The organism is Gemmatimonadaceae bacterium (assembly GCA_036496605.1).
Classification (GTDB): domain Bacteria; phylum Gemmatimonadota; class Gemmatimonadetes; order Gemmatimonadales; family Gemmatimonadaceae; genus AG2.
Map to the genome: position 1 here is coordinate 57672 of DASXKV010000004.1, position 57671 is coordinate 115342.

Annotated in this window: 53 protein-coding genes, 1 tRNA gene and 1 other RNA gene (2 of these 55 cut by a window edge); 17 read left to right on the forward strand and 38 right to left on the reverse strand. The window is 63.1% G+C overall.

Features of this window, described 5'->3' with window-relative positions; translation table 11 throughout:
* The 4 genes from VGH98_02050 to VGH98_02065 all read right to left on the reverse strand — a co-directional run.
* Positions 1-89, reverse strand: partial view of a DUF393 domain-containing protein gene (locus tag VGH98_02050; GenBank protein ID HEY2374733.1) — the start only. 382 nt of this gene lie to the left of the window's left edge; the window shows 89 of its 471 coding nt (coding positions 1-89); the start codon lies at positions 87-89; its stop codon lies beyond the left edge, outside the window.
* Positions 86-541 carry an OsmC family protein gene (locus VGH98_02055; protein ID HEY2374734.1) on the reverse strand — a complete coding sequence of 152 codons (456 nt, stop codon included), beginning with the start codon at positions 539-541 and terminating at the stop codon, positions 86-88. Before VGH98_02055 ends, VGH98_02050 begins: the two co-directional genes overlap by 4 nt.
* Positions 542-659: 118 nt before the next feature.
* Complete coding sequence (locus tag VGH98_02060) at positions 660-1145, reverse strand: chromate resistance protein ChrB domain-containing protein (protein HEY2374735.1); 486 nt, start codon at positions 1143-1145, stop codon at positions 660-662.
* Between the two features lie 428 nt (positions 1146-1573).
* Positions 1574-2353: a chromate resistance protein ChrB domain-containing protein gene (locus VGH98_02065; protein HEY2374736.1), complete on the reverse strand. Its 780-nt coding sequence runs from the start codon at positions 2351-2353 to the stop codon at positions 1574-1576.
* A 57-nt stretch (positions 2354-2410) separates the two neighbouring features.
* Between VGH98_02065 and VGH98_02070 the strand changes: the two genes are divergently transcribed.
* Positions 2411-3373, forward strand: coding sequence for an ornithine cyclodeaminase family protein (locus tag VGH98_02070; GenBank protein ID HEY2374737.1), 963 nt, complete (start codon positions 2411-2413; stop codon positions 3371-3373).
* Here the strand turns inward: VGH98_02070 and VGH98_02075 are convergent.
* The 3 genes from VGH98_02075 to VGH98_02085 are packed head-to-tail and all read right to left on the reverse strand — an operon-like array spanning position 3337 to position 5761.
* Positions 3337-3807, reverse strand: coding sequence for a DoxX family protein (locus VGH98_02075; protein HEY2374738.1), 471 nt, complete (start codon positions 3805-3807; stop codon positions 3337-3339). The genes VGH98_02070 and VGH98_02075 overlap by 37 nt on opposite strands.
* Positions 3808-3859: 52 nt before the next feature.
* Positions 3860-4879: an alpha/beta fold hydrolase gene (locus VGH98_02080; protein HEY2374739.1), complete on the reverse strand. Its 1020-nt coding sequence runs from the start codon at positions 4877-4879 to the stop codon at positions 3860-3862.
* Between the two features lie 45 nt (positions 4880-4924).
* Entirely contained in the window at positions 4925-5761 is an 837-nt protein-coding gene (locus VGH98_02085; protein ID HEY2374740.1) for a sugar phosphate isomerase/epimerase, read from the reverse strand.
* Between the two features lie 155 nt (positions 5762-5916).
* Here VGH98_02085 and VGH98_02090 point away from each other — a divergent pair, with 155 nt between their 5' ends.
* The gene (locus VGH98_02090; protein ID HEY2374741.1) at positions 5917-7539 is read left to right on the forward strand and encodes a hypothetical protein; all 1623 of its coding nucleotides are present in this window, start codon (positions 5917-5919) and stop codon (positions 7537-7539) included.
* Between the two features lie 36 nt (positions 7540-7575).
* Here the strand turns inward: VGH98_02090 and VGH98_02095 are convergent.
* Positions 7576-7648, reverse strand: a tRNA-Phe gene (locus tag VGH98_02095).
* A gap of 400 nt (positions 7649-8048) precedes the next feature.
* Between VGH98_02095 and VGH98_02100 the strand changes: the two genes are divergently transcribed.
* A complete protein-coding gene (locus tag VGH98_02100) occupies positions 8049-11423 on the forward strand; it encodes a TonB-dependent receptor (protein HEY2374742.1) in 3375 nt (1124 codons plus the stop codon).
* A gap of 167 nt (positions 11424-11590) precedes the next feature.
* On the opposite strand, the gene VGH98_02105 is transcribed toward VGH98_02100, so the two are convergent.
* From VGH98_02105 to VGH98_02175, 15 genes are all read right to left on the reverse strand, one after another.
* Positions 11591-12958 carry a M28 family peptidase gene (locus VGH98_02105; protein HEY2374743.1) on the reverse strand — a complete coding sequence of 456 codons (1368 nt, stop codon included), beginning with the start codon at positions 12956-12958 and terminating at the stop codon, positions 11591-11593.
* A gap of 178 nt (positions 12959-13136) precedes the next feature.
* Positions 13137-13577 carry a preQ(1) synthase gene (gene queF / locus VGH98_02110; GenBank protein HEY2374744.1) on the reverse strand — a complete coding sequence of 147 codons (441 nt, stop codon included), beginning with the start codon at positions 13575-13577 and terminating at the stop codon, positions 13137-13139.
* A gap of 681 nt (positions 13578-14258) precedes the next feature.
* Complete coding sequence (locus VGH98_02115) at positions 14259-15182, reverse strand: rhomboid family intramembrane serine protease (protein HEY2374745.1); 924 nt, start codon at positions 15180-15182, stop codon at positions 14259-14261.
* Between the two features lie 234 nt (positions 15183-15416).
* Positions 15417-16073, reverse strand: coding sequence for a hypothetical protein (locus VGH98_02120; GenBank protein ID HEY2374746.1), 657 nt, complete (start codon positions 16071-16073; stop codon positions 15417-15419).
* Between the two features lie 5 nt (positions 16074-16078).
* The gene (locus tag VGH98_02125) at positions 16079-17146 is read right to left on the reverse strand and encodes a D-alanine--D-alanine ligase (protein HEY2374747.1); all 1068 of its coding nucleotides are present in this window, start codon (positions 17144-17146) and stop codon (positions 16079-16081) included.
* A gap of 95 nt (positions 17147-17241) precedes the next feature.
* Entirely contained in the window at positions 17242-18636 is a 1395-nt protein-coding gene (locus tag VGH98_02130) for a cystathionine beta-synthase (GenBank protein HEY2374748.1), read from the reverse strand.
* Positions 18633-19088, reverse strand: coding sequence for an energy transducer TonB (locus VGH98_02135; protein HEY2374749.1), 456 nt, complete (start codon positions 19086-19088; stop codon positions 18633-18635). The genes VGH98_02130 and VGH98_02135 overlap by 4 nt, the downstream gene beginning before the upstream one ends.
* A 25-nt stretch (positions 19089-19113) precedes the next feature.
* The gene (gene mutS, locus VGH98_02140; protein ID HEY2374750.1) at positions 19114-21753 is read right to left on the reverse strand and encodes a DNA mismatch repair protein MutS; all 2640 of its coding nucleotides are present in this window, start codon (positions 21751-21753) and stop codon (positions 19114-19116) included.
* Positions 21750-22688, reverse strand: a complete 939-nt coding sequence (locus tag VGH98_02145; protein HEY2374751.1) for an SPOR domain-containing protein — start codon at positions 22686-22688, stop codon at positions 21750-21752. Before VGH98_02145 ends, mutS begins: the two co-directional genes overlap by 4 nt.
* An 83-nt stretch (positions 22689-22771) precedes the next feature.
* The gene (gene holA, locus VGH98_02150; GenBank protein ID HEY2374752.1) at positions 22772-23854 is read right to left on the reverse strand and encodes a DNA polymerase III subunit delta; all 1083 of its coding nucleotides are present in this window, start codon (positions 23852-23854) and stop codon (positions 22772-22774) included.
* Positions 23855-23917: 63 nt separating this feature from the next.
* Complete coding sequence (locus VGH98_02155; protein HEY2374753.1) at positions 23918-24460, reverse strand: hypothetical protein; 543 nt, start codon at positions 24458-24460, stop codon at positions 23918-23920.
* A 229-nt stretch (positions 24461-24689) separates the two neighbouring features.
* Positions 24690-25325: a sigma-70 family RNA polymerase sigma factor gene (locus tag VGH98_02160; protein ID HEY2374754.1), complete on the reverse strand. Its 636-nt coding sequence runs from the start codon at positions 25323-25325 to the stop codon at positions 24690-24692.
* A 408-nt stretch (positions 25326-25733) separates the two neighbouring features.
* Positions 25734-26282 (reverse strand): NUDIX hydrolase, encoded by a 549-nt coding sequence (locus VGH98_02165; protein ID HEY2374755.1) that lies wholly within the window; start codon positions 26280-26282, stop codon positions 25734-25736.
* 2 nt (positions 26283-26284) lie between these two features.
* Positions 26285-27667 carry a pitrilysin family protein gene (locus VGH98_02170; GenBank protein ID HEY2374756.1) on the reverse strand — a complete coding sequence of 461 codons (1383 nt, stop codon included), beginning with the start codon at positions 27665-27667 and terminating at the stop codon, positions 26285-26287.
* The gene (locus VGH98_02175) at positions 27664-28995 is read right to left on the reverse strand and encodes a pitrilysin family protein (GenBank protein ID HEY2374757.1); all 1332 of its coding nucleotides are present in this window, start codon (positions 28993-28995) and stop codon (positions 27664-27666) included. Before VGH98_02175 ends, VGH98_02170 begins: the two co-directional genes overlap by 4 nt.
* A 76-nt stretch (positions 28996-29071) precedes the next feature.
* Here VGH98_02175 and VGH98_02180 point away from each other — a divergent pair, with 76 nt between their 5' ends.
* Positions 29072-29896: an alpha/beta hydrolase gene (locus tag VGH98_02180; protein ID HEY2374758.1), complete on the forward strand. Its 825-nt coding sequence runs from the start codon at positions 29072-29074 to the stop codon at positions 29894-29896.
* Between the two features lie 3 nt (positions 29897-29899).
* Here the strand turns inward: VGH98_02180 and VGH98_02185 are convergent, their stop codons facing one another.
* The 3 genes from VGH98_02185 to VGH98_02195 are packed head-to-tail and all read right to left on the reverse strand — an operon-like array spanning position 29900 to position 31306.
* A complete protein-coding gene (locus tag VGH98_02185) occupies positions 29900-30520 on the reverse strand; it encodes a YdcF family protein (GenBank protein ID HEY2374759.1) in 621 nt (206 codons plus the stop codon).
* Positions 30521-30544: 24 nt separating this feature from the next.
* Positions 30545-31123 carry a helix-turn-helix domain-containing protein gene (locus VGH98_02190; GenBank protein HEY2374760.1) on the reverse strand — a complete coding sequence of 193 codons (579 nt, stop codon included), beginning with the start codon at positions 31121-31123 and terminating at the stop codon, positions 30545-30547.
* Positions 31124-31129: 6 nt separating this feature from the next.
* On the reverse strand, positions 31130-31306 hold the full coding sequence (locus VGH98_02195; GenBank protein HEY2374761.1) for a hypothetical protein: 177 nt from the start codon (positions 31304-31306) through the stop codon (positions 31130-31132).
* A 27-nt stretch (positions 31307-31333) separates the two neighbouring features.
* Here VGH98_02195 and upp point away from each other — a divergent pair, with 27 nt between their 5' ends.
* Complete coding sequence (upp, locus tag VGH98_02200; protein HEY2374762.1) at positions 31334-31981, forward strand: uracil phosphoribosyltransferase; 648 nt, start codon at positions 31334-31336, stop codon at positions 31979-31981.
* 86 nt (positions 31982-32067) lie between these two features.
* On the opposite strand, the gene VGH98_02205 is transcribed toward upp, so the two are convergent.
* On the reverse strand, positions 32068-32721 hold the full coding sequence (locus tag VGH98_02205) for a DUF2225 domain-containing protein (protein HEY2374763.1): 654 nt from the start codon (positions 32719-32721) through the stop codon (positions 32068-32070).
* A 245-nt stretch (positions 32722-32966) separates the two neighbouring features.
* Between VGH98_02205 and VGH98_02210 the strand changes: the two genes are divergently transcribed.
* Together VGH98_02210 and VGH98_02215 are read left to right on the forward strand one after the other, a co-directional pair.
* Positions 32967-33908: a hypothetical protein gene (locus tag VGH98_02210; protein HEY2374764.1), complete on the forward strand. Its 942-nt coding sequence runs from the start codon at positions 32967-32969 to the stop codon at positions 33906-33908.
* On the forward strand, positions 33901-34101 hold the full coding sequence (locus tag VGH98_02215) for a hypothetical protein (protein HEY2374765.1): 201 nt from the start codon (positions 33901-33903) through the stop codon (positions 34099-34101). Before VGH98_02210 ends, VGH98_02215 begins: the two co-directional genes overlap by 8 nt.
* A 7-nt stretch (positions 34102-34108) precedes the next feature.
* Here VGH98_02215 and mnmE read toward each other — a convergent pair whose 3' ends face one another.
* From mnmE to rpmH, 5 genes are all read right to left on the reverse strand, one after another.
* On the reverse strand, positions 34109-35533 hold the full coding sequence (gene mnmE / locus VGH98_02220; GenBank protein HEY2374766.1) for a tRNA uridine-5-carboxymethylaminomethyl(34) synthesis GTPase MnmE: 1425 nt from the start codon (positions 35531-35533) through the stop codon (positions 34109-34111).
* Entirely contained in the window at positions 35530-36426 is an 897-nt protein-coding gene (locus VGH98_02225) for an MBL fold metallo-hydrolase (GenBank protein ID HEY2374767.1), read from the reverse strand. The genes mnmE and VGH98_02225 overlap by 4 nt, the downstream gene beginning before the upstream one ends.
* Positions 36427-36463: 37 nt before the next feature.
* Positions 36464-38149, reverse strand: coding sequence for a membrane protein insertase YidC (gene yidC, locus VGH98_02230; protein ID HEY2374768.1), 1686 nt, complete (start codon positions 38147-38149; stop codon positions 36464-36466).
* 26 nt (positions 38150-38175) lie between these two features.
* Complete coding sequence (gene yidD, locus VGH98_02235; GenBank protein ID HEY2374769.1) at positions 38176-38385, reverse strand: membrane protein insertion efficiency factor YidD; 210 nt, start codon at positions 38383-38385, stop codon at positions 38176-38178.
* Positions 38386-38829: 444 nt separating this feature from the next.
* Positions 38830-38994: a 50S ribosomal protein L34 gene (gene rpmH / locus VGH98_02240; protein ID HEY2374770.1), complete on the reverse strand. Its 165-nt coding sequence runs from the start codon at positions 38992-38994 to the stop codon at positions 38830-38832.
* 251 nt (positions 38995-39245) lie between these two features.
* Between rpmH and dnaA the strand changes: the two genes are divergently transcribed.
* Positions 39246-40634, forward strand: a complete 1389-nt coding sequence (gene dnaA, locus VGH98_02245) for a chromosomal replication initiator protein DnaA (protein HEY2374771.1) — start codon at positions 39246-39248, stop codon at positions 40632-40634.
* Positions 40635-40865: 231 nt separating this feature from the next.
* Complete coding sequence (gene dnaN, locus VGH98_02250; GenBank protein ID HEY2374772.1) at positions 40866-41978, forward strand: DNA polymerase III subunit beta; 1113 nt, start codon at positions 40866-40868, stop codon at positions 41976-41978.
* Positions 41979-42139: 161 nt separating this feature from the next.
* Here the strand turns inward: dnaN and rnpB are convergent.
* Positions 42140-42542, reverse strand: an RNA gene (gene rnpB / locus VGH98_02255) — RNase P RNA component class A.
* Between the two features lie 230 nt (positions 42543-42772).
* Here rnpB and VGH98_02260 point away from each other — a divergent pair.
* A complete protein-coding gene (locus VGH98_02260) occupies positions 42773-43651 on the forward strand; it encodes a helix-turn-helix domain-containing protein (protein ID HEY2374773.1) in 879 nt (292 codons plus the stop codon).
* Here VGH98_02260 and VGH98_02265 read toward each other — a convergent pair.
* Both VGH98_02265 and pyrE read right to left on the reverse strand, forming a co-directional pair.
* Positions 43599-45329 (reverse strand): methyl-accepting chemotaxis protein, encoded by a 1731-nt coding sequence (locus VGH98_02265; protein HEY2374774.1) that lies wholly within the window; start codon positions 45327-45329, stop codon positions 43599-43601. The two genes, VGH98_02260 and VGH98_02265, sit on opposite strands and share 53 nt — an antisense overlap.
* An 81-nt stretch (positions 45330-45410) precedes the next feature.
* Entirely contained in the window at positions 45411-45971 is a 561-nt protein-coding gene (gene pyrE, locus VGH98_02270; protein ID HEY2374775.1) for an orotate phosphoribosyltransferase, read from the reverse strand.
* A 73-nt stretch (positions 45972-46044) separates the two neighbouring features.
* On the opposite strand from pyrE, the gene VGH98_02275 reads away from it, so the two are divergent.
* Entirely contained in the window at positions 46045-47712 is a 1668-nt protein-coding gene (locus VGH98_02275; GenBank protein ID HEY2374776.1) for a HAMP domain-containing sensor histidine kinase, read from the forward strand.
* 13 nt (positions 47713-47725) lie between these two features.
* On the opposite strand, the gene VGH98_02280 is transcribed toward VGH98_02275, so the two are convergent.
* The gene (locus VGH98_02280; protein ID HEY2374777.1) at positions 47726-48637 is read right to left on the reverse strand and encodes a serine/threonine-protein kinase; all 912 of its coding nucleotides are present in this window, start codon (positions 48635-48637) and stop codon (positions 47726-47728) included.
* Positions 48638-48829: 192 nt separating this feature from the next.
* On the opposite strand from VGH98_02280, the gene VGH98_02285 reads away from it, so the two are divergent.
* The 5 genes from VGH98_02285 (at position 48830) to VGH98_02305 (ending at position 54653) form a co-directional block, all read left to right on the forward strand.
* On the forward strand, positions 48830-50143 hold the full coding sequence (locus VGH98_02285; GenBank protein ID HEY2374778.1) for a GWxTD domain-containing protein: 1314 nt from the start codon (positions 48830-48832) through the stop codon (positions 50141-50143).
* A 198-nt stretch (positions 50144-50341) separates the two neighbouring features.
* A complete protein-coding gene (locus VGH98_02290) occupies positions 50342-50542 on the forward strand; it encodes a cold-shock protein (protein ID HEY2374779.1) in 201 nt (66 codons plus the stop codon).
* Positions 50543-50701: 159 nt separating this feature from the next.
* Positions 50702-53668 carry a DNA polymerase I gene (polA, locus tag VGH98_02295; protein ID HEY2374780.1) on the forward strand — a complete coding sequence of 989 codons (2967 nt, stop codon included), beginning with the start codon at positions 50702-50704 and terminating at the stop codon, positions 53666-53668.
* 231 nt (positions 53669-53899) lie between these two features.
* Positions 53900-54286, forward strand: coding sequence for a type II secretion system protein (locus VGH98_02300; protein ID HEY2374781.1), 387 nt, complete (start codon positions 53900-53902; stop codon positions 54284-54286).
* A gap of 43 nt (positions 54287-54329) precedes the next feature.
* On the forward strand, positions 54330-54653 hold the full coding sequence (locus VGH98_02305) for a hypothetical protein (GenBank protein ID HEY2374782.1): 324 nt from the start codon (positions 54330-54332) through the stop codon (positions 54651-54653).
* A 7-nt stretch (positions 54654-54660) separates the two neighbouring features.
* Here VGH98_02305 and VGH98_02310 read toward each other — a convergent pair whose 3' ends face one another.
* Both VGH98_02310 and VGH98_02315 read right to left on the reverse strand, forming a co-directional pair.
* The gene (locus tag VGH98_02310) at positions 54661-56040 is read right to left on the reverse strand and encodes a lysophospholipid acyltransferase family protein (GenBank protein HEY2374783.1); all 1380 of its coding nucleotides are present in this window, start codon (positions 56038-56040) and stop codon (positions 54661-54663) included.
* Complete coding sequence (locus VGH98_02315; protein HEY2374784.1) at positions 56040-57485, reverse strand: MFS transporter; 1446 nt, start codon at positions 57483-57485, stop codon at positions 56040-56042. Before VGH98_02315 ends, VGH98_02310 begins: the two co-directional genes overlap by 1 nt.
* Positions 57486-57642: 157 nt before the next feature.
* Between VGH98_02315 and VGH98_02320 the strand changes: the two genes are divergently transcribed.
* Positions 57643-57671: the beginning of a hypothetical protein gene (locus VGH98_02320; protein HEY2374785.1), read on the forward strand. It continues 970 nt past the right edge of the window; the window shows 29 of its 999 coding nt (coding positions 1-29); it begins with the start codon at positions 57643-57645; its stop codon lies off the right edge, out of view.

The window sequence follows — 57671 nt, forward strand, 5'->3', positions numbered from 1 at the left end:
TACTCGCACGTCGGACACTCCGTCGTCGTTTGGCCGCGCACGGCGAAGACGACGACCGGCACCGTGTGTGGGTAGGCGCCCGTGGTCAACGCCAGTTCTCGGAGTGCGCGTGCTCGTGAGGCGCCGCCGCATCATCATCGCCGGGGCTGCGCGGCATCGGTTCCTCGGCGGCGCTCACCGTGATCTGCGGCGGATGATGCAACGTCGCGTGGATCGTGCACATCTCCGCGACCCGCAACGCCGCCGCGTGACGCCGCTCGGGCAGCGATGGCCAGTCGAAGATGAGATGCATCGATTCGACGCGGTGCGGATTGTCGGCGAAGGTCCAATGCACCTCGAGCGCGAGATCGTGCGCGTCGAGCCCGGCGTGCGACGCCCACGCGTACATCACCGAGAACGTGCACGTCGCCAGGCCGCTCGCCAGCATGTGGAACGGCGAATACATCTGGTCGGCTGACAACGCCTCGATCGTCATCGGGCCGGGCACGGCCTCGAGGCGAATCGCGTCCTCGGACAACAGGATGATCTTCACAGCGAGCACCTCCGTGAGGACGGGGGTGCAAGGACTACGCCGGTTTGGTGGTTAGTGATTGGTGGTTGGTGGTTGGTGAGTCCGATGCACCAACAACCAGCAACCATCGACCAACAACCCACCAGCGCTACGATGTTCGCGCTTCGTCGCTGCCGATGGCGACTCGTTGGGGATTCCACATATGCTGCTCCAGGCGCGCCTCGCGAAGCCACGCGAACAGGGCGTCATAGATTATGAACCCGTGTTGCAATTGCTCGTGATCGTCGGCGAAGAGACGCGACAGTCCGAGTGATATCGCAAGAACACCCGCGCATTGCGGCGTTAGGTCCAAGCGATTCGTGTCCGCTCCCCTCACAATTTTCGCCAGCTCCGCCAGTACTGGATCGTGGAGATCGTACTTGGCGAGGAACGCGTCGAAGCTGCAGAGCACTCCGTCGTGCGACAGCTCTACTCCTTCGACGTCGTACGGAACCGCGCCGGTCTCACTCGCGACGCGTGCAACCTCCGATGGATTGACGAACAGAAATTCCGCTTTGGGATCGATGAATCGCGCGACGAGCCACGGACATGCCACGCGATCGATCTTCGGCCGCTCCCGAGTGACCCATTTCATGGTGATGGTGGGTGGTTGGTGGTGACTGGTTGATTGCTGGCGATCGAATGATGTGCTGTTCACAATCATCCTCCCGGCTCGTGGGAGAGGAGTCTCGGGAGTGAAGGGAGCGATCAGTAGGATCCGCCCAATCCGAAAAATCCGTAATGACTCTTCGTCATTGCGGCGACCTCGGGCGCGGGGTTCAGGTGGTGCACGTTGGGGAATGAGGTTGGGTGATCGATGCCTGTCGTGCCCGGACTTCTTTATCGCGGAGTGGGCCACATCGACGAAAGTGATTACGGATGCTCCGGAAGATCCGGATGGAACTGATTCTCTCCGCTGCCGGGAGCCCTCCATGCCCAACGAGCCCGGACTTTTGTGAACGACCTCAGTCAGTCACTGGCGCAGAAACTCGATGAGCACCAACTACCAACCATCAGTCACGATCACGTCCTTCGCTTTCGGAAATACTCATACAGGTCGTCGAACGCCGCGGCGCCGCGGTCGACGCGTTTGGTGTCAGTGTCGTGCGCCTGGACGATGCCGCGAATCAAACCGGCCACGCCCGCCGTCTCGGGGCGATGATAGCGGTCGTCCTTGCAATCGATGTCGTGAACGATCTCGCCGATGGCGGTGAGCGCGCGGTCGCGCAGGCCGAAGCGCCTCACGAGCGTCTGGAACGTGCACTCCTCGCCGACGTGCGTGTATTCGGCCTCGTACATGTCAAAGCGGAGCTCTCGCGGCCGCGGACGATATCCGCGCGCCGGCACGAACTTGAATCGCCCTTGGGCGTCGATGAAGCGACGAATCAACCATACGCTCGCGATGCGGTCGACGTGCACGCCGGTCCGCGTCACCCACGTCCGACCCGGCTCCACGCGATCGGTCGGTCGCTCGTCGACCTCGCTGCCGCTCTCCGCGCGCTCGCTTGCCAGCATCGCATCCAGTTCCTCGTCGGTGATGCCCTCGACGAATTCGGCCACCGCAATCACGACGCTGCCGCCTTCCGCTTCGATCTCCTGACGCAGCCACTGCAAGTCCTCGAACGCGTCGTCCGTACTCGGCAGCGCGTAGACCGTTTGCTTGATCGCGACCGCGCCCAGTCGTCGCAGCCGGCGGCGCGTCTTGACCCGGAGGTAGTCCGGTTTGGGCGGCAGTTGATGAATGAAGAGGAGCCAGCGTCGGCCCCGCGACGCTTGCGCGGCGGCTTCTGTCGCATCATTCATTGATTCAACTGTATCATCGCGGCGCTTGACCGTCAAGACACTCTCCCGAGGTGTGCGTTGCTCGTACTCGATGCCGATGACGTGACTCGGCTGCTCGATATGCCCTCGTGCATTCACGCCGTCGAGGCCGCGTTCCGCGCGCGGGGCGAGGGCCGCGCCGCACCCTCGGCGACCTTGGGCTTTCCACTAGACGGCGGCGGCCTGCACGTGAAAGTCGCGAGCCTCGATCTCTCGCGTCCCTACGTCGTCGCGAAAGTCAACGCGAACTTCCCGCGAAATCCGCTCGAGCGGAAGCTCCCGACGATTCAGGGCGCGCTCGTGCTCTTCGACGCGACGTGCGGGACGCCGCTCGCGTTGATGGACTCGGCGCCGATTACGACATTGCGGACTGCGGCGACGACCGCGGTTGCTGCCTCACGCCTCGCGCGCCCCGACGCGTCGACCGTGACGTTCATCGGGTGCGGCGTTCAGGCGCGCGCGCACCTCACCGCACTGTGTCAGGTCCGTTTCGTCGAACGCGTCTTCGCCGTCGACAACCGCCCCGCCGCAGCCGACGCGTTTCGCAAGTTGGCAATCACGGTACATGGCGTCGAGTGCTCGGTCTCGAGCTCGCTCCGGCGCGCGACGCGGGCGAGCGAGATCATCGTCACGACGACGCCGGCCGAGCGCGCGATTCTGCACTTGGGCGACGTCGCCGCTGGCACTTTCGTCGCCGCGGTCGGCGCCGACAACGAGCACAAACAGGAGATCGATCCCGAGTTGCTTCGTGAGTCGGTGCTCATCGTCGACGATCGCGAGCAATGCGCCCGGATCGGCGATCTCCATCACGCGCTTGCGGCCGGCGTCGTCGCGGCAAGCTACGTTCGCGCTTCACTCGACGAATGCGTCGCCGGCTCGCGACCGGGCAGGCTCACCGACGACGAGACGATCATATTCGACAGCACTGGTCTCGCGCTCGAAGACGTTGCAGCGGCATCAGTCGTCTACGAACGGGCAGTCGGCGCCCAGTCCGTTGCCTGAGGTGCCGATGCTGTGCCCGACAATCGCGCATCGATGGACCACACGCCCGCTCCATAGACCGCGATCATGAGTAGACCGCCCATCATTCCAAGATTCTTGAAGAATTCGGTCTGATTCGATGCGGCTGCCATGCCGGTCCCATTCCAAAAGGCGTGTAGACGAACGCTGACGATTCCCAGATACACAAACAAAACCGCAGCCGCGGCGCGCGCACGGAATCCGAGAAGCAGCAAGATCGACCCGATCGCTTCGATCGCCAACGCGCCCGCGAGTAGAGGGGTAACGAACGACATTCCCTTGAACTTCATGTACGCCGCTTGGCCCGACCAGTCGAAGATCTTGCCGTTCACCGCAACCATGAATTCCAGGGTGACGAGCACGCGCGCGATCAATGGCAAAAGGCCAAATCGAATCGACGATGTGGAGGGTCTCATTTGATGTCCCTGGGGGCGGAGCCGTGGCAAACATCTTCCGACGCCGGCCACGTCACTTGTTTAGCAATCGCTTGATCGCACAGCGCCAGCCGGCACACGGCGCGTCCTGCAGTTCGGCGACCGTTGGCGGCGTCACGCCGCGCGCGAGCGCCTCGACGACGGGAAATACCAGGCCGACATTGCCACCGTGCGCGTCGATCTCCATCACGTTGTGCTGCAGCTTGAGTGACGCCGCGAAGCGGTAGACGCCCACATGCGCGCCATGATCGAACCATCGCCGCGCGACATCGACCGCCGCCTGCTCGCTCACGGTGTGGTCCGCCTCGTTGAGCAGAAAGATCATCTCCTTCGTACCAGGCGCGCGATCGGCGGACGCGTCCCGCAGTTGTTGGCCGAGCAGGAGCACCTGCGCGAGGCCGTGCGTCGTTATGCCCTGGACGTAATCCGGCCGCGTGGTGTCGATAGGGGCGTTCGTGCGCGTGATCTCCGGCAGCTTCGATGCCAGGATCACCAATCCGTGTCCCTGATCATCGCTCAGCGTGCCTGGCGCGATTGCGGGCGCGATGAGCACTGCCCGGTCCACTTCGGTGTGCGACTGCGCAATATTCCCCGCGATCACGCCGCCAGCACTGAGCCCCACGACGATGATCGAGTCGCCGAGCCCTCGCGCGATTGCCACAGTCGAGTCACCAAATCGCGCCAGCTCCTCGGCGCGGATGCGGCCTAACGAGCGTATCGGCGAACGGCGCTCACCGTGGCGCGGCAGGCGCGGAATGTAGACGTTGTCCCCGCCGCTGTAGAGGTGATCGCCGACGACCGCGAACTGCTCCGGCAGATCGCTGAAGCCGTGCAGCAGCACGAAGACGCGTGCCGTGCGCTCGCCATGCGTCAGAAGCAGCGAGCGCCCGCCGGCGACGACGACGCTGTCGTCCGCCGCCTGGCGCCGCGCCACCATTGCCACGGCCTCCTGATAACTCGCCGGCGCCGGCAACGGCGAAGGCAGCGTCTCGACAGGCGTTTGCACGCATGCCGCTGACGCTGCCGCCATCAGGATCGCTACTCGATTGAGCATATCCATACCGTCATCCTGAGCAAAGCTCAGGATGATATTCCGTGCTCAGAACCGCAGCGTGTGCAAGTACTCATAATCGACCTTCACGCTCGCGAGCTCGTCGGTCGGGCCTTCCTGCTCGACGTACGCCGGCTTCCGGTCGAGATTCGGAACCGCCGCGAGCAGCTGCTTGAAGTTCACGATCCCCGTCCCGAGCTCCGTGTCCTTCGTCTTGTCCGGCACGACGTCCTTGAGATGGAAGCTCCAGTAGCGCTCCTTGTGCTTCTGCAAGTACTGCATCGGGTCGCCGCCGCCGATGATCATGTTGCCGACGTCGAGCTGGAGCCTAACGACCGACGGATCGAGCCGCGCGATGCAGACGTCGTACGGAATCTGTCCGTCGATCGGCTTCATGTGGTCCGGCTCGTTATGAAAGGCCACCCACAGGTCGGCCTTGCGCGCTGCCGCGCCGGCGGTGTTCATCCGATCGGCAAACTGCTTCCAGTCGTCCAGCGTCTTCACCGACTCGGGATTGCTCGGCACGATGAGATACTCCATGCCGATCAGCTTCGCGTTCTCGAGGCTCTTCGGCCAGTCGGTCTCCATGATCCGCGGATCGATGTGCGCCGACGGCGCGCGCAGTCCCTCTTGCTTGAGGATCGTGCGCACCTGCTCCGGCGTGCGGCCGAAGTTGTTGAACGACCAGAGCAGCTCGACGTCGTTGTACCCGATCGCGCGCACCGCGGCCATGGTGCGGTCCGGGTCCGCGCGCATTGCCTTGCGCACGGAGTAGAGCTCGAGGCCAATGCGATTGAGCTGCTTGGCGGCGAGCGCGCGTCGCGGCAGGGCGACCACACCAACCGCCGCCGCGCCGAGCGCTTGCACGAAGGTCCGTCTTCTCATCGGATTACCCATCGGGTTGAGAGGATGGTCGACCAGTATTCGCTCAAGAAGAAGCACTCGAAAGGCAGAGTCGTCAACCGCGGCGGCGACTGGCAGCCATTGCCGCAGCTTGTGCCGCCCGCCAGTTTGCCTCGAACCCTACGAGAAATTGATCGATGGCGTCGTCGAAGTCTGTACATGAACGTGAGAAACGGCGGCCGGATGTGAAGGACGCGACCGCGATGACGCCCGGCACGCACGCCAAGGCTCGCGCGTCACGGAAGGTCCTCGCGCTGCCAGCGTCGCTCGCTCTCGTGATCGGCGCCCTCGCGCTCGTCCCTCGCGACGCCACTCTCCAGCGAACCTTCGTGGCTGTCGCTGCGCTGCTCCTCCTCTGGTGTCTCGCGCTATTCGTCGTATCGACGCGCGCGAACAGAGCCCTCGTTCTCGAGTACGCTCCGCGCAAGCAGCATTGGGTTCAGGGACTCACGCAGTTTGCGCTGATTCTGTATTGGGCTTCCCACACGCCGCTCGTTTTTGCGTTTCTTCCCTTCATCCTCGTCCAGCTCGTCTTTGCATTTGCTTTCGACAGCCTGCTCACCTGGTCACGGCGCGAGGTATATCCGCTCGGCTTTGGGCCATTTCCCGTCATCTTCAGCATCAATCTCTTCCTGCTCTTCAAGCCCGAGTGGTTTTACTGGCAGTTCGTTCTCATCGCGTTGGGATTCACAGCGAAAGAGTTCATCCGCTGGACCAAAGACGGACGAACGGCGCACATCTTCAATCCGTCGTCCTTCCCGCTCGCGGTGTTCTCGCTCGTGCTCCTCGCGACCGGCACGACCGACGTCACCTTCGGCAACTTCATCGCCAACACGATCTTCGATACGCCACACATCTTTCTCGCGATTTTCCTTCTCGCGCTCACGGTGCAGATCCTGTTCGGCGTCGCGCGCGTGACGTTGGCCGCCGCGCTGACGATGTACCTCGTCGGCCTCGTGTACTTTGCCGCGACGGGGACGTACTTCTTCTACGACTCCTACATTCCCCCGGCCGTATTCATCGGCATGACGCTGCTCGTCACGGATCCGTCGACGTCGCCGCGGTCCGATCTTGGACGTGTTGCCTTCGGCGCCCTCTATGCGCTAGGCACGATGGTGCTTTTCGTGGTGCTCGATCGCCTGCACGCGCCGTCATTCTATGACAAGCTGCTCCCGATCCCCGTTCTGAATCTCATGGTGCGACGCATCGATCTCGTCGCCCGCTCCCGCTGGCTGGAGCGCTTCGCCCCGGAACGTCTGCTGCAGTCCTTCACGCCGAGGCGCGCCAATATCGCGGTCACCGCAGTGTGGGCGGCCACCTTTGTTGGCCTCTTGGCCGTGAAGGGTGTCGGAGACAACCATCCCGGTCAGTATCTCCCGTTCTGGCATCGGGCATGTGACAATGGAAGTGCGCGCGCGTGCACCTACGCCGCCACGCTAACCGTCGTCCTGTGCAGGAAGGGATCGGGCTGGGCGTGCAACGAGGCGGGCATTCTCGAGCGTCGGCTGGGAAACTCCGGCTCGCCCGACTTTCATCGCGCCTGCGACCTGGGCTTCCGCGGGGGCTGCGACAACCTAACGAGGGCAGCCGACGAAGTCGTCTCGCTGGCGAGCGGTCCGCCGGCGCTCCGCGATCTGCCTATCGTGTTGAGCGGGACGAAACCGCCGCTGCGCGAGCGGGACCCCGCGAAACTGACGGCGCTGGCCTGTGACCAGGGTTGGCCGGGCGCGTGCGGCGGCTGGGTGAGCCCCAGCCGGTAGTCGTTAGCGTTTCGTAACTCGTTGATACTCAACCTATGGCCAGGGACGGGATCGAACCGCCGACACGCGGATTTTCAGTCCGCTGCTCTACCAACTGAGCTACCTGGCCGCTGAAGCCGACTCGTCTGAGAGCCCGGTGCGGCACCTGACCATATCGGCGTACCTAATGTAGCCGCTCCGCCGGGGACGGTGTAGTCCTCGCCAGGCGTGACCCGGGCGCCCGACGAGTGAGTTGAAAAGCAGGGTTTAGGCGGGGTTTCCTCCTCGCCAGAACCGTGGCGGCTTTCTACATTACCCATCGCCGCCGCCGGCCTCGTTGCCGGCCGCGCGCCCTTCCGTACTGCCGTTCATGGAGGATCGTGACGGACCCGTTACCGCCCTTGCACGCTGGGCGGATTGCGTCCTTGGGAATCTGCTGGAGCTTTGCCAGGCGCACGCATCGCAATAGACCGTCCTCGCTCGAAATCGTTAGGCGTGTCAAGCTCAATCCTCAGCCAGGATCAAGTGTTATGAAGAGTCCACGTTGGATGCTGGGCGCGGCGACGATGCTGTCGCTCGCGATGTTTCTCTCGCCCACGCGTCTCTCCGCCCAGGGTGTCACCACGGGTGCCATCTCCGGCACCGTCACCGACGCCACTGGAAAGCCGATCGAGAGCGCGCAGGTACAGATCACCAACCGTTCGACCGGGTATCGCAGTGGCGCAATGAGCCGCGCGAACGGCTACTACTACGTGCAAGGGCTCGAGGTCGGCGGACCATACACCGTCAGCGTCAAGCGCATCGGCTACCAGCCATCGGAACGCAACGGCGTCACCGTCTCGCTCTCCTCGACGACGCGTATCGACCTCCAGCTCTCGCAGTCGGCGGTCACGCTGAGCGCCGTTACGGTGAGCGGCAGCGCGCAGGCGTCGACGTTCAGTCCCGCGCACCAGGGCGTTTCCACCGAAGTTACGGATTCGCTCATCCGCCGCATGCCGCAGCTCAACCGCAACATCACGGATCTCGTCAAGCTCACGCCGCAGGTTAGCGTGCCCGCGACGGGCGGTCCAACCGCGGGCGGCCAGTACAACCGCTACAACAACTTCACGATCGACGGCGCGAACCAGAACGATCGCTTCAGCCTGAACTCCTCCGGCGGTCTTCCCGGCGGCGCGGGCGGCGGCCGCATTATTTCACAAGAGGCGGTAAAGGAGTTTCGCGTTTTGCTATCACCGACCGATGTCCGACAAGCGAACTTCACCGGCATGCTCGTCAACGCCGTCACCAAGAGCGGCACGAACGAGTGGCACGGCGGTGCGATTTACAACTTCCGCACCCAGGATCTGAGCGGTGTTCCCTTCCGCACGACCTCTCTCGACATCAAGCAGTACGGCTTCCAGCTGGGTGGTCCGATCATCAAAGACCGTCTCCAGTTTTTCATCGCCCCCGAGTGGCAGCAGCGCACGACGCCCGCATCGGGTCCCTTCGTCGGCGGCGGCGCCGGCACCACCGGCAGCTCGCTGAACATCTCGCCGGACTCGATCGCCGCCGTGCAAAGCATCATCAGCAGCAAGATGGGCATCAATCCGGGAACTGCCGGAGCCGTGAATGTTGCGAATCCACTCACGAATCTCTTCGGCCGCGTGGATTTCGAGATCAACGACACCCACCGTCTCGTCATCCGTCAGCTCATCAACCGCACCGAGAACCTCGCTTTCTCGCGCAACTCGGCGACGTTCAATAACAGCCCCAATGTTCAGAATACCGGGTTCCGACTCGGATCGAATGAGTTCAACGGCGTCAACACGAACAACTCGACCGTCGCGCAGCTCTACTCGAATTTTGCCAGCGGATTGGCGAACGAGTTCATCGCCGGCTTCAATCAGATCCGCGACAAGCGCGTCGTGCCGGGCGCGATCACACCGGAGATGAGCGTCGGTGTGGTGCCCATTGGATCGAGCACGCAGACGCCTACGGCTGCCATCACCTTCGGCACGGAGCAGTTCTCGGTCGGCAACCAGGCCAACCAGGACATCATCGAGCTCCAGGACAACGTCAGCATCCCGTTAGGCACGCATACGTTCACCGTCGGCGGACGCTACGAGCACCTCAAGGTCTACAACAACTTCGCCCAGGCCGCGGGCGGCGTGTGGGTGTTCCCGACGATCGCGGCGCTCAACAACCTGCAGCCGAGTGGGTATCGCGTCGCCTACGCAAACAGCGGCAATCCCGCCGACATCCCGGCGACATTCAACACCGACATGAAGAGCCTGTACGGCCAGGATCAGTGGGCCGTCTCGCCGAACCTGACGATCACTGCCGGCCTTCGCGCCGACATCCCGACCTTCCTCGACAAGCCACCCGACAATACGCAGCTCGACCAGGCGTTCGCGGCGAAGGGCGTGACGATCAACACGTCGTGGACGCCGAAGACGCAGGTTCTCTGGTCGCCGCGCGTCGGCTTCAACTGGGACGTGACCGGCGATCAGCGGAATCAGCTCCGCGGCAACGTCGGCATCTTCACCGGTCCGCCGCCGTTCATTCTCGTCGCCAACGCGTACCAGAATACTGGACTCGGCCTCGTCACACTGTCGTGCACGACCGCCGCAGGGAACGTCCCCGCATTCACGGTCAACGAAAGTCAGCTTCCCAAGTCGTGCCTTGGCCAGCCGACGCCTGGCGCGGGCTCGGCGGGTACGGCAGGCATCAACCTCACCGATCCGAACTTCAAGTATCCACAGAGTCTCGTCGCATCGTTAGGTACGGATCGCGCGCTCCCGTACGGTCTCGTTGGAACGTTCGAGGCACTCTATCGTCACGCAGTGAACGGTGTCTTCATCCGCGACCTCAACCTGCTCCATCCGCGCCTCGTGAACGGCCAGGTCTACACGGATCGTAACGGTCGCGTGCTCTACGCCGACACGATTAGCGCGACGGGCGTAGTGACGGACAACAACCAGCGTGCGGTGACCAGCTACAACAACGTCAACTTCAGCGAAGACGCCATCGAGGTCACCAACCAGTCGAAGGACTACAACTACTCGCTCACGGGTCAGCTCCGTAAAACTTTTGCCAAGGGCCTCGACCTGACATTCGCGTACACGTACAACCGGTCGTACGACATCCAGAGCCTCACATCCGATCGCGCGATCTCCAACTGGCGCTTCGGCCGCGAGTACTCTGGTGCGGAGAGCGATCAGAATCTGTCGACGTCGCAGTTCGAGCGCCGTCATCGCCTCCTGGCTTATGGCACCTGGACGCTGCCCTGGTGGAAGAAGCTCGGCGGCACCGACGTGACGCTGTTCTATGAGGGCATGTCGGGCGTACCGATCGACTACATCGCCGGTAGCAATGGCGATCTCAATGGCGATGGCACCAATAACGATCCTCTCTACATCCCGAAGGACGCAACCGATCCGAACGAGTTCAAGATCGGAACGCAGACGGGCGGTGTCTTCACGCAGAACGTCGCCGATGCCAAGGCGTTCAACGATTTCATCAGCAGCCAGAAGTGCTTGAACGATCAGCGCGGTACGATCATGAAGCGCGGAAGCTGCACGACGCCATGGCAGAATCGCCTCGACCTCTCGCTGCGCCAGTCGCTGCCGCAAATCCGCGGTCAGGCCATGACCGTGGAGCTCGACGTCGTGAACTTCGCGAACGCGTTAGGCCTCGTGCTCAACCACGTCGACGGCCGCGATCGCCAGTGGGGCAAGCTGTACGGCGCGACGATCACGGCGAACCCGCAGCAGACGGTCCTCGCTGCGACCGCGCGGACGCCGGGACCACTCAACACATCGATGCCCGTGTACACCTTCAACAGCAGCGTCAAGAACAACGGTCCGTTCGCCTTCGCGAGCAACCTTGGCTATCAAATGGCGCTGACATTCCGCTACGACTTTTGATGGGCTGTGGGCTGTGGGCGGAGGGTTGTGGGTAGAGGGTAGAGGGCGCTTGTCATCCTGAGCGAGGCGAAGCTCTCTACCCTCTGCTCTCTACCCTCTGCTCTCTACCCTCTGCTCTCTACCCTCTGCTCTCTACCCTCTGCTCTCTACCCTCTGCCCACAGCCCTCTACTCTCGCGGGCTTATGGCACACCGCCGCTCCAGCTGAAATCCCGGATCCAGCGCCGGCCGCTGCGGAGCATTCGCGACCTCCCAACCCGTCGCGTACATCCATCGCGTCATCCGCGCGAGCTTCGCAATGTCGATCCGCTGCGGCTCGTCTCGCGGAGTATGGTAATCCGGATGCAAGAGCGTGCTGAAAAAAAGCGCCGGCACGTGCATGCACGCATAAGGAAGATGATCGCTGCGATAGTACCAGCCTTCCCTGTGCGACGGCCGGTCCCAGCTGCTGTCGATCACTAAGTGCGTCACGTGGTCGTTGGCGTCGAGCGCCATTCGCGCCAGCGCCGTCGAATTCCGATGCGGCGGCTGAGCGCCTAACAACGCGGCGCTGTCCGGATTGTTCCGGCCGATCATGTCGCCATTGAGCACCGCGACGATGTTCTCGAGTGGGACTACGGGATGCAGCGCGTGCCAGTACGAGCCGAGGAGTCCACGCTCCTCCGCGCCATGCCACACGAACAGCGCCGAGCGCGGCGCTGGATGCTTCGACCACGCGCGACCGATTGCCAGCAGAGCGACGCTCACCGACGCGTTGTCGTCGGCGCCATTCCAGATCGAGTCCCCGTCGATCGGATAGCGCACGCCGTCGTGGTCCTGGTGTCCGCTGAACAGCACGTACTCGTTGCGCCGCGCCGGATCGGTGCCGGGCACCTTGGCGACGATGTTCACCGACGGATACGAGAAGGTCTCGGCGAAGAGCTTCACCTGGAGTCGTTGGTTCGGCGCCCGCAGCGCGTCGAGCATGTTGCGTCGTACCCAGAGCACGGGCACGTTAGGCACGGCGGGAGCGCGCATCCCGGCGCCCGCGGTGTCGAGGCCATAGCGACCGCGCGCCAGCGCCGCGCCGCCGAAGCCGAACGCCATGTCGTCATCGGCGATGGAGTCGGAGACCATGATCACCGCACTGGCGCCCCGCTCGATCAGCGCCTGCGATTGCTGGCGAACGGCAAGGCCTGCATAACGGTACGCGCGGAGACTCACGTTGGCTGCCGGCGCGTTGGTCGGGGCGTGTATCTCCGCGACCGCGGCCTTGCCGCGCACGTCGATATCGTTCGCGCCCTCGCCCGCGAATACGAGAGGTATGTCCAACATTACTGTCACTGGGGCGCTCACGAGAACATCACGCCACAACGTGAGACGTCGATTCCCGATCGTGATCTCGCTCTCGCTCGAGAGCCGCGTACGACGCATCGGCCAGAACTGGAAATACGTTCCGTCCTCGCCGGCCGGCTCGAGTCCCGCTTCACGTGCTGCTTTCGCCACCCACATCGACGCCCGGAGCTCGTCGAGCGTGCCCGCCTCGCGCCCGCGCATCGCGTCACTCGCGAGAAAGAAAATGTCGCGCCGAAGGTCGGCTTCCTTGATGGCGTCGAGCGCGGGAGGCGTGGCCAGGCTCGCAGGCGCTGCCTGACGAGTGCTCGTCGTCGTGGTGGCGGCCGGCGAGCTCGCGCACCCGACGCACCATATCGCGAGCGCCGCGATCAGCCCGACGCTACTTCCGCGTCTGACGTGTCCCCCGGGTCCCGCGACTCGCGCCCGACGCGTGCGCCTCGACTTGTGCCGTGATGACCGACTTGATCCCGCCGCGAATGTTGAAGTCACCCGTCACCTCCATCCATCGTGGTTGGCACGCGGCGGCGAGATCGTCGAGGATTCGGTTCACCGCCCGCTCGTAGAAGATCCCGTCGTTCCGGTAGCTCCACAGATAGAGCTTGAGACTTTTCAGCTCGAGACACAGCCGGTCCGGGACGTAGTCGATGACTATCGTCCCGAAGTCCGGCGCGCCACCAGCGAGTACGCGCAGCTCGGCCGCGTCGCTCTCGGCGCCGCCGACTGGACAGAGGGATGTGAACTCCGGACACTCCATGCTGATCGAGTAGTCCCGATCGGAGTATGGATTCTCAAAGGTCTCGAGCAGTTCTGGCTTGGGCATGCCGGGTAGAGGGCAGAGGGCGGAGGGCAGAGCGTCGCGAGTGGAGAAGAGAGAATAGCGAATAGAAAATAGAGAGTGCGAGAGTAGACGGGTCGAGGGTTGCCACGCTCTACTCTCTGCCCTCCGCCCTCTACCCTCTGCCCTCTACCCACCGCCCGATTCACTTCGGAACGATTGCCCTAAAGTCCAACCAAAAGGTGCGAGGCGTCGCGTTTTTGGGGCTGGCCCGCCGCATGCACGCTTCCCATATTGCCAATGGTCCGGTGCACTCTGCGCCGGCCATCGCCGCCGCGTGAACGGCGTGGCGGCACCCGCCCCCCGGCATAGCCGGGGGGCACTTTCTTTAGAGGGGCTAGAGATTAGGGGATAAGGGGCTAAGGCCGCAGAAAATGCCAAGGGGTGGCGAGAGATCTTCTCTCTCACCACCCCATCAACAGACGCCACCGACGGGTTTCGAGATCGAGCTTCAGATGCGAGATCGCTCGCGGCTCGAGCTCAATCTCGCAGCTCGTTGCTGCCTTCTCGAAGCTCGGAGCTGGGCTCGCCGATGGTGGGTGAGAGCCCTGAGTGCCACATCGAAAAAGACGGAGCTCACTACTCACGTCTCGCTTCTGGAGCTCGCCCTCGACGCGGCTCGTCCCGAGATTCCGCGAAGAGCCCGAATTCTCTCTAGCCCCTGCCCTAGTCCCTCTTCCTCAGTCTCCGCGACATCTCTTCCAGGATGCTGCGCTCCTCGCTCGTCAGGCTATCCAGCCCTTCCGCCGAGATCTTGTCGAGGACGCGATTCACGTCGTCGGCCTTGAGATCGCGGGGCGCGTGCTTTCGCGCAGGCGCCACGGCAGCCGGACGCTTCGCGGCGAGTGCTTTGCTTTTCGCCACGATCTCATCCACCTCTTCGACGCGCTCGCGCGAGCGTGGCAGCGCACGCGGAATCGCGCGCGGCGGATCGTCCGTGTCCGGCACCTGGGAGATGCGTTGACGAAGCTGCTCGATGCTGACGGCTGGCGGCGTGCGCATGTACAGCCACGCGACGATGAAGCCGCCGAGATGAGCGAAGTAGGCGATGTTCGTCCCACTACCCGCCAGACTGAACAGCCCCATCGCGAGATTGAATGCGACGAGCAGCAGCACGAGCGTCATCACGCGCATCGGCAGCACCCAGAACAGATACACTTCCTGCTTTGGCCACTGCAGCGCGTAGGCGCCCATCACTCCGAAGATCGCTCCCGACGCACCGAACAAGAGAAAGCCACTGTCGCGGAAGAACAGTGTGTAAAAGATCAGCGCGCCGAGTCCGCACATGAAATAAAAGAAGACGAATCGCTTCGTTCCCCAGTGGTGCTCGAGTCGCGGACCGAAGATGAACAGCGTGTACATGTTCAGAAACACGTGCCAGAAATCGCCGTGCACGAACATGTAGGAGACGACGGTCCACCAGCGGGTGGGCGCCGCGGCAAAGCTGAAGCCGAGCGCGCTCTCCATGACATCCGGGCGAACGATTGTCAGCTGCAGAAAGAAGATCGCGACGTTGATCGCGATCAGCGCCTGCACGGCGGAGGTCATCCGCGGATAGTCTTGCTCGTTGGTCGTGGCCGGGTAGGTCATGAAGCTGCCGTCACTGGCTGAGTCGGCTCGCGCGCTCAGCCCTTATACACCGCGGCGCTCTCGTTCGCTGTCGTCGCCGCCCCTCGGAAATTAACGCTAAAACACGTCGCGGCGAGGTGAGTTCCGTCACGCCACCGGCGCCTCATTCGACGTCTCTGTTATACGCACAGATCGCGCGCAGAGGGCCTTTCCTCGAGCGAAGCGAAGGATCAACCCACGACGCGCGTTCGCGCGTCACCTCATGCCGGTTGGTGGTGGGAGCTTCAACGCAAAGCGGACGTCGTTGTGCAGAGCAGCGGCGCGCTCGAGCAGCGTCATCCATCGACGATCGCGATCGACCGGCACGCCCGGCGGCGGGTGAATCACGATCTGCGTCGCACCACTTACTCCACGCGCTTGCTCGACGATCCGTAAGAGTTGAGCGTCACTCGTCTGATCGCTCGAGCACAGCACGAGCGCGTGCTGCATTCCCGCTTCCGCTGCCGCGTGCAACGTGCGGAGTCCTCGCTCTGTCATCGAGTCGAGCGCATTGCCCTCGAGCGTCACCTGGGTGAGCCCGACGAACTTCTTGAGCGCCGCAATGGCTTCCGGTCGCTGACCGTCGGTGTCGAGCATGATCGGAAGATCTACCGGTGGTTTCGCGAACGCGGCGCACACGTAGTCGACGTTCGACAGCGGATCGCGCCCAGAGATCGAAACCGAGTGATACGCCGACCGACTCGCGCTGCGCCGAAGCTCGTTCGCGAGCGCTTCCGCCGTGTACATCGTCGCCGTCTCCGCTTCGGCGGCGAAGCGCACGAAGATCTGACGGCGGCCCGACCACACACCCTGCGCCTGCAACCCCGCCGGGACGCCAGCGAGTGCCGCGGTCGGACCTGCCACTTGCGCCATCGCGTCTATCCTCCTGTACCACGCGCATCGAGTGCGATGCGCACGATCCGTTCGCAGAGCTCTGGGAACGTGATTCCCGCCGCGGCCGCGGCCTGCGGAATCAGACTGGTCTGCGTCATCCCCGGTAGTGTGTTCGCCTCGAGACAGTAGAACTTTGCTCGGCCACGTCCTTCAGTACTCATGCGAAAATCGATGCGCGCATAACCGCGCAACTTCAATGCGCGAAATGCGCGACGCGCCAGCTCCTGAACGGCCGCCGTCTGCGACGCAGTAATCTTCGCTGGAAATTCCTCGACGGCCATCCCCGCCTGGTACTTGCATTCGTAGTCGTAAATCTCGTGCTTCGGGATGATTTCGCCAGCCGGGAGAGCCTCGTCACCCAAGATTCCGACCGTGAGCTCCCTGCCGGCGATAAAGCGCTCGATCATGACTTCGTCGTCGAACTGAAACGCCTCGCCGATCGCGGACGCGAGATCCTTCGCTTTCTTCACGACGCTGAGTCCCACCGTCGAACCTTGCTTCGACGGTTTCACCACCACGGGCAGCCCGAGCGACGCCAGCACTTCCTTGCGAAATCGCTTGCCCGCGACGTCCTTCTCGTCCGCCGAGCCGCGCGTCGCCATGAACCATTCGGCCGTCGTCACGTCGCTCCGCGCGAAGAGGTGCTTCGACAGATCCTTGTCCATCGCGAGCGCGCTCGCGAGGTGCCCACTGCCCGTGTATGGGATGCCGGCGAGGTCGAGGAGCGCCTGAATCGTTCCGTCCTCGCCGGCGCCGCCATGGAGGCCGAGAAAAACAATGTCGGCCTGTCGCAGCGACGGAAGTACCCGTTGCATCTGCGGTAGCGTTTCGCGCGCCATCCGCTGCAGTTCGGATTGGGAAGGTGGCGTTGGCTGCACGACCGGCCGAGCCAGCAGTGCCTTTTCGTCTTCGCGAGCGAGCGGCCCGCGCGCGGTATCGATCGCCGTCACCTCGTGACCGCGCGTCCGCAGCGCTTCCGTTATGCGCAGTCCCGACGCGAGCGAGACATCCCGCTCGGCGGACGTGCCGCCCATCAAAACCGAGATCTTCAAGGGGGAAAGGGGCTACAGGAGGGCCTAGGGGTTCGGGACTAGCGGCTAGGGACATTCGGAGTTGGACAAGGCTTCTAGCCCCTAGCCCCTATCCCCTAGCCCCTCGCCATTAGATAGCTCAGCATGTCGGATCGCGTCACGATCCCCGTCACCGTTCCATTCGACCTTACGAGTACGGCGGGGTTGGATTTCGAGAGCAGCTTTGCGATCGCGTCTACCGGCTGCTGACCATCCACCATTGGGAACGGTGGGTCCATCACTGCACCGACCGTCGAATCGAGGAGCTTCGTGTCGTCGAGGCTCTTTGCCGACAACGACGAGTCGCTCACCGATCCCACGCAATTGCCCGCCTCCATGATCGGAAGCTGAGACACATCGTGCAGTGACATGAGACGCAATGCTTGACGCACGGTCGTGCCGGGAGCAGCACTCACTACGGGCTGATTCGTGGGTGGCTTAGAGCTCAGTACGCTTGCGAGCGTCGTGCGATCCGCGTCGAGCAGTTGGTTCTCTCGCATCCATTCGTCGTTGTACAGCTTCGAGAGATAGCGCTCGCCGGTGTCGGGCAGGATCGTCACGACGCACGCTTCGGGATCGTCGATGCGACGCGCCACGTGCAGCGCGACGTGCACGATGAGCCCCGACGAGCCTCCGACGAACAGTGCCTCCTCTCTCGTCAGGCGGCGCGCCATGCCGAACGATTCCTTGTCGGTCACCGTCATGAAATCATCGATGACCGACATGTCCAGCGTCCCGGGAATCTTGTCCTGCCCGATCCCTTCGACCTTGTACGGCGTCCCCTCGGGCTTGCTCTGCCCCTTCGTCCTCCACATCTCGGCGAGGATGGATCCCACCGGGTCGCCGGAGATGATCTGAATCTTCGGATTGCGCTCCTTGAGATAGTGCGCGACGCCGGTGATGGTGCCGCCGGTTCCCGCGGCGCACACGAAGTGCGTGACACGTCCTTCGGTCTGCTCCCAGATCTCGGGCCCGGTCGTCGCGTAATGCGCGTCGGAGTTCGCGTCGTTGTAGAACTGGTTCGCGAGAATCGCGTTAGGCGTCTCGTGCGCGATCCGCTTCGCCATCATCACATAGTTGTCGGGATGATCCGGCGGAACCGCGGTCGGAGTGACGATCACTTCCGCCCCGAATGCCTTGAGGAGGCGCACTTTCTCCTGCGACATCTTGTCGGGCATCGTGAAGATGCAGCGATATCCCTTCAACGTCGCCGCGATAGCGAGTCCGATGCCCGTATTGCCGCTCGTTCCCTCGACGATCGTTCCGCCGGGTCGCAATTGTCCTTCGCGCTCCGCGCGCTCGATGATCGGCATTCCGATCCGGTCCTTCACCGATCCGCCCGGATTGAAGAACTCGGCCTTGGCGTAAACGGGGGTGCGGATGCCGCGCGTGACTCGATTGAGCCGAATCAACGGCGTCCATCCGATGGTCTCGAGGACGGAGTGGTAAGGGGTGCGATTGCGCTCGCTCATCCCCTCGGTCCTTTTTTCAAGATCGTGTCTCCGGGCAGCGGAGGTGCTCCGGGGAATCGGAAATACACCGGGAACAGAATCGTGACCGGCTGCGGCTCGCCTTTCGTTTTCGCCGGAACGAACTGCAACTCCTGCGAACCACGAATCGCGGCCGAGTCGAATGAGGCGTAGCCGCTCGACTCCACAACTTGCGTCGAGTCGGGATGCACGTGCCCATTTCGATCGATGAACAGCTTCAGCGTGACGTTCCCCTGCACCTTCTTCGCGAACAGCGCCTGGGGATAGTGAAAGGGGAGCTCCTTGTTGAGCATCTTTGGAGCTTCGTCGGGATGCTGAGGCCCCGCCTCGAAGCCCTTCATCAGCTTCTGCGACTGTTCCTTGTCTACACAGGCAGCGCTGCTCAGCACCGCCGCGACAAGCAGCGCGGAAACGACTCGCGACTCTCGGCCCATGAGGGCGAAATGTAAGAGGCCCGACTCACGAGCGCTTTGCATCACGCGATAGCTCGGCGAGTAAGGAGAGTGCTTGTAGCGGCGTCATGGAGTCTGTGTCGAGTGCGGCGAGGCGCAGCACGAGTGGATTCGGAGCGGCGGCAAAGAGTGCCAGCTGATCGTGCTGCGGCTCCGAACGCGCGTTCGCACGGCCTTCCGATCGTTTGCCGGCGGCGAGCTGCTCTCCCTCGAGCAACTTCAGGACCTGCCGCGCGCGCTCCAGGACCTCACGCGGCAGTCCCGCCAGTCGACCCACCTCGATGCCATACGATCGATCCGCGCCGCCGGGCTGGAGACGATGCAGGAACAGCACGTCGTCGTTCACCTCTCGCACGGCGACATTGAAGTTTCGTACCGCTTCGAGATCCTGCGCGAGCTGTGTCAGTTCATGATAATGCGTCGCGAATATCGTCTTGCAGCCCGTGCGCTCGTGCAGATGCTCGCTCACCGCCCAGGCGATCGACACGCCGTCGTACGTCGACGTCCCGCGGCCGATCTCGTCGAGCAGCACGAGACTGCGCGCCGTTGCCGAGTGCAGGATCGCACTCGTCTCCGACATCTCGACCATGAATGTCGATTGGCCGCGCACGAGATTGTCGCTCGCGCCCACGCGCGTGAACAGCCGGTCCGCGACGCCGATCCGCGCCGAGCTCGCCGGTACGAAGCTCCCCATTTGCGCCATCAAGACGATCAGCCCGACCTGCCGCAGGATCGTCGACTTACCGGCCATGTTCGGCCCGGTGAGAATGATGACGCGTGCGTCTTCGGTGAGCAGGACATCGTTCGGAATGAACTTGTCGCGCGGCATCATCCGCTCGACGACAGGATGCCGCCCCGCGCCGATCTCCAGCGCGAAGTCATCGGTGATCACCGGCCGAACGTAGCTCTCCCGTGCGGCGACTTCCGCCAACGCCGCCACGACGTCGAGCAAGGCGATCGCGCGCGCCGCGCACTGCAATGCACCGATGCGCGCGGCAAGCCGTGCGCGGAGCGTCTCGAACAATTCTCGCTCACGCGTTTCGATGCGCTCGCCCGACGTGAGAATTGTCTCCTCGTATTCCTTGAGCGCCGGCGTCACGAACCGTTCGCCATTGGTGATCGTCTGGCGACGTTGATAATCGGCCGGCACGAGATGCTGGTTGGCTCTGGTGACCTCGATGTAGTATCCGAAGACTTTGTTGAAGCCGACCTTGAGCGACGCGATTCCCGTTCTCGCGCGCTCCGAAGCCTGAATGTCGGCGATCGCGTCCTTGCCGCCGTCGCGAAGCGTGCGCAGTCGATCGAGCTCGGCGTCGACGCTGCTCGCGATCGTCGGCTCGTCTCCGATCGACAGTGGCGGATGCTCCACGATGGTCGATCTGATTGCCTCGGCTTCGGTCGCGCAGCTGTCCCACTCCGCAAGCATGCGATCGAGAAGCGCCACGCTGCTCGTACGCGCGAGCTGCCTGACGAGTCGCTCGACTTCGGGCAGCCGGGCGAGTGACGCGCCAAGCGCGCCGACGTCCCGCGGCGTTGCCCGGCCCGAGGCGATCTTCGCGCCTAACCGTTCGACGTCGCGGACGCCATCGAGCGCAGTCCGAAGCGCGTCGCGCGTGAGCGAGTCGCTTACGAGACCGGTGACGACGTCGAGTCGCTCGTCGATCGCCACGCGGTCGGTGAGCGGCGCGAGAATCCATTGTCGCAGCTGCCGCGCGCCCATTGGCGTGACGGTGCGATCGAGCACGGAAAGAACGGTCCCCTCTGGGCCGCCACCCCGCAACGATTCGACAAGCTCGAGATTCCGCCGCGTCATCTCGTCGAGCGGCATCACTCCGCTGGTGCGATCGACGAACGGCCGTGCGAGCTGCGGCAGGCCGCCGGGCTGTAGCTCCCGCAGATAGCGCAACAGTCCGCCTGCCGCCGCGATCGCCGGTTGCTCCGCCTCTCCAATGCCGAGGCCTTCGAGCGACTGCACCCGATATTGGCGAGCGAGATCGTCACGCGCGAGCTCGGCGTCGAACTCCCATGTTTCTCTCTCGGTGATGAGCGCCTCGGCGCGCGACGGCGGCAGCGGCAGATCCGAGCCCTGCGGCAGAAGAATCTCGCGCGGTGCATAACGAGCAAGAATTGCATCGAGCTCGGCGATCGTCGTGACGCAGAGCCTGAGCTCGCCCGTCGATACGTCCGCGGCAGCGACGCCGATAGGCGCCATCGTACCTCGACTGCGATTCGCGCCCCCGCCCCATAGCGCGCAGATGAAATTGTTGCGCGCGCCATCGAGCAGCTCGTCGGCGTACGTCACACCTGGCGTGACCGTCTCGACCACTTCTCGGCGAACGATCCCGCGCGCGAGCTTCGGATCTTCCGTCTGCTCGCAGATGGCGACACGATATCCCTGCTGCACGAGTCGGCGCACGTATTCCTGCAGCGCTTTTGCCGGAACGCCAGCGAGTGGGACGTCGGCCGCGCCGCCGTTGTTCCGCGACGTCAGCGTGAGCCCGAGCACGCGCGACGCAACCTCGGCGTCGTCGTAGAACATCTCGTAGAACTCGCCCATGCGGAAAAACAGGAGCGCGTTCTGATGCCGCGACTTGATCTCGCGGTATTGTTGCATCAGCGGCGTCGGCGCCTGCCCTACGCTGCTCATCGCTTCACCGCGGACGCGCTCTCGTTGTCCGTCGTGGTCACGAAGCCTTCGATCCCTTTCGCTTTCAGCTCGCGTGCGGCCGCCGTTGCTTCGGCATCTGAAGCGTAGTGGCCTACGCGCACACGAAACGGCGCGGCCGCGCCGGTGACGCGCGCGCCGATCCCGCGCGCGCTCAGCCTGGCAACGAGGTGATCGGCTGAGTCTCTTGTCTGGTATGCCGCAACCTGAACCGTGAACCGCTTGCCGGCCGATGCATTAGCGTTAGGCGTTGCATTGGCGTGAGAAGCAGTATCTCTGCGCTCCGGAATCCTTCGCGCGCTGTCGGTGCGTGCGCTGTCCTTCACTGGCGGCCGCCGTCGCACCGAGTCTGGCCGGGTCGTTCGCGCCGGCGACGGCGCTGGTTTCGGAACGGGAACCACCGTGTCCACATCCGCGCAGCGCGACGCGTAGTAGTCGACCTGGTTTCGCGTTTCGACCGCGGAATCGGCTAACGCGGCGCGGGTCCGCAAGAGAACGGCACAGCCCTTCCCGAGTCGATTCTGCTCGAGCAGGAGGCGCCCGAGCCAGATGCCCGCGCGAACGTGCTCTGGATCGTTAGGCCGCTGGAGAAGAAAGCGCTGCAAGTGGTCGATTGCCGGATCGCGGTCGCCGCGGGCCATCTCGAGCTGGGCCAGCGCGAGCAAGGCGTCGCCCGAGTGTTGCGAGAACGGGTACTCGATGATGACACGTCGATAGTCACGTTCCGCATCCGCCGCGGTCGAGGCGAGCGCCGCACGCCAGTAGAGCGCCGTCGCGTAGTCCGGCGTGCCCGTCGTCGCGGCGAGTGCCGAGTCGACGAGCGCGCGTCCGGCAGCGCTATTCCCATCGAGCACGAGTTTGCGTGCGCGAAGGAACAATGTGTCGCGCGCATCGGGCGCTGGCTGTCGTTGCTTCACTGCGCTATCGGTGCTCTGCGCTTGCGCTCCACAGGCCCCGACCGCCATCGCGACAATGGCGAAGCAACGAGCCCTTCCTCTCGTCATGCGGCCGAACGCGCCGACTGTTGCGCCGGGACACACAGGGTGAGAACGAGTGATTCGATCAGCTGTTCGTCGGACGAAACTCGGCTCTCCTTGATTGCGGCGTCCGCGGTGAGGAGCGCCGTCAAAGCAGCGTCGAGATCGCGTGCGCTCCACGAATCGAGCGCGCGGAGCCAGCTGCTCACCGCGTCGCTCCAGCTCCGGCCGGTGTAGGCAGATCCCTCTTTGAGCAGCGCATAGAACTCGTCCTTCATTCGTTGTGCCGGCACTCCCGCACTCCGTCGCGCGCGTCCCCAGGCGAGCGCCAGCGTTTGCGTCGCGAGTGCCATGATGATCGTGACCGCGCTCGTCTTCGGCTGAAGCAACACGTGCGGCAGCAGCTCGATCGCACGCGCCGCATTACGATTCGCGACGGCATCGAGCAAATCGCCTAACGTCTCGCCACGCCGTACGCCCACGATGCTCGCGACGGCCTCCTCGTCGATCACTGCATGATCACCGCCGATGGCGAAGCTCGCCAGCTTGTCGAGCTCGATCTTGAGCTGCGCCAGCTCGGTACCGACTGCGTTTTGCAGCAGGCTCACCGCCTCCGGCGTGATCTCGCATCCAAGATCGTGCGACGCGTAATGCGTAATCCACTTCGGAACTCGCGCTCCTGACAGCGGCTCGAAATCGATCGCCGTCGTGCGCTCCTGGAGTAAGCGATCTTCCTTGGCGCCCGCTGCTGCGACGAGAACGAGAACAACGTCGGGTGCCGGTCGCTCGAGATATTGTTCGAGCGCGCGACGCGCATCCTTGCGCAGATTGCCAACGTCTCGCACGACGATGACCCGCCGCTCCGCCATCATCGGCGGCGTACCGAGGAGCGAACCCAGGGTTTCTCCGTCGACATCACCCGCGCGGAGCGTCTCGAGATTGAAGTCGCGCGTCGCCGGATCCACGGCCGCCCCGATCAGCTGCCGCAACATCTCATCCTTGAGATAGTCCTCGGCACCTTGGAACAAGTACGCCGGTTCAAAGACGCGCGTGTGCAGCGCGGTGCGAAGCACATTCAGTCCGGCGGAGGTGGGAGCGGCGGCCATGCGCTGACAATATAAGAAAAACGCCGCGGTTGCGGCCGCGGCGTTTTGGACTACGAGTCGATCTTATCGCAACGATGCCTGCTGAAGCTCCACGTCTGCCATACGCCGCGGCGCTGCGTCCATCATCATCACCGCCGGCCATATCGGCATTCCCGTCGAGATTCCCGCCATGTATGCGCTACTCGTTGGGGTCGGCGCGGGCTGCGCCAGTGTCGTCGCGACGACCGGCGGAAGCAGCAGCGCCTGCGGCGTTCCAAAGTGATTCGCCGTCTCGAGCGCGATGTATCCGAATAATGTGAGTCCCGCCGCGAGCGCCGCGAATGCGCCCGTCGTCAATCGATACGGAGACGGCAATTCGACGTCGTCGCCGGCCGCATCCAACGCCGCGATGCGGTCCGCGAGCTTCCCCATGAAGTCTGCCGACGGCTCGATCTGCGGAAGATTGTGAACCAGCAACAATCCACGCCGCACTGCCGTGTCGTGTCGAGAGCAGCGATAGCAGGAGCGCGCGTGCCGATGCATCGCCTCCATCACCACCGCTGGGAGCGTATCGTCGACGTATCCGACGTGCTTCTCTCTAAACTCGCGACAATCTATCAGGGCCATTCGTCCGCGTGAAAAAATATGGGTTCGCGTTTGGGTACCCCGGTTCGTGAACCACGGTTCCCAGAATTACTAGACAAGCTGCCCGCCTGCTAGTGTGCGAAAGGAATCGCAGAAAGCATGCGAACGGTATTGGCCATTATCCTGAGAACCGAACGAATGCAAAACGCCGGCGCAGATTTTCGCGCCGGCGTTTCTTGGTCTAGCCCCTATTCCTGGCCCTAGCCCCTCATCAGTCCAGCCATGGTTCGATGATCGAGGCGAATGCGTTCCGCGCCCGATTCAATCGCGACTTCACCGTGCCGAGGTTGCAATCGGTGATCTCCGCGATTTCCTCGTACGACTTACCCTCCAGCTCGCGCAGCACGAAGACCTGGCGGTGATGCTCTGGCAGTTTCGCCACGGTCTCCTCGACTAGTTGGCGCAGATGCCGCTTCCGGTACAGGTCGTCTGGCCGAGCCGTCGTATCTTCGAACTGCAGCGGCCGCTCCTCGTCTTCCCAGTTGCTCTTGATCGTTTGAAAGAGCACCATCGGATTTCGAGACCTGTTCCGTAACTCGTTCTTCGCCAGGTTCGATGCGATCGTGTAGACCCACGTCGAGAATTTCTTCGAGCGGTCGAAACGTTGAATGTGCCGATAGACGCGGATGAACACTTCCTGCACGAGGTCTTCCGCCTTCTCGCGGTCGCCAATTGTGCGATAGATGAAGTTCAAAAGCCGGGTCTGGTAGCGCTCGACCAACTCTTGAAACGCTCGCTCCTCGCCACCCAGAAACGCGGAAACGACCTCAGCGTCGTCCTGCGTCCGGAGCTTTTCTCTGATGGACGCGCCTGGTAGCTGCGCCCGTTTGATTGCGATATCAGCCATTCGACTATGCCCCCCCGTTTGGTCCTGCACCAGGGCTCGATCCGCCGTTTTCTGGATCGATCTGGGCTCCTCCGATTAGTGATGCGACAAAGCGTCTCGGAACCGGTCACACCCTTCAAAAGCACGCCACGTGCCCAGTTAGACGGTGCTTGTTCCATGTTGTTAATGCTTGTCAAAGCAATGAGTTAACTCAACTTCGGCAGGTGTAGAACGACCTCTGCCGTGGGTAGCGGTGTCACCTGTCAGTGACGCTTCGAAAGGACAGGCAGCGCCGCCCGCACAACCTTTCGACACGCCCCGGTTGGTGATTGGTTGTCGGTAGTTGGTGGGTGGTGGTTGGGGGCAAGGAAGGCCGGCGAGCAAGCTCGCCGGCCATCCGAATCACCAATCACCAACCACCAACCACGACTAACGACCAGCGCGGAACCCTGCGGCGAAGAGAATGAGCACCGTCGTCTTCGCGTCTCGGATCTCTCCCGTCCGGATCAACTCCAACGCGTGCGACAGCGTCATCGTTTCGAGCGTCATGAATTCGTCAGGCTCACGGCTGCTTTCGCCGCGTGTCAAACCCGCCGCCATGAAGCCATGAATACGCTCGTCGATAAAGCCAGGGGTCGTGTAGAAGGTGTAGAGCGGCTCCAATCGATCGGCCGTGCACCCTGTCTCCTCCATTAGCTCGCGACGAGCGCAATCCAGCGGCGACTCGTTCGGGTCGAGCCTCCCCGCGGGGACCTCGTAGAGGAAGTCTTCCGCCGCGTAACGGTACTGCTTGATGAGCAGGATCTGCGGGTCTTCGCCAGCCGGATCGCTCAGGAACGGAATTACGGCGCTCGCTCCGGAGTGGCGAATGATCTCCAACTCGCCCGTCGAGTTGTCCGGAAAGCGGACCTGATCGATGTCGAGATTGAGAACGCGGCCCGTGTACACGCGGCGCGAGCCGAGCTTGGCGTCTCCCATCGTTAGATGGCGTGGCCCTCGACGTCGTAGACCTGCAGCGGCCCGAAATCCATTTCTGCGACGTGATCCCGGACGGCGGCCGCGTTACCGACCACCACCATCTGTAGCGCCTCCGGGTGTAGATGACGCTCGGCTGCCGTGAGCACGTCGCCGGTAGTTATTGCGCGAACATGCCCGCGATATTCGTCGTACCAGTCGTCCGGCAGGTCGTAGATGACGAGCGTCGTCAATGCCGCCGCGATTGCCGACGTCGTCTCGAATCGAATGGGGAAAACGCCGTCGAGGTAGCTCGTTGCCAGTGAGAGCTCGTCCGCCGAGATCGGCGCAGAGCGGATGCGATCGATTTCATTCAGGACTTCTCGCGCCGCGGCGTGGGTGACATCGCTCGCCACCGCGGTCGCAACGACCCAAGGTCCTCGTTGGCGACGCCAGTCGAAGTACGAGTTCGCGCCGTACGTGTAGCCGTGCGCCTCGCGCAGATTCAGGTTGATTCGCGACGAGAAGAGGCCGCCGAGCACGGCGTTCATGATCATCGCCGGGAAATAATCGGGATGTCGTCGCGGCAGACCCACGTGGCCGATGCGCAGCTCCGATTGCGGTGCGTCGGACTTGCTCACGATGTGTACCGCGCGCGACCGTCGCGCCGCCTCGTCCGCCGCCGACACAGGGATCGTCACGCTTCCACGCCAATCTCCCAACACCTCGCTGGCGAGCTTCACGATCTCATTCGTCTTCACGTCGCCGGCGACGACGATCGTCATACCGTTAGGCGAGTACCGTTTGCCGTACAGGCCGGCAACTGCGTCGCGCGTGAGAGAGCGCACGCTCGACTCGTCGCCGCCGTCCGGCCGCGCGTAACGAGACGAGCTCTCGTACAGAAATCGCGAGAACATCTCGTCGGCCAACCCACGCGGCTCGGCGCGAAGCTGCAGGAGCTCGGCGAGGCGCTCGTTCTTGAGGCGTTCCACTTCGCGCTCGTTGAACGCGGGAGCGCGCGTGACCTCGCCGAGTAACTCGAAGGAGGCACGGAGCTTCTCGGTGAGAGTCGTCAGCGTCACCGCAGCGACGTCCCAGTCCGCATGCGCCTCGATGGATGCGCCAAGACGCTCGAAACGATCGGTGATCGCGCTCCCGTCGCTCGAGGGCGACCCTTCGAGCAGCAACTTCGCCGTGAGCTGCGCAAGCCCGTCGCGGCCGGCCGGATCGCATACCGCGCCGGCGTCGAGGAGAACGGTGATCGAGACGATCGGCAGCTTCGCGATCGGCGCAACGACGAGCTTCAGGCCGTTAGGCAGGGCAGCTCTCTCGAAGCGCGGAAACGAATACGGACGCGGCGCACCGGAGGCGGGCCGCGGCAGGCGCCCCGTCAGCGCGCTGCCACTCATCGCTCTGTCAGCGATCCCACGCCGGCCGCGATCTGGTCAGACCGCACTGTCTCTTCGCTACCCTCCTGTTTCGGCACGAAGAGCAGGCTGGCGCGATTGTCCTCGCCAAGTTGATCGTGCACGAAGCGGTTCACGTCGCCTGCCGTCACCGATTCGTACTGCTGAACTTGTTCATTCACGAGCTCAGGATTCTTGAAATACGTCGCGAACTGCGACAGGCGATCCGCTCGGTCGCCGGCTGATTGCATTGCGGCCACAAATTCCGTCTGCACCAGAGCGATCGCCCGCGCGACCTCAGCCTCGGTGATTCCATCACGTACGAGCAGGTCGACCTCGTCGGCAACTTCCCGTTCGAGTGCCTCGGCGGAGAGTCCCGGCCGCGCCGTCACGTCGATCACGAGCAGGTCGCTGCCCTTCGCGAGATCGTAGGTGAAGGCCTGCGCTTCGGCAGCCACTTGGCGCTCTCGCACGAGGCGACGATAAAGCTTGCTCCCCTTCCGGAGCCCAAGAATGGCCGAGCAGATGCTCGATGCGTAGTACTGCTTCGTGCCGAATACCGGCGCTCGGAACGCGAGGAAAAGCCGCGGCAGCATCACTTCGTCTTCGACGACGACTCGCTTCCAGCCACCGAAAGTCGCCGGCAGTGACATGTCGGGAAGAGGCGGCCGGCCGTTTCCGGAAGGAATCGAACCGAAGTACTTGTCGACCAGTCGCTTCGCTTCGGACTTGTCGAAATCACCCGCGATCGACAACACCGCGTTGTCCGGCGTGTAGTATGTCGCGAAGAAGTGCTTGATGTCGTCGAGGCTCGCCGCGTCGAGATCCGACATCGACCCGATCAACGAATGATGAAACGGGTGTTCTTCCGGAAAAACCAGCGCCGGTAAACGCTCCCACCAGGTGCCGTACGGTTGATTGTCCACCGACCATCGACGTTCGTTCTTCACGACGTCGCGCTGCGTGTCGAGCTTTTGCTGAGTCATGGCGGGAATCAGCCAGCCCATTCGATTCGCTTCCAGCCACAGGACGAGCTCGAGTTGGTTGGATGGTACGGTTTCGAAATAATTCGTGCGATCCAGCCATGTCGATCCATTCAACGTCCCGCCGGCACGTTGAATGAGCTCGAAGTGCTCGTTGGCTCCGACATCAGCCGAGCCCTGAAAGAGCATGTGCTCGAACAGATGCGCGAACCCGGTACGTCCTTCGCGCTCGTTCGCTGACCCAACGTGATACCAGAGATTCACGGCCACGATCGGCGCCGTGTGATCCTCCGAAAGAGTCACGAAGAGACCGTTTGGCAACCCAAAGGTTTCGATCGGAATACGCATCGGCGTAAATTGCACTCCTCGTCACTTCTCAGGAACCCTGCGCACCGACGGCGCCCTTTCGCACCCGAGTCACGTATTGTTTCTGCTCGCCGCGCTTGCCGTCGTCGTCGTTTATTTGTTGCTCCTGGGCCTCATGTGGCTGCAGCAGGAGCGCATCGTGTTCCAGCCGCCGATCGTGTTGCGTGGGCTCTTATCGCCGCGACCGGTCGGCGAACACGTGCGGCACGTCTCATACCGTGCAGAGGACGGTACTGATCTCTTCGGCTATCTCGTCGGGGATCATACGCAGGCCGGACGAGTCCTCGTCGCGTTTCACGGCAACGCCGACCTCGCACGGAACCTGATTCCGTGGGCGCAGGGGGTCACCAAGGTGGCCAACGTGGCCGTCCTCCTTCCGGAAATACGGGGCTACGACGGGCTGTCCGGCCGTCCGACGTATCTCGCGGCAGCGGTCGACGCCCGTGCCGCACGCGAGTATGTGCTTGGCCCGCTGGGAGTGTCCGGTGACCGCATCGTCTACTTCGGGCACTCGCTCGGGAGCGCAATTGCTGCAGAGCTCGCGCGAGAGAATCCCCCCACCGCACTGCTTCTTCAGTCGCCTTTCTCGTCCGCGAAAGCGATGGCTCGGCGCATGGCCCTGCCCTTCCTCACGACATTCTGGCCCGTCGTTTCCCGGGTGCACTACGACACCATCCAGCGCGTGAAAGAGCTAAACGTGCCGGTGTGGGTTTCACACGGACTCAAAGATCGTGTCGTGCCGGTGTACATGGGAAAGGAGGTCTACGAGGCAGCGGCGGTGAAGGGCGAGCTGCTCCTCGTGCCCGGCGCCGGCCACAACGACGTCGCCGAGTGTGCGCCACACGAGTACTGGAACTGGCTGCGAATGGCGGTGAGCTCGTAAAGCTCACCTGGTCCGCGCGGGATGCTCGAAGAGCAGCGTCAGCGGTGCTTTGAACGATTCACTCAGGGCGTAGCGCCACGACTCCACCGCGCTCGCGGAAATCGGGCTCGTGCGCGTCGGCGACGTGTGTGGAATGAGACTGAATCGCCGAGCGAGAATCCATAGCCGGAACATGTGAAATGGATCGCTGACGAGAATCACTTGCCGAGCGCGTAGTGAGTCCATCATCGCCGCAACGCGCTGTATCGATTCCGTCGTCGTCCGGCCGCGAGTCTCCATGAGAATCGCGCTATCGGGGACGCCGTGCTTCATTGCATAACGACGACCGACAGCGGCCTCACTCGTCGTGTCACCGTCGCCCATTCCGCCTGTGAGAATCAAACGCGGTGCGAGGTGATGCTCCCACAGCGACACAGCGTGATCGAGTCGCGCCCGCAATACCGGTGACGGCCGGCCGTCATACTGCGCCGCGCCAAGCACGACGATCGCGTCGGCGCGCCGCGCGTCATCGCGGCGCTCGAAGAACATCACGGCCGCGACCGACGTGAGCCACGCGATGACAACGAGCAGGACGATAACCCGCAGAATGCGCGCAGGAACGCTCGAGCGAGAAGAATCCGACACTTTTCAAAGGTCTCGCGCGCACACTCACTCCGCCAGACTCAGCATCGCGAGCCAAAAGACGTCGAACGCGACCCGCGCGGTTGGCGCGACCTCTTCGCGCACCGCGACCCCGACGTTGAGCGCGAGGCCGTCCACGAAAGCGACGAACACGTTGGCCACGAGCGCCGGCTCGATGCGCAGGCGCAGCTCGAGGATCGTGAAGAGGTGTTCCACGGTCTGCTTCGCGGTCGCGCGGCGCAACTCCGCTGCTTCGCGCGCAGCGAGCTGCACCCGCGCTCCACGACACGAGTCGAGCTCGAGCAGGACACGGATATCCCCGCGCTCGAGCTCTCCGTCCAGCCACTGCCACAGCGCGTCGACGGCGAGCGGATTGTGACTTCCTTCGTAGCTCGCGAGCGCCTCGCGTTCTCTCGCGACGAGATCGTGCGCGAGCTGTTCGATGAGACGCGAGAGTAGCGTCTCCTTATCCTCGAAGTGGTAGTGTATGAGCGCCTTGCTGACGCTCGCCTCGTGCGCGATGTCGCTCATCGAGAGCGCGGCTGCGCCGCCCGAGGCGATCTGCCGCGCCGCGGCGTCGAGAATTCGTCGCGTCGCGGACTCCACGATCCCCTATTGCTCCACGCCGCTGGGGCGCTGGAAGACGACCGTCATCCGAAGACCGTCTTGCGACATCAGCGCCGGTTCCCATCCTCCGCGGCTACGCTCGTTCAGTAAATCGGTGAGCGCGTCTTCGTCGTCGCGCGCGTGCCGCGTCAGGCGGAGGATCACCGCTTGGTATTCTTTCATTCGCGCGAAATTAGTAGCTTCCCGGCCATGGACACCACCCCTGGCTTCCCCACGCTGCGCATCGTGTCGCATCCGCTGATTCAGCACAAGCTCACGATTCTGCGTGATCGCGGAACGCCGACCAAGATCTTCAAGGAGCTGGTGGACGAGATTGCGATGTTGATGGCGTACGAGGCGACGAATGATCTCGCGCTCGAGCCCGCGCCAGTCGATACACCGCTCGAGTCAACGGTTGGACAGCGCGTGAGCGGAAAGAAGCTCACGCTCGTGCCGATTCTTCGCGCCGGTCTCGGTATGGTGGAGGGTATCTACCGGTTGGTGCCGGGCGCGCGCGTCGGCCACATCGGCTTGTATCGCAACCACGACACCTTGGAGCCGGTCGACTACTACTTCAAGGTGCCTGGCGACGCGGCGGAGCGGGATTTCTTCCTGCTCGATCCGATGCTCGCCACCGGCGGTAGCGCCGTGGCCGCGGTGTCGTCGCTCAAGCGCGCCGGTGCAACGCGGATTCGTTTCTTGTGTCTCGTCGCGGCGCCGGAGGGCGTGCGCCGACTCGCTCAGGGTCACCCCGACGTAACCGTGTATTGCGCCGCGCTCGACCGCGCACTCAATGAGCAAGGATATATCATGCCCGGACTCGGCGACGCCGGCGATCGGTTGTTTGGAACTCGCTAATGAAAAGGGACGCCCAGAGGCGTCCCTTTATCTCCCTTCCCCATCTCACCCCACTGCACCCCACACCCACCACACGCACCCACCGATCAGCCGAACCACTCGCGCGGGCAATCTCGCTGCTGACGCGCGGCGTCGATCACCCACTGTTGCGTGTGCGCGTCCACCACCTCCGAAGCCACGCGGTTGAACCACTCCCCGCACACCTTCGTGTCTCCCACTCGTCGCCACAACTCACCGACGAGATACGTGAGCACCGCCCGCTCATCCCGCGCCACGCCATCGAAGCTCTGCAACGATTCCTCGAACTTCCAAGCTGCCTTACGACGGAAGAACCGCTCCGCTTCGACGTCCCCCTCATCCACGCAGCACCACGCCGCGCGCAGCAGCAGATCCGCAACGTGGCGAGGCTCCATGCCCTGCCAGTCAGCGACCTTCGCCGCCGCCTCGTACTTCTCTGACCCCGAAACCGGTCCAATCGCGATTGCCGGTGCAAGCTCGTTCCACACGCGCTCCTTCAGCACTGGTGAAACGTCCGCGTCTTCGGTGAAGTCCCGCTCCGATCCCGAGTAGCCGCAGCGACTGCAGGTGTGGATCAGATATGGCAGCGGCTGTGTGCCTGCCGCTCGCTCGTGGAAATCAGTGCGCTTGCCACCGAAGGAATTCGTCGACACGACCGCCTGCGATCGAAACCGATTTTCGCAGATGGGGCACTGCAAGTCGATTTGCTGAAGCGTCGTCATGGTGCATCTCCAACCATGTGTAGCGTGCTGCTATTGGGTCGAAAGGGAAAAAGCGTGCCAAGTACAGAGCGAGTTCCCCGGCATCACGTATAGCACCTACTTCTCCAGTCCTTGCGAAGGCGTCGGACGGCGCACTCGACCGCTCTGTGTCGTGACTCGTCATCGCTCTTGTTCCACTCTCTGGCCACAACTATCATTTCCGCGTCCTTCGTGCCGTCGCGCCGCCTTCCCGCGCTCTGGTCGAGATGCTGATCAATTTGCTGCCCGACTTCTTTACCGTTCTCGATAGCACCGACAGAGCCGCCGCCTACGACCGCTACTTTGCCGCGCATCGGCGCCTCCTCGACGCCTACTGGAACAACTACGTCGTCGATCCCGAGGGGCCACACTTTCGAGATGTCGTAAACGCGACGGTCTACGCCGACCGACGCGATCTCCGACGAATGCTCGAGCGCACCGATGTCGTCGCTCTCGCGCGGGACGCCGAGCAGCGCTGCGCCAACCTCCTCGATGCCGACGTCGACATCGATGTTGTACTCATGGTCGGCGTCGGTGCCGCAAACGCCGGCGAGCTGGTGATGGGCGGCCGCGGCGTTGCATTTGTTTGCCTCGAGCATTTCACTGGCGTGCCCAACGAGGAAACCGACGGACTCGGGCTCGATCCTGAGCTCATCCCGCTCTGGCTCGCGCACGAGTATGCGCACGCCATTCGATACACATCGCCCAAGAGTCGCAGCGCCGTGCGCGAGTTCGTCACCAACGCAAACGGCGACTACTCGTATTGGGAAACGGGACGTCGCGTTCCGCTGCGTGAGCTTCTCATGAACGAGGGTCTCGCCGTTCACACCTCACGCGCCATCAGCCCGGGACACGCAGCGTGGGAATACTTCGGTTACGAGCGACGCCAGTACGCGCGTATTCGTGAGCTCGAGCCGATCATTTCGCGCGCGGTCGCGCCCGATCTCGGTCATGCCGCGCTGGGACTGCGGCTTCGCTATCTGTCGGGCGGCATGAGCGACGAGGCACGCACCGTGGAGGGCCGCTATTTACTGCCGGAGCGCAGCGGCTACTTCGTCGGCGCCCGGCTCGTCGAGGCAGGTATCGAAGCCCGTGGCTTGGCCTGGGCCATTCGCGCGAGCGACCTCGAGCTGTCCGCATACGCTCACAGCGCCGCGGTCAGTGCCTGATTCTTCGCGCGAGCGACGGCAGAATGTCGTCTTGCGCGAGCTGCTCGACGAAATGATTCAGCTTTCGCGTCATCTCTCGCATCACGCGTCGACGCTCGCCACTTCGGAGCTCACGTACGCTCGAGAGCGGCTCGAATGGCTCGGCGATGAGATCTGGCGTCAGGTCACAGGAGAGAACCGCAGTTCCTCCTGAGGGCGCCTCACTTGCCCACGCAGAATCGGCGGAAGACCTCGTCGAGCACCTGCTCCGTTTCGATTCCACCGATCAGATCTCGCAAAGCGTCACCCGCTGCATGGAGGTGCACCGCTGCGATCGTCGCGGGCAGTCGTTCCTCTCGCCACGCGTGTCGGAACGCCTCGAGCTCCTCGAGTGCTTGTGAAACGGCATGCTGGTGACGCACTTGTGTGAGTACCGGCGCGTCGAGCTCGGGCGCACCGACCGTTGCGTCGAGGACGGCGCCGATCGTCGTCAGCAGCCGCTGCACCCCAGCTCCGGTTTCCGCACTCACCGCGACGGAAGCGTTTGCCGCAAGCTCGTTGCCTAACGCTTCGATGTCGATGACCTCGGCCTGACTGAGGTCGCACTTCGTGAGAATCGCGATGAGTGGATTCTCACGGCCATTCTGCTTCCCGTGAACCGCGTTCACGAGCTCCGCTGCCGCACGGAGCGACGCCTCGTCCTCGCCGCAGCAGAGCACTACCGCAGCGCGCGAGACGTACGACTCGCTGACCTCGATTCCCAGCTGCTCCACCGGATCGAGCGTCGAACGAAGCCCCGCGGTGTCGACCAATCGAATCGGCCAGGGATCCGCGTCGATCACCGCCTCCAGGGCGTCGCGCGTCGTGCCCGGTACAGGGGTCACGATTGCACGACTGCGACCGATGAGTGCATTGAACAACGAGGACTTCCCCACGTTAGGCGTCCCGGCGAGTACGGCCAGGGCGCCCTCTCGCACGAGCTCACCGCCTCTGGCAGTTGCGAGCAGGCCTCGCAAGCCGCCTTCCAGATTCTCGAGCGCGGCGAGTGTCCGCGCCGACGCGATCGGCCCGTCGTCCTCCTCGGGGAAATCGATATCGTACGCGATGAGCGCTTCTATCTCGAGCACCTTCTCTCGGAGCCCACTGATACGTCGCGACAACCCGCCGTCGAGTTGCTGTAGCGCGACGCGCTGTGCGGCGCGTGAGCCGGCCGCGATCAGATCGGCCGTCGCCTCCGCCTGTAGTATGTCCAGCTTGCCGTTGAGCACCGCGCGTCGTGTGAATTCGCCGGGCGCTGCCATGCGTGCGCCGCGCGCCAATACCGCCGCGACGACGGTGGTTGGTACCACGACACCGCCGTGCGTCGAGATCTCGAGCGCGTCTTCGCCTGTGAACGACGCCGGCGCGTCATATCGTACCGCGACAACCTGATCGAGCACCACGCCGCATTCGTCACGCGCTTCAGCCAGAATTGTCTGACGAGCGCGATCCGGCCAACGCGACAATACTGCTCGGCCAATCTCGTGAGCCTTAGGGCCGCTCAGGCGAACGATGCCGAGCGCGCCCCGCCCGGCAGGCGTCGCGATGGCAACGATCGTGTCGGCCGCGCCCGGCAGCGCTGCCGCCGGCGCGCCGAGCCCGCTCATTGAGGCGCGTGCGGCTCTGGACCAGCGTGACCCGACTGACCGGCGAGCCCATCGAGATTGCCGAACGCGCGGTCCGCTGCCCGCCGCTTCGGGCGGTTCAGCTTTGTTTCCTCTTCGCGCGTGAGCTCGAGTGTCTCGCCGGGCTCGAGGATGCGAACCGCGGCGCGGAGATGGTGCGACTCGAGATGCTCAACCAGGCGATTGATCGCGTCGTGCGCTCGCGCCGTGATGTGATGAAACGTCCCCCAGTGATAAGGAACGAACACGCGCCCGCCCAAACGCTCGAACAATGTTAGCGCATCGTCATGAGTCAGATGACCCCGGCGAAAACCCGTTCGCTTCCACCACGGAGCGTATCCGATTGGCAGGAGCGCGACGTCTAGCTGCCGGCCGCTCGCGAAGAGCTTCCCGTGGACGAGCTCGTGCGTGTCCGGCATCAACGCCGTGTCGCCGGCAAAAAAGCACGTCTCCATTCCCGCGTCGAGCAAATACATGTTCGCCGCGCTCCGCCAGCGGTCGAACCCGTAGCGATTGCCGCGATGCGTCGCCAGCGCAGCGTGGATGTCGACGTTGCCGACACGCGCACTTCGCCCAGGCGCGAGGTCCTCTGCGTGCTGATATCCGCGCCGCCTTAGCCACTTCGCGATCACGGGCGGCGCGTACAACGGAATGTCGCGCGGCAGCGCGTCGAGCGACGCGAACGAGAGATGATCCGCGTGCGCGTGCGTGAGCAGCAGCGCGTCGAGCGTCGGCAGCTGATCGATCGGAATTCCCGGTGGTGAGACGCGCGGGAGAAAACCGCCGAGTTTGCGATCGAAGTTTGGATCGGTCAACAGCCTAACGTCTCCGATCTCGATGAGCAGGGTCGCGTGCCCGATGTAAGTGATCTTCACCGGCTCTCCTGTGGCGCGCCCGAGCGCGCCGCGCGACTCAGGTCGTCGCGCGACGGCTCCGCAATGGTGCGGGCGTGGCGGCTGGTGGCGCCGCCTTCATCCGCTCGCGTGTCAGCAGCAATTGCTGCGGCAATGCGGCGATGTTCTGCACGGCGTAGTACAGGTTCAGGCCCGACGCAAACTTCCAGAGCACTGCCGTCATCACCGCCGGCATCATGTAGCTCATCATCTTCGTTTGCGGATTCGGCGGCGCAGCGCGCATACCGATCCACGACAGCGCGAACATCGTGATGCCCATCACGATGGGCATGATGAAGTACGGATCGCCAAGCGACAGATCCGGCAGCCAGAGGAAGCTCACGCCGCGGAATTCGATCGTATTCTGGAACACGAAGAACAGCGCGAAGAGCACGGGCATTGGCAGCAGCATCGGCAGACAGCCCATGACCGGACTGAATGGGCTCATCCCGTGTTGCTGATACAACTTTACTAACTCCGTGCGCTGCTTCTCCGGATCGGCCTTGTAGCGTTTCTGGACTTCCGCGAGCTCCGGCTGGATGCGCTGCATCTTGAGACTCGAGCGCATCGCGCTCTGGTTGAGCGGCCAGAGAAGGAGCCGCACGGCAAAGCCGAAAATGATCAACACCCAGCCGTACGACACGTTGAATGTCTGGCGAATCCAGAGCAGCACGCGCATGCACACCGCGGCAAATGGCTGAACGCCGGGGATCCATCCGCCGTACGGATTGACGTTCTCCAATTCCTGTCCAATGGCTCGCAGCTGCGACCACGACTGTGGGCCGGCATAGATGTCGAACCCGAAGCGGCCATCGCGGATCGGCAGTATCGCCGTGGCGCTCGCTGTCGGCGCCGTCCTGCCCACGCGCAGCCCTCCCTGCATCCGCAACGCGACGAACTCTCTCGACGAGGGCGCGATGAGCGCGATGAGAAAATACTTATTACGTGCCGCGACCCACGTCATCGGGCCGCTGTCGGTTCGCACGAGACTGGGATCGAGCTTCGTGAAGGCGACGCTCTTTACGTCCTCGTGCGCGAGCTTGTATCCGTAGGCGAGATGTCGCTCGTCGTCGAGCGTGTCCGCTTCCTGCGATCGCAGCGTCGACGGCAGATCGATGAGTAGCTGCGTCGCGGTGCCATCGACCTGACCGCTGACGTGCGTGAGGTACCCGTCATCAGTGAACTGATATCGCAACGTCACCGGCAGCGAACCAGAGCTCGTGAACGTCACGACGTCGCCGCTTCGGGCGGCTTGGAAGGGGACGGTGTCGAGGGCGACGGTATCCGCGCCGCGCACGACGCGATAACGGAGGAGCCCGGGACCACTGGTCGGCACTGTCGCGCCAATCATTGCCTTGGGCTGGATTGTCTTGCTCGGGGCGAGATTCCGATACGCGGCGAGGGTCACTGCTTGAGGTGTGCCGCCCGCGGTCGAGAATGTGTAGCGCGTTTTCCCGTAATCGATCGCCGTGGTGTCACCGCGCCGAGGTGGCGCGCTCTGAGTGGCGGTCACCGTTGGGACAACGCTGGGAGCGGCGGCGGGCGAAGCGGCCGACGGCGCAGCGGCCGATGCGTTCACGGGGGCGCTCCCGCTCGCCGTATCGGTCGGCGCGACGGACCGCGCCCGTCTGTTGCCCCAGATCAGCATCGGGGTGAAAATGACGAGCGCGGTGAGCAGGAACGCTAAGATCGTGCGTCTATCCATGCGGGAAATTGCCTCTCATCGAACGGCTACGGAACGGGATCATACCCGCCTGGGCGGAATGGGTGGCAACGCGCGATGCGCCGAATCGCCAGCCAGGATCCGCGCCCCGCGCCATGCTTCTCGATCGCTTCGATCGCATACGCGGAGCAACTGGGAAAATAGCGACACGAGGGCGGGAGAAGCTGTCCGAGGCTCACCTGGTAGCCTCGAATGGCGAGAATGCAGAGCGTACGCACAACCGCCTTTACTCAGTGCTGGTTGAGCCCGGGACGTCCCCTGTCCCGCGCGTCGATGAGGACGTCTCCTTCGAACGCACGAGCCGCGCCGACAGCGACTCAAACTCGGCGCGCAGAGCCTCGAACGAAGCCATGTACGCCGCGGGAAGCGCTCGCATAACGATGTCCATACTCGAATCCGCCCTCGTGGCACCTAGCGCAGCCAGAACCCGCAGTCGCGCCAACTCGCGCAACGTCCGCTTGAGCCGATTCCGGCGAACTGCGGAACGCCCATGCTTTGGAACGACAAAGCCTATACGGCTCTCGTGGCGCGAAGTGACGACGAAGCGAACATCCAGCGACGCTGTCCGCAGACGCTTTCCTTCGCGCGCGACTGATTGCAAATCGGCGCCGCGGGTGAGTCGCCGGCGCCGGATGAAGCGATAGTCTTCGCGCTTCGACGGATCAGGCGCCGGCGTACTTGGACGGGAGCTGAACGGTGAGGCGCTTACGCCCCTTCCTGCGTCGACGGCTGAGAACTTCGCGTCCCCATCTCGTTGACATCCGCTCACGAAAACCGTGCGTGCGAATGCGCCTCTTGTTGCGGGGACGGTACGTCGGCTTGCCCATGATGACTCCGAAGATGCGGTCTTTTCAGGAGGCGCGCGCGCAACACGCGTGCGACTCCAAGTAAGCTTGCCGCGAGCGCCAGCGAGCGGCATTTCGGTGGAGACCGGTAAACGTATCTGGCACACTGACATTGGGTCAAGGCGTGTATGTCGCCTGCGGCGACACACACGCCGAGCTCACTTCGACCGATTGCAATTTCACATCGGCGGGTCTAGCTTCGCTGCCCCTCTCGAGTTTTCCACATCCCCGCCATGAGCCTCACCCCGCAGGAAACCTGGTCGCGCCTCCTGGAGCGCGCACGCCAGGAGTTGCCAGACCAAACATTCAGGACATGGCTCGAGCCGACTGAGCCACTCTCGATTGACGCGGGGACTATTTACGTCGGTGCACCGGACCAATTCGCTGCGGATTGGAACGAGTCGAAGCACGCTGATCTGCTGGCTAGCCTGGCACCCGTTGCCCTCGGACATCCACTCGCGGTCGTCTTTCGCGTGAACGAGGAGCGCAAGGCGCGGCCACAGATGGACCTCTTTGTTGCACCGCCGCCGCCGCAACGAGAGCCAGGAGCGGGACAGGATCGCGGCACATATACGCCACCTTTAAGTGAGCGTTACACCTTCCGATACTTTGTCATTGGCAAGTCCAACGAGCTCGCCGCGGCCGCCGCTCACGCCGTTGCCCAAGCGCCGGCGCGCGTTTACAACCCGTTGTTCATCTACGGCGACACCGGCGTTGGCAAAACGCATCTCATGCAGGCCATCGCGCACGAGCTTCTCGCGAGAAAGCCGGACACGCGCATCACTTTTATCGGCACGGAGCAGTTCACCAATGAGCTGGTGGGTTCGATTCAGAACCGCACAACACACCAATTCCGTCGCCGCTTTCGCGAGACCGATCTCCTCCTCGTCGACGATGTGCAGTTCCTCAAGGGGAAGGAAGCAACACAGGAAGAGTTCTTTCACACGTTCAACGCGCTGTACGAGGCGGGTCGGCAGATCGTGCTCACCAGTGATCGACCCCCGTCGGAGATTCCTGGCCTCGAAGCGCGCCTCGTCAGTCGCTTTCAGTGGGGCATGGTCGCCGACGTCGAGTTGCCGGATCTCGAGCATCGGATCGCGATCCTTCGGCAGAAAGCGGAGCTCGATCATCTCGAGACGACGATGCCCGAGGACGTGATTCGGTTCATCGCCGAGAATGTCCGCTCCAATGTGCGAGAGCTCGAAGGCTCGATCATCAAGCTGCTCGCCTACGCCTCTTTGAAGCACCGCGAGATCACCGTCGATCTCGCTCGTGAGGCACTCCGCGACAAGCTGCGCGGCGGCGAGGCCGGTACCTCGAGCGCATCACTGAGTACTCAGGTAATCCAGGACGCGGTTGCTCGTGACTGGGGCGTTACTGCCGAAGGCCTTCGCTCGAAGACTCGAACGAAGACGCTGACGGTGCCGCGACAGGTGGCGATGTACCTGATGCGCGAGCTCCTGGGAATGCAGCTGGTTGAGATTGGTTCGAGCTTCGGCGGTCGGGATCATTCGACTGTGATCCACAGTCTCGAGCGCGTTGGCGAGATGGTCGCCGAAGATTCGGGATTTGGCGAGCGCGTAAAGCGGCTTCACGCCGCCCTGGAAAAACTGCGGAGTTGATGGGGAAAACCCCGGGCGCTTCCACACCGAAGCGCCGATCTTCCCCATCGATTGCGGATCATCCAGACCGGGCGAAGATGTTCACACGCGTCGCCTATATGCGAAGCGTTTGGGATGATGTAAGTTGCAGCCGATTTCCACATGCTCCACAGCTCTACTACGACTGCTAGGATATCTCTCTTATTTCGGATTAGAGCAGTTCCGAAGGATTTGCACATCAGAGGAGCGGTAATGCGGTTTACGATCTCCCGAGAAAAATTGCAGGAGGGTCTTACCGCGGTAACGGCCACGATTCCGGCGAAGACCACGCTCCCGGTGCTCGCCAACATTCTCGTGGAGACGACCGAGAAAGGCATACGTCTCTCCGGCACCGATCTCGATATCGCCGTGAGCACGGAAGTCGCCGCCGACGTCGAGACGTCTGGCGCGATCACGATACCCGCTAAGAAGTTGAGCGAGATCGCGCGGGAGCTTCCACCGTCGCCTGTGAAAATTGCCGCGGCAGGCGAACAACGCATTACACTCGATTGCGGACGCTCGCATTTTAAGATTCTCGGTCTACCCCGCGACGAATTCCCGTCATTTCCAGCGGTGCGCTTCAACGAGAGTTGGCGCATTCGCTCGGGCGAATTGCAGAAGCTCATCTCGCACACGTCATTCGCTGTGTCGACCGAGGAGAGCCGACCGATCTTGAACGGCGTGCTGTGGGAGCTTCGACCGGAGCACATGCGCATGGTCGCGACAAACGGCCATCGCCTCGCGAAAATGGAATTGCCGATCAAGATGGCCGCGGCTCCATCGAATGATCTCATCGTGCCGCCTAAAGCACTCGAGCAAGTTCGCCGACTTTTCCCCGAAGACGAGGAGCTCGAGATCGCGCGCGGCGAGAATCACCTGGGGTTCCGCTCACCATTCACTTCCGTCTTCACGCGGCTCATCGAAGGACCGTACCCGCCGTACGATCAAGTCATCCCGCGCGACAACAATCGCATCGCCATCGCGGACCGCGCGGCGTTGATGGGTGCGTTGCGACGCATGTCCGTCATCGCTTCGGATCAAACGCATCGCATCCGACTCTCGCTCAATTCGGCGCTCTTGCGATTCAGTGTGCAGACGCCCGATCTCGGCGAGGCGACCGACGAGATCCCGATTCGCTACGACGGCGATCCGCTCGACATCGGCTTCAACGCGAACTATCTGCTCGAGATTCTGCGCTACATCCCGACCGAGGAAGTGAAACTGACGTTCAAGGCCCCGGAGCGCGCGGCAACGCTCGAGCCGCAGGGCTGGTCGGATCCCGCGGCGTATCTCTGTCTCGTTATGCCGCTGCGACTGCTCGACTGAAAAGGGCAGAGGGTTGAGGGCGGAGGGTCGAGGGCTAAGAGTAGCTCTCAGGCCGACCAGCGAGTACGCCCGGGAGCGCGCGCAAAGCGCGCGCGACTCCAAATAAGCTTGGCGCGAGCGCCAGCGAGCAGCCGCCACGCGAGCGAGCGAGCGAAGCGAGCAAGCGAACGTGGCCTATAAGCCGGGTTCTGTCGGATACTCACGCATCCCGACGGTCATTCCTCTCGGAGCGCGATCGCTCGCGCCCTCTAGCAGCCTACCCGCAGCGTCTTGGTCGAGGTGGGCACCTCTCGCTGCCTATTTGGCCTTGCTCCGGCTGGGGTTTACCCTGCCACGACTGTTACCAGTCGCGCGGTGGGCTCTTACCCCACCTTTTCACCCTTACCTGCGGTGGATTGCTCCACCACGTCGGCGGTGTGTTTTCTGTGGCACTGTCCGTCGCAGTTGCCCGCGTAAAGCGAGCACCTGCGCCCAGGCGTTACCTGGCAGCCTGCCCAATGGAGCCCGGACTTTCCTCGGCGACAAGTGACAAGCACTTCTCGACGCGACCGTCCGGCCACGCCCGCTTCAGTTGTCGCGACGATCGCGACCTGCTCGCCATCGAAACCATCGCGACCGTAACATAATCGTTCCGTCGATTCGAATCCAATGCATCGTCCCACAACCATCAATTGCAAGGATCATCGTTAGGTTTGCCAATTCGTGCACGTGACGCCACGATGACTTGCCTGGGTTAGGATCGAGCCAATCGCCGAAGCCGGCGTTGCGCTCCGCCGCACCACCGAGGTCGCGCCATGCTCGACCCATCGCTCGTCCCCACACTCGCCGCCGTCGCCACTGTGCTCACGCCCACCGAGCGCATACGCGTCGACGCCGCAGGCGAAGGCTCGTACCAGACGCTGCATCGCGATTCCGTCGACGACGTCGTCAGGGATCTCAAAGCAAATCGCGCGGCCGCCGTGCTCGTCTCCGTCGCGCGGTGCGATCAGAGCGCCCGCGCCGGCGTCGAGATGATGGTGCGCGAATTCCCACGCGTCCCTACCGTCGCGCTTCTCTCGCACGTCGAACCGGGTACGCCACGCACGATGTTGCTCCTCGGACAGAGTGGCGTTCGGCAACTCATCGATGTGCGGGAGGCGGCCGGCTGGCGCGAGCTCCGGAGCTTGCTCCTCGGAACGCAAGTGGACAGCATGCAGCGGCATGCTCTGAGTCAACTCGCCGTCGATCTGCACGGCGCGAGCGCCGATTGCTGGCGCTTCTTCGAGGCGCTCTTCACCGCACCGCCCGACGTCTCCACCGTGCGAGGTCTCTCGAAATACCTCATCGTGCTCCCGAGCACGTTGATGAGCAGGTTTTTTCGCGCTGGCCTTCCCGCCCCCAAACGATATCTCGCCGTCGCGAGGCTCGTGCGTGCCGCGCGGCTATTCGAGAATCCGGGATTCTCTGTCGCGAATATCGCCAACCATTTGGATTACTCGTCGCCACAGAGCTTCGGGCGCCACGTCCGCACGATCCTCGGTATGACGGCCGTGGAATTCCGGCGGCACTATGACGGCGCGGCAATGCTGCGGCACTTTCGCGAATCCCTCGTTCTGCCGTACGCGAACGAGCTTCGCCTCCTCAAGCCGCTGTCAGCGATCGGACAGCCGCCCCGATCGTCGCGCCCTGCCTAACGACCGGAGCGTCGCCGTTAGGTGCGGAGCCGTCTCCCTGCTCACTCTGCGCTGGGGCCGCTGGCACGCTGAATCGGCCGGTCGAACGCCGGAGTCGGTCCGCGAGCAACGCGAGCCCGCGCGATGTTTCGGCCAGACCCTCGAGCGCGCGCATCTGCCGCAGTGCTGCCTCGGACGCATCGCGCGCCTGCGCCGCTGCCTCGTCCGAAACGCCCTGTATACCGTCTATGACGTCCGCCAGCTGTCGCATCGTCGTGCTCTGTTCGCGCGACACGGTTGTGACGTCCGTGATCAGTTCCGCGATCCGGCCAATGCCCGTCAGCATCGCGCTCAACGCCGCATTGGCCTCGTTCGCAATCTCACCGACGCCGCGCACCTCGCTCTCGCCTTCCGTCATCGACTGAACGGCAGCAGCGATGTTGTCTCGCACATCGGAGATCGTCGTCGCAATCTCCTTCGCTGCGCGACCACTCTCTTCGGCGAGCTTCCGAACCTCTTCCGCCACGACGGCGAATCCCCGGCCATGCTCTCCGGCGCGCGCCGCTTCGATTGCCGCGTTGAGGGCCAGGAGGTTGGTCTGGCGCGCAATCCGAGACACCGCTTCGACGAAGTCACCAACCCGCTCGGAGTGGACGCCGAGCGCGCTCACTGTGCCGGCTGCGGTGCGCACGCGCTCACCGATGGCGAGAAGTGTGTCTGACGCTCTGACGACGGAGTCGCGGCTGCGCTGTGCGGTTTCGACTAGACCAACGGCATCGTGCTCCGCCTCTTCGGCGCGCACGCGGAGTCGATCGGCGGCTGCCAACACTTCCGCCGTGCGCTCCCGACCCACGACGGCATACGCGCGTTGACGCTCGATTTGGGTCGTGAGGTTCTGCGCCGTCGTGGTGAAGCCCGTTCCAGCCGCATTCAATCCATGGCTCGCGCCCGCCAACTGCTCCGCTGCCGCCGCAACTTCCTCGGCTTCGCGCTGCATCGTGCCGATCAACATTCCGAGCTGCTCGAGCATGCGGTTGAAGCTGCGTTGCAGAAACCCAAGCTCGTCCGAGAATCTGCTTTCCGCGCGCGCCCCGAGATTTCCGAGCTCGGCATCGCTGATGTGCTCGCGCGTGTCGCGGATTCGCCGAATGAGCTTCGACGCAATCGGGACCGTTTGCCAGGAGACGACCAGGAGCAATCCTGCGGCGGCCACGGTCCACACGGGCCGCGACACCTCATTCGGGTTCATGATGCCGAACAGCCAACTCGATCCGAGAAACGCCAGTGTCGAGAGTATCGCGGTGTACTGTCCCAGCGATCGTCCGCGATCGAACGAGTACGGCACGACGATCAGGAAATACAGCGTGACGAGCGCCTCGTTGCCGAATGACATCACGACGGTGCTCACGAGGAACACATCGAGCGTCGCGAACGCGTAACGATGCCAGGGCCGGTGCTTGTCTGCCTTCGTGGTGAACTGCGTCAGCAGGAAATTCACGAGCATGATTCCGAGCGTCACGCCAATCGCGATGACAGGCCTGGCTTCGCTGACATGCAGGAACGCCCCGGCGATCGCACCCGCGCCGATGATAGCCGTCGCGCGAAAGCGGCGACGCGCTCCAAGGCGAAAGGTTACCAGATCCTTCTGATGCTCTTCGTTGTCGCGAAAGCGATGTGAACGCTCGGGCTGCGGCTGCATCTCACGCTCGTGGTAAGGATCCCCGATGGGGACGCGGCCACGCAGCAGAAGTCACCGAGTCATTCAGGCGTCGAGGATTGGTTAGACGGCAACTGCCAGAATGTCGGCCGCCGTGACGAGGCTCACCACGCGGAGGCCTTTTTCCTCGAGGGCTTCGCGACCTCCCTCCACGCGATCAACCAGCGCCAGGACGCCGACGACCTCTCCGCCCGCCTCTCGAACCGCGTCGACGGCGCGGAGAGCCGACGCGCCGGAGGTAATCACGTCTTCCACCACCACCACTCGATCTCCCATTTGAAACGGCCCTTCGATGAGCTTGCCCGTTCCGTGCGCCTTCGCTTCCTTCCGTACGGTGAATGCTCGTAGGGGCGACGCCGTGTGCGCGCTCGCGTAACTGATCGCATAGGCGATCGGGTCGGCTCCAAGCGTCAGCCCTCCGATCGCGTCCACCTGCCATCCCGCATCGCGCAATCCGCTGAGGCCCAACGGTCCGATGAGTGCGAGGCCATCGGGGCTCATTGTGGTCAGCCGTGCGTCGATGTATAACGACGATTGCCTTCCCGACGCGAGAGTGAAGGATCCGCGTCGCGCCGATCTTGTAGCGAGCAGCGAGATGAGCGCCTGCCTCTCTTCCTGGGACATGCGTGCCGATGCTGAAAAAGTGAGCGGCTGTGCGACCGGTTCCGCGAGCAATTAAGTGAGAGTTGCACCAAGAGTGAATACGTCTTCTTCGTCCCTGTCACGAGCCGGCGTCGGACTTTTTTCGACGGTGCTGGGCGCGGTCCTTCTGCTCATGATCGCCGCGCTGTTGACCGCAGACCGTGCGCTCGTCTCCGCCGCCGGTGACGCCGCGGCAATCGACGCGCGAGACTCGGCCCTCCTGATCGAGCAGCTGTTGGCGCTTCGAATCGATGCCCTCGCCGCATTCCACGCGCCCCTCATGTCGCCGGCTGCGGAGCGCAGTCGCGAGTTCGAGGAGCTCGCGAGCCACGTAGGGCACGAGCCCAGTGGGCCACGAGATGTGTGGGTCGCCGATTCGATCGGCCAGGTTCTCTATCAGGTCGGTGCTGCGGCCAATCCGCTATCCGGCCGGGCGCATCCGCGAAGCACCAGCATCGCGATTGGGGATGATCACGGCAAGAGTTCCCTGATCGTCCTCGCTCCGCTCATTGCGAACGGCCGGCCAATCGGCGCGATCGCAGCGCGATTCGATCCGTTGGCGCTTTTCATGGCGGCCATCGACTCCGCGCCACAGACGCGTGCTCGCTTCGTCGTCGCTTCGGGTGCCGACACCGTTCTCCGCGTGATGACATCCCGCGGCGACCGACAGAGCCTAACGTGGAAGCACGCGCACGTTCACGTTCCAGGCGCCACGTGGGATCTGTCAGTCGCACACGCGCAAACGAGTCAACCCCTGCGCCTCACCCTGTGGACGCTTGGACTCGTCGCCGTCATCGTCCTCGGCGGAGGTGTGCTCCGTGAACGACGGCAAGCGCTGCGCGTCGCCGAACGCTCGGGGGAGTTGGAGCGCCTCTCAAGTGAGCTCCTTCGCGCCAACCGGATGAAGAGCGAGTTTCTCGCGAACGTCTCACACGAGCTGCGTACGCCGTTAAATGCGATCGTCGGCTTCGTCGATCTTCTGCGCGACGGTGTTTACGGAGACCTGACTGCGCGCCAGGTTCCGCCGGTCGAGCGCATTGCCGCATCCGCGACGCACCTGCGGCACCTCGTCGATCAGGTTCTCGATATCGCGAAGATTGCCGCCGGCCGTCTCGAGGTCCACGCCGAGACTATTGTCCTCCGACCGTTCGTGTTGAACGTGGTGAGTGAGCTCGAGCCGCTCATCACCGAGCGGGGACTGAATCTTTCCATCGCCATAGGCGCTTCGCTGCCCCGCGTCCGCACCGATCCGACCCATCTGCGTCAGATCCTGGTCAATCTCATCGGCAACGCGATCAAGTACACGCCCGCCGGAGGAGTCGCGATTCGTGCGCGTATGACCGGAGTGCCCACGGCGCCAGGTGGGCGGCACCCATCATCGGAAGACCCGACGCTGCTCAGTCGATCGCCCGATCGGCGTAAGACGTGGATCGCCCTGCAGGTAATCGACACCGGCATCGGGATCTCGCCCGCCGATCAAGAGCGAATCTTCGACGAGTTCGAGCAGGTTAATGCGGGACCGCGCAGCGATTCGATGGAGCGGGGCACGGGTCTGGGCCTCGCCATCTCACGTCGGCTCGCGCGGCTGTTGGGCGGTGAAATCTCAGTGGAAAGTCAGCCTGGAAAAGGATCGACCTTCACTATCTGGCTCCCGATCAGCGCCGCCGACGTGAACGTCGAGGGCATCGATTCGCCGGTTGCGCCGCAACAGGCCGTCGTCTGACCTTCGGCGAAACCTACTTCTTTCGGAACAGTGACTTCATTCGCGACAGCAAGCCGTCTTCGTCCTCCTCGTCCGGCGGCGTCGCGAAGGCTTTGGTGAGATCCGCCGCGAACGCGACCGAGTCGGCATATCGCTTATTCGGATCCTTACTCAGCGCGCGCATGATCACCGCTTCCACCGCTGACGAAAAGCGAAGACCTGGTCGGGCCTGATTGAGCGGAATCGGCGGCTGAGACAACAACTGCGAGAACATTTCTCGCGGCGTCTTCGCCGTAAACGGCAAGCAACCAGTGAGCAGGAAATAAGCGATCGTCGCCAGGCTGTACTGATCTGCCGCGGGACCAACGAGCTCGCCGGACAGCGCTTCCGGCGCGACGTACATGAGCGTGCCGACGAAGAAGCCCGCTCTCGTTAGGCGCTCCTCCGGTGCCATGTCGGTATCGGTCGCGATCCCGAAGTCGAGCAGCTTGACCTGACGCGTCGCCGGGTTGTACATCACGTTCTCCGGCTTGAGATCACGATGCACGATGCCGACGGTGTTCGCGGCCTGGACCGCATCGGCGATTTGCGTCACGATCGTCGCGACTTCGTCGGCCGGCAGCGGGCCCTGGCGCTTGGCATACTTCTCCAAGAGCTCGCCATCTGCCCACTCGATAGCAAGAAAGTGCATGCCCGGCCCTGCTTCTCCGATCTCGATCGTGCGCACCACGTTAGGGTGCTGCACTCGCTCCCCATAACGAGCTTCGCGAACGAAGCGTGCAACCGCGGTGCGATCCTGGCGGAGCTTCTCTCGCAACACCTTCACCGCAACGGTGCCGTGAGCGGCGTGCTGGGCCTTGAAAACCGCCGAAGTGCCGCCTTCGCCGATTTCGCTCTGCAGGGTGTAGCCGGCGATGACTTGGCCGACGAGGTTCTCGCGGGGCACGCGGCGAACCTAATGGTGACCTCAGGACGTGGCAAGCGACGCTACGCGGCAATTACCCTTCATGAAGCGGCTTGAACTTTGGACATGGTGCGTATGCGCAGTGCGAATCCGTCAAGGTACGGCAGATGGATACGTCGAGCGTTGCTGTTGTATCTCGGCGCGGTGTCGTGTCGACACGGCGTCGCACCATCGGTGCATCCTGAGATAGCGACCCAAGGCCGCGCAGATTCGCTCGTCGAGCTGACCGATTCGCGAGCGAGCTATCGACGAGCAGGTCTGCTCGTCGCCGCGGGCGAGCTTTCGTTCGTAGGCTCCATCTCTTTTCTCGGCGGCGGGTCGACCGACAGCACACTGATGCTGATTGATCTCTCGCTCTCAGACCGTCAACTGACATTCACGCGTGAAGGCGACAGCTATCACGCGGGGTACGAGGTGGATCTGGCCCTCGAGCGAGCTGGGAGCGCAACGCGCAGAATCACGACGCACGAGCAGGTTCGCGTTGGAAGCTTGCGCGAGACGACGCGAGACGAGGAGAGCGTCATCTACCAGCAGGTGGCGTCGCTCCCCCCGGGTGAAGCCACCGTCACGATATCGATTCGAGACGCCGGGAGCACGCGCAATGGGATTGTTCGGGATCCCGTTCGCGTACCACGCTTCGACGAGGGGACGATCACGGCGCCGATTCCTGCTCTGCGAGCGCGTCCACGTTCGAGTCGCGAGAAGCTGCCCGAGATCGTGGTGAACCCGCGCGCGACGTCGGTATACGGTCATGATAGCGTCGCGGTGTACTATCTCGAAGGATACGGGCCGCCAATGAATGGGTGGACACCAGTCGTTCAGGTCCGCGTCATTAGCGATAACGGCGTCGTTGTCTACGCAGACTCGGTTCCCTGGATCGAAGCCGGTGACAAGCTCCGCAGCGCAATTCTGCGCGTGCCGATCGCGCGCGTTGGTTTCGGCGAGCTATCTGTTTCGGCTTCACCCTTTCGCGGTCCGGGCGCGTCAGCACTGACGTTGCAGGCTCCCTTGCTCGTCAGTTTTGGCGATGGCCTACCGATTTCCTCCTTCGGCGACATGCTGGGCCTGCTTCGCTTTTTCGCCTCGGCCGACCGACTGCGTACGCTCCGCGAGCTCGCGCCGGGCGATCGGCCTCGTGGGTGGGCGGCATTCCTCGAGGCCACCGATTCCGCGACGATGTCCCCCGCCAACGCGGCGCTCAAGGCGTATCTCGCTCGTTTAGTCGATGCTAATGCTCGATTCCGGGAAGACGACCACACACCAGGGTGGCTCACCGATCGCGGGATGATCTTCAGCGCTCTCGGCGAACCGGATAACCAGATCGAGCCTAACGCTTCGGACGCCGAGCGGTCGCTCGCCCAGGTATGGAGCTATCATCGCTATCACGTGCGATTCACATTTGTTGATCGCGCGGGCTTCGGACGGTGGCGCCTGACCGCCGGTAGCGAAGCCGAATACCGCGCCTTGATGCATCGAATCGCGCGATGAGCAATTAGTCACGGCTCTCGTAAACAAATGCGGCCGGTTATCGGCGCGGCGGGTGCACTTTCCCGACGGAACCTAACCCGCAGGCAGCACACGACTTGACAAAAGCAGTACCCGAGCCTATATAGGGCGCGCAAGTCGACCCGACTTGCCCGGCACCACGCAGTGCAGGATCGATTCACCTCGTAGGAGGCAGCCGCAATGGCTAGAGGGAAGGTGAAATGGTTCAATGATGCGAAGGGTTACGGTTTCATTGAACAAGAGGGCGGCGAAGACGTGTTCGTGCACTTCTCCGCGATTCAGATGGACGGGTTCAAGACGCTTGCCGAGGGCCAGGAAGTCGAGTTCGAGATCCGGACCGGAGACAAAGGGCTGCACGCCGCGAACGTAACCCGAGTCTGACCTCCGCTCCTCCGAGGCACGTTCCTGCTACCGCCTGCCGCTGATCACGGCAGGCGGTGCTGCGTTTAGGGCCGGCGACACACAAGATTAGCTTCCAAACGAGAGGCTGCTGGCGCGCTTCGCCGGCCGCTCCGCTTCGGAACTCAGTCTTCTGCATCCGTGTCTGCACCGACGACCATCGAATCGCCCGTCGTTACGCCCCCGGCGTCTCCTCGACTCTTTCTCGTCGACGGATATGCGCTCATCTATCGTGCATTCTTCGCGCTCATCTCGCGCCCGCTGACGACGAGCCATGGAGAAAACACCTCCGCCGCGTGGGGGATTGTAAACTTCCTAAACAGGCTTGTCACCGCGCACAAACCGGAATACCTGGGCTGGGTACACGATTCCGGATTGTCGTTCCGCCACGAGGCGTATGCGGGATACAAGGCCACGCGCGAGAAGCTCACCGATGAGCTCCAATCGGATTTCGACCGCGGCATGGAGCGCATCCGTCAGCTCCTCGAGGCGTATCGTGTTCCGATTATCACGGTGCGAGGCTACGAAGCGGATGACGTCATTGGAACACTGGCTGGCAAGGCCGTCACCGCAGGAGTGAACGTCGTCGTCATCTCGGGCGACAAGGACTTTCAACAGCTCGTCCGGCCGGGAGTATGGCTGTTGAACCCTGGACGCGGTGGTCCCGCGAGCGTTGAAGAACACTGGGTAGGTGTCGAAAACGGAAGCGAGCGACTTGGAGTTCCTCCTCATCATGTAACCGACTATCTCGCTCTCGTCGGTGACGCGTCCGACAATGTGCCTGGCGTCCGCGGCATCGGTGAAAAAACCGGCCAGGAGCTCGTGAGCACCTACGGTTCGCTGGATAACATCCTCGCTCACGCCGCCGAGATCCCGAAGAAACGACCGCGCGAAGCGCTGCTCGAGCAAGCGGATATGGCGAGACTCAGCAAGCAACTCGTCACTATCCGCGACGATGTCGAGGTCGAGTTGGAGCTCGATCGATTGAGGATCGTCGAGCCGGATCGAGAGCGGCTTCGCGGACTCTACGTCGAGCTCGAATTTCACACGATCATAAAGGACATCGCGCTGACCGAGACCGAAGTCGTCGTCGAGCGCCCGAAGACCAATTACGTGACGGTCGACAGCGTCGCGATGCTGCAAAAGGTCATCGCGCGGGCGCGCAAGGCGCCGCATATGGCCATCGACACCGAAGCCGTGATCGACAGCGCGTCGCCGACCGAAATGGATCCACTACGCGCAACGCTTGTCGGCATCGGAATCGCCGTTGCCCCGGGCGAAGCTTACTACATGTCGTTCGGCCATCGTGAGTGGGAGGAGCCACAGGGCACTCTCGCGTTAGGCGACGCGACCGGTGAGCTTGGCGCCGAGGAAAAGGACGCGGAGGACGGCGAGCCAAGGAAGAAAAGTCCTCGTAAGCGCGCTGTTTCTAAAGCGGAGCCGGCGAGTATCGCTGGCCGTGCGCTCGCAACGTCGGGACGTCAGCGAGTCCGAAACCTGCCTCCGATATCCGATCCGGCGCTCGCGCCGCTCCGTGCATTGCTCGAGGACGCAACCGTTCCGAAGACCGCACAAAACGCCAAGTTCGATCTGCTCGTGCTACGCGGCGCGGGAATCGAACTCCGTGGTCTCGACTTCGATACGATGGTAGCGAGCTACGTGCTCGATCCGGGTCGCCGCTCTCACGGCATCGACCAGCTGGCGTTGGAGTTTCTCAATCACAAGATGACGACGCTCGCAGAGCTCTGCGGTCGCGGCAAGGACTTGATCCCATACGATCAGGTGCCTGTCGACTGCGCGCGTGACTACTCCTGCGAAGACGCTGACTTCACCTGGCAGCTGCGCGGCGTGTTCGAGCCGCAAATGGAGACCCTTCAACTCGCGCGGCTCTTCCGTGACGTCGAGATGCCTCTGGTCGGCGTGCTTGCCGAGATGGAATGGAGCGGCATCGCCATCGACGTCGAGTGGTTCCGTACGCTCAAGGAGCGCTTCGAGCGTGAGCGCCGGCGCGTAGAGCAGACGATCTACGCCGAGGCGGGCCAGGAGTTCAACATCAACTCAAATCCGAAGCTGCGCGAGATTCTCTTCGACACGTTGGGGCTGCCTGTGTTGAAGAAGACGCCGACCGGGCCGTCGACCGATGCCAGCGTCTTGCAGCAGCTGGCCGATGAGGGCCACACACTTCCCGCGCTGCTCATGGAGTACCGGGAAATTGCGAAGCTCGAGAGCACGTACATCGACGCACTGCCCGCCTACGTGAATCCCCGCACCAGTCGCGTCCACACATCCTTGAGTCAGACGGTTGCTGCGACCGGTCGCTTGTCGTCCAGCGACCCAAACCTGCAGAACATCCCCATTCGTCGTGAGCTCGGTCGCGACATACGCCGCGGCTTCATTCCGCGTCGCGGCTGGCAACTCGTCGGCGCCGACTATTCACAGATCGAGCTGCGGGTCCTCGCGCACCTCTCCGGCGATCCCGCTTTCGTGCAGGCGTTTCAAACGGGCGGCGACATTCACCGCCAAACAGCCGCACTGATCTTCGACGTACCCGTCGATAGCGTGACGTCAGAAATGCGCAGTAGGGCGAAGACGATCAACTTTGCGACGATCTACGGCCAGGGCGCGCGCGCTCTGTCGCAACAGCTGAAAATCGCGCACGCGGAGGCGCGGGCGTTCATCGATCGATACTTCGAGCGCTTCAAGCTCGTGCGCGAGTATCTCGATTCCATGGTCGCATTTGCGCGCGATCACGGCTACGTACAAACAATCCTCGGACGCCGACGCTACATACCGGAACTGCGTGATAGGAACTTCAACATTCGCGCATTCGGTGAGCGAACAGCCGCCAACTCGCCCATTCAGGGGTCCGCGGCGGACCTCATCAAAATCGCGATGATTCGCATCCATGATGCGCTCCGTGCGCGACAGATGAGCAGCCGGATGTTACTCCAGGTTCACGACGAACTGGTGTTCGAAGTGCCAGGACCGGAGCACGACGAGTTGATGGCGCTCGTGAAGCACGAAATGGAGCACGCCGCGCAACTGTCGGTACCTCTCGTCGTGGATCTGGGCGAAGGCTCAAATTGGCTCGAGACCAAGCTGGCCTAACCGCCCGCACGCGTCGGCGACAGTTGCGACGATGGGCCCCTTTCAGCCTTGCATTGTGCGATGCAAATCGCATTTCCAAGCGGGATTGAATCGCACTCGAATTCCGAACGCAGCGTGATCTTTTTACGAGACAAGCGGTTAGGTCGTATTAGGGAGGCGGCCCTCTGATTGCCTTGATGGAACTGCATTCCCCCCAGCCACGTCTCACGCGGAAGCCCGGCTTCCATCCCTATGGCTCGCTCCCACCGTTCGGGATTCACGCTCGTCGAGTTGCTGATAGTGATCGTCGTCATCGGCATTCTAGCCGCGTTGGCGATACCGCGCTTTCAGTCGACCAAAGGCAAAGCGTATCTCGCCTCGGCGAAAAGCGATTTGAAGAATCTCTCGACTGCCGAAGAATCGTTCTTCTACGAGCATCGCACCTACTCGACGAGTCTCGATTCGCTCAAGGCAGTCTCTTCCCCCGGCGTGATTCTCGTCGTTGTGAACGCGACGGCCGAGGGTTGGGCGGCGACGGCATACCATCCAAACGCGTGGCCGCACACCTGCGCCCTCTTTTACGGCCCTGTAACGGCGGTCGCGCCGGCGACGGCCGAGGGCCAGATCGCCTGCAACTGAGACCCGCGCGTTCCACCGCGGGCAACGAAGCAGATCGTTAGGCGTGGCGAGTCACGACGATTTCGACCCGCGCACATCGCTGGCCGAGCCGGCTCCCTTTCGAGAATTCCGTTCTCGACGTGAAGGAATGATCTACGCCATGGATGGCGGTCTGTGGCTGCATCGACACGTCTGGAAGGGTCGGAAGCTCGCGCATCTCGTATCGACTGATCGCGAGCGATTGCTCGCGTACGGTCGTCGAGCCGGCCTACCTGCCGAGCGCCTTCAACATAAGCCACTCAAGGATCCGCGGACCGGCGTTCGCCGCGAGGCGTGGCACTGGGATCTTGGCGGGCCGGTGCTACCGCCGCCGACCGAACGGTACTGACGTTAGGTCAGACCGCTTCGCTGACACCGACCTCGCGAAGCATCCGCTCGACGTCCAGGGCTTCGCCGCGAAGTCGCAGTAGCTCGCTCTGTAGTTGTGCGTGCAGCCGCGGCCGCCGTCGAAACAAGAGGTACGTCCGGGCTCTTCGACGAGCGCGTCGCAATCGCTCACGCAGCAAAAAATTCACGTCTGCCGCAAGCGGCAGGCTCGCGACGTACAAGGCGGCGACCAGCCAGCCGGCAAGCCAGGCGACGAGCGCACCCTGAGCGATATAGAACAACAGCACGAGCGCTGAGCCAGCGACGATTGTTCGCATCGCTGGATCGGAGGCACTCTCGATCGAGCGGCGAGCAATGAGTCTAGCTCCGTGAAAGGGCAGCCAATGATTCAGCGTTCCCCAAAACGCCATGGGTCCGGCAATGGCGAGAACCCAGCTCTCGCGAAGGACGAACGGAGCAGCGTGACGACGCGCCGCCGAGACGCTCACGTCGTCGAGTGAGATGCCATGAATGGCGAGTCGGTCCTCGAAGGCCTCCAACGACCGCAACAGACCATCTGTTCGCGCGCGAAGGCCGCCATCTGCACCTCGGATCAGCGCGCGCCTGGCACCCTCGATGCGGTGGGCGATCGACACGTCGATGCGTAACGAGTGAGATGATCCAACCGATGCTGGTTCGTCCCGGAATAACGCCGCGAAGAGCGCCGAGAGTGCGGCAGCGCGCGAGGCATCATCGATGCTCTCATAGTTTTGCGTGACGGTACGCAACCGTGCGTCGATTTCTTCGGTAAGGGCGGAGACCGCATTGTCGCCGCTGATATTCCATCGGTCCAGCGCGATTGGCTCCCCGACCTGAACGAGAACTCGTGTTCGCGGCGTTTGCTTGCGTTCGAACGTGAGGCCAACCGGTACAATCTGTAAACCATGAACGCCGCCCTCGTCGCGCGCCTCGAGCGCAATGCGCGCGGCGCCAGTACGAAGCGGCGCGAGGGACGGCTCGTCGTGCGAGATCCCCTCAGGGAAGACGACAACCGCGCCGCCCCGGCGGAGCACGTCACGCAGCGCGCCAAACGCCAGCGTGTTGCGTCGTGGATCGATCGTTCCGGAAACCGTCCGTACGTCGCTACTCCTAACGAGTGGGACGACGCCGACCCAAGTCAGGAATCTCGCGAGTGCGGGACTCTGGAACAGTGTCGATTTCGCGGTGAGCACGATGCGACGCGGCATCGCCCAGCCAACGAGCAGCGCATCGACCAACGCATTCGGGTGGTTGACGACGAGAATCACCGGCGCGGCAGACGGTAGCCTATCGAGCCCTTCGACGTCGATTCGACGATAAAACCATCGGAGCGCAATACCCGCGACGCTTCTCAGCAGCGCGTACAACATCACGCCGCTCGCAATCGCTGCGGTCGCCGATCAGGAACTCCGCGCAGGACCCAGATCGCAATCACGAACATGAACGCGACGACGAGGACTGCTGCTCGATAGGCGAGGCTCGTTCCGATCGGCCCTTCGAGAGCCCACACCGTGAGCCCCCACAGCAATGGTCCGATCACGGCCGCAACGCGGGCTGACAGGAGCATCAGGCTGAAGTACCGTCCGGCCTGGACGTCGGGAATAAGCGACAACAGCAGCGGCCGCTCGATCGCATTCACGCCGCCGAAATTGAGCCCGATGGCGAGACCCACGAGCCAGAACGCGCGCTGCGTCGTCACCGCCATCATTGCTCCGAGCAACACCACCCAGATCCAGAGTGTGATGTTGAGCGAGCGCTTCGCGCCGATGCGATCGACCAGATGCCCGAAAAAGTAGCTCCCGAAAATCGCCGGAATCGTGAGCACCATGAAAAGGGTGACCTCTTTCCCTTTGTCGAAGCCAACGGCGCGGACCGCGTAGAGTGTCATGAACGTCACGATCGTGCCAATCGCGTCCTGATACACGAGCGAAGTGATGATGAAGCGGAGAGCACCCGGATGCTCACGCGACGCGCTGACGGTCTGGGCGACGTCGCGGAATGCCTTCCGCACGTTCACCCGAGTTCCACGTGGAGCAGTATTGTGATCCCGACAAATCAAGAACAGCGGCAATGAGAAAAGGAGAAACAACACGCCCGTCGGAAAAAACGTCGCTACCCGACCTCCATTCGCTGTGAATGGCATGATCGTGTGAAGCACATTGTTCACGCCGCTACTGAACGTCACGACTCCGGGAAGCCCGCCGGCGAAGAACGGAACGACGAGCGCAACACCGACGATGGATCCGACGTAGCCGACGGCCACACCGAATCCAGAGAGCCGTCCCTGCTCTTCCACCGGTACCAGCTCCGGCATCATTGCGTTGTAAAACGGCTGCGCGCCCTGGTAGGCGAAGTTCGCAATTACGAACGCAATCAGAACCGGTAGCAGTGACCCGGTGCTCGCGCGCCATCCTGCTGGAACGACAGCAGGATGCGCGATTCCCTGCCCAACGAGTGGTAGCGTCGTTTGTCCGAGAATTCCGATCGCTGCGCAGCCGAGGCAGGATGCAACTGTGAACCACACAACCCACGGCTTGCGTCGTCGCCGCACATCCGAGATCGCGCCGAGTACGGGTATCGCGGCAACCACCAGGATGGACGCGGCCGAATTCGCAACGGCGTACACGAGGTCCGTCGAGCCAAGATCGCTCACCAACCACACCGAGAAGTACAGTGTGGCGATGTTCATCGAGAAGATCGTGTTTGCGAAGTCATACAGCGCCCAGCTCCAACGCTCGATGGCTGGCGCGCGAACGACCGGACGGATCTCTCCATCCGGTAGTGTGAGAGGCATGACGTGCTGCGGGTGAGCCATGGGCTCGCTCCTTGAATCCAGCATGTGTATGGACCTTAGCTACCGGCCTCTCTCCCTGGGATACGTCGGGTGACGTAGCGCACGCCCACAGTGTCTCATTGACGGGTTCATCGGCCGGTCCAAATTACGACCGATGCCTCACTTCCGCCGCATCGCCATGTCGCACGCTCTCGGAACGGTTCCTCG

Bases quoted from the DNA above. Each gene is read 5' to 3' on its own strand.
- VGH98_02060 (HEY2374735.1), bottom strand. From the start codon at position 1,145: ATGAAATGGGTCACTCGGGAGCGGCCGAAGATCGATCGCGTGGCATGT.
- VGH98_02065 (HEY2374736.1), bottom strand. From the start codon at position 2,353: ATGAATGATGCGACAGAAGCCGCCGCGCAAGCGTCGCGGGGCCGACGC.
- VGH98_02075 (HEY2374738.1), bottom strand. From the start codon at position 3,807: ATGAGACCCTCCACATCGTCGATTCGATTTGGCCTTTTGCCATTGATC.
- VGH98_02080 (HEY2374739.1), bottom strand. From the start codon at position 4,879: ATGCTCAATCGAGTAGCGATCCTGATGGCGGCAGCGTCAGCGGCATGC.
- VGH98_02085 (HEY2374740.1), bottom strand. From the start codon at position 5,761: ATGAGAAGACGGACCTTCGTGCAAGCGCTCGGCGCGGCGGCGGTTGGT.
- VGH98_02090 (HEY2374741.1), top strand. From the start codon at position 5,917: ATGGCGTCGTCGAAGTCTGTACATGAACGTGAGAAACGGCGGCCGGAT.
- VGH98_02100 (HEY2374742.1), top strand. From the start codon at position 8,049: ATGAAGAGTCCACGTTGGATGCTGGGCGCGGCGACGATGCTGTCGCTC.
- VGH98_02105 (HEY2374743.1), bottom strand. From the start codon at position 12,958: ATGCGCGGGCGCGAGGCGGGCACGCTCGACGAGCTCCGGGCGTCGATG.
- queF (HEY2374744.1), bottom strand. From the start codon at position 13,577: ATGCCCAAGCCAGAACTGCTCGAGACCTTTGAGAATCCATACTCCGAT.
- VGH98_02115 (HEY2374745.1), bottom strand. From the start codon at position 15,182: ATGACCTACCCGGCCACGACCAACGAGCAAGACTATCCGCGGATGACC.
- VGH98_02120 (HEY2374746.1), bottom strand. From the start codon at position 16,073: ATGGCGCAAGTGGCAGGTCCGACCGCGGCACTCGCTGGCGTCCCGGCG.
- VGH98_02130 (HEY2374748.1), bottom strand. From the start codon at position 18,636: ATGAGCGAGCGCAATCGCACCCCTTACCACTCCGTCCTCGAGACCATC.
- VGH98_02135 (HEY2374749.1), bottom strand. From the start codon at position 19,088: ATGGGCCGAGAGTCGCGAGTCGTTTCCGCGCTGCTTGTCGCGGCGGTG.
- mutS (HEY2374750.1), bottom strand. From the start codon at position 21,753: ATGAGCAGCGTAGGGCAGGCGCCGACGCCGCTGATGCAACAATACCGC.
- holA (HEY2374752.1), bottom strand. From the start codon at position 23,854: ATGGCCGCCGCTCCCACCTCCGCCGGACTGAATGTGCTTCGCACCGCG.
- VGH98_02155 (HEY2374753.1), bottom strand. From the start codon at position 24,460: ATGGCCCTGATAGATTGTCGCGAGTTTAGAGAGAAGCACGTCGGATAC.
- VGH98_02160 (HEY2374754.1), bottom strand. From the start codon at position 25,325: ATGGCTGATATCGCAATCAAACGGGCGCAGCTACCAGGCGCGTCCATC.
- VGH98_02165 (HEY2374755.1), bottom strand. From the start codon at position 26,282: ATGGGAGACGCCAAGCTCGGCTCGCGCCGCGTGTACACGGGCCGCGTT.
- VGH98_02170 (HEY2374756.1), bottom strand. From the start codon at position 27,667: ATGAGTGGCAGCGCGCTGACGGGGCGCCTGCCGCGGCCCGCCTCCGGT.
- VGH98_02175 (HEY2374757.1), bottom strand. From the start codon at position 28,995: ATGCGTATTCCGATCGAAACCTTTGGGTTGCCAAACGGTCTCTTCGTG.
- VGH98_02195 (HEY2374761.1), bottom strand. From the start codon at position 31,306: ATGAAAGAATACCAAGCGGTGATCCTCCGCCTGACGCGGCACGCGCGC.
- upp (HEY2374762.1), top strand. From the start codon at position 31,334: ATGGACACCACCCCTGGCTTCCCCACGCTGCGCATCGTGTCGCATCCG.
- VGH98_02205 (HEY2374763.1), bottom strand. From the start codon at position 32,721: ATGACGACGCTTCAGCAAATCGACTTGCAGTGCCCCATCTGCGAAAAT.
- VGH98_02210 (HEY2374764.1), top strand. From the start codon at position 32,967: ATGCTGATCAATTTGCTGCCCGACTTCTTTACCGTTCTCGATAGCACC.
- mnmE (HEY2374766.1), bottom strand. From the start codon at position 35,533: ATGAGCGGGCTCGGCGCGCCGGCGGCAGCGCTGCCGGGCGCGGCCGAC.
- yidC (HEY2374768.1), bottom strand. From the start codon at position 38,149: ATGGATAGACGCACGATCTTAGCGTTCCTGCTCACCGCGCTCGTCATT.
- rpmH (HEY2374770.1), bottom strand. From the start codon at position 38,994: ATGGGCAAGCCGACGTACCGTCCCCGCAACAAGAGGCGCATTCGCACG.
- dnaA (HEY2374771.1), top strand. From the start codon at position 39,246: ATGAGCCTCACCCCGCAGGAAACCTGGTCGCGCCTCCTGGAGCGCGCA.
- dnaN (HEY2374772.1), top strand. From the start codon at position 40,866: ATGCGGTTTACGATCTCCCGAGAAAAATTGCAGGAGGGTCTTACCGCG.
- VGH98_02260 (HEY2374773.1), top strand. From the start codon at position 42,773: ATGCTCGACCCATCGCTCGTCCCCACACTCGCCGCCGTCGCCACTGTG.
- VGH98_02265 (HEY2374774.1), bottom strand. From the start codon at position 45,329: ATGCAGCCGCAGCCCGAGCGTTCACATCGCTTTCGCGACAACGAAGAG.
- pyrE (HEY2374775.1), bottom strand. From the start codon at position 45,971: ATGTCCCAGGAAGAGAGGCAGGCGCTCATCTCGCTGCTCGCTACAAGA.
- VGH98_02290 (HEY2374779.1), top strand. From the start codon at position 50,342: ATGGCTAGAGGGAAGGTGAAATGGTTCAATGATGCGAAGGGTTACGGT.
- VGH98_02300 (HEY2374781.1), top strand. From the start codon at position 53,900: ATGGCTCGCTCCCACCGTTCGGGATTCACGCTCGTCGAGTTGCTGATA.
- VGH98_02310 (HEY2374783.1), bottom strand. From the start codon at position 56,040: ATGTTGTACGCGCTGCTGAGAAGCGTCGCGGGTATTGCGCTCCGATGG.
- VGH98_02315 (HEY2374784.1), bottom strand. From the start codon at position 57,485: ATGGCTCACCCGCAGCACGTCATGCCTCTCACACTACCGGATGGAGAG.